At 72.8% G+C, this 55357-nt stretch carries 52 protein-coding genes and 2 pseudogenes (2 of these 54 cut by a window edge); 29 read left to right on the top strand and 25 right to left on the bottom strand.

Annotated elements, in window-relative coordinates; translation table 11 throughout:
• From AB4K12_RS02730 to AB4K12_RS02720, 3 genes are all read right to left on the bottom strand, one after another.
• Window positions 1–170 carry the 5' portion of a peptidase inhibitor family I36 protein gene (locus tag AB4K12_RS02730; protein WP_368432595.1) on the bottom strand. Its footprint begins 292 nt before the window's first position, so the window shows 170 of its 462 coding nt (coding positions 1–170); it begins with the start codon at window positions 168–170; the stop codon falls past the left edge of the window.
• A 79-nt stretch (window positions 171–249) separates the two neighbouring features.
• Entirely contained in the window at window positions 250–1176 is a 927-nt protein-coding gene (locus AB4K12_RS02725) for a hypothetical protein (protein ID WP_368432594.1), read from the bottom strand.
• 154 nt (window positions 1177–1330) lie between these two features.
• Window positions 1331–1951, bottom strand: coding sequence for a hypothetical protein (locus AB4K12_RS02720; protein ID WP_368432593.1), 621 nt, complete (start codon window positions 1949–1951; stop codon window positions 1331–1333).
• Between the two features lie 333 nt (window positions 1952–2284).
• On the opposite strand from AB4K12_RS02720, the gene AB4K12_RS02715 reads away from it, so the two are divergent.
• Window positions 2285–3244, top strand: a complete 960-nt coding sequence (locus tag AB4K12_RS02715; RefSeq protein ID WP_368432592.1) for a ricin-type beta-trefoil lectin domain protein — start codon at window positions 2285–2287, stop codon at window positions 3242–3244.
• A gap of 18 nt (window positions 3245–3262) precedes the next feature.
• Here AB4K12_RS02715 and AB4K12_RS02710 read toward each other — a convergent pair whose 3' ends face one another.
• On the bottom strand, window positions 3263–4258 hold the full coding sequence (locus AB4K12_RS02710) for a glycoside hydrolase family 43 protein (RefSeq protein WP_368432591.1): 996 nt from the start codon (window positions 4256–4258) through the stop codon (window positions 3263–3265).
• A gap of 277 nt (window positions 4259–4535) precedes the next feature.
• On the opposite strand from AB4K12_RS02710, the gene AB4K12_RS02705 reads away from it, so the two are divergent.
• From AB4K12_RS02705 to AB4K12_RS02690, 4 genes are all read left to right on the top strand, one after another.
• On the top strand, window positions 4536–5549 hold the full coding sequence (locus tag AB4K12_RS02705) for a YihY/virulence factor BrkB family protein (protein ID WP_368432590.1): 1014 nt from the start codon (window positions 4536–4538) through the stop codon (window positions 5547–5549).
• 211 nt (window positions 5550–5760) lie between these two features.
• Window positions 5761–6672, top strand: coding sequence for a hypothetical protein (locus tag AB4K12_RS02700; protein ID WP_368432589.1), 912 nt, complete (start codon window positions 5761–5763; stop codon window positions 6670–6672).
• Window positions 6673–6966: 294 nt separating this feature from the next.
• Complete coding sequence (gene hemA / locus AB4K12_RS02695; RefSeq protein ID WP_368432588.1) at window positions 6967–8205, top strand: 5-aminolevulinate synthase; 1239 nt, start codon at window positions 6967–6969, stop codon at window positions 8203–8205.
• The gene (locus AB4K12_RS02690) at window positions 8202–9431 is read left to right on the top strand and encodes an MFS transporter (protein ID WP_368432587.1); all 1230 of its coding nucleotides are present in this window, start codon (window positions 8202–8204) and stop codon (window positions 9429–9431) included. Before hemA ends, AB4K12_RS02690 begins: the two co-directional genes overlap by 4 nt.
• A 34-nt stretch (window positions 9432–9465) precedes the next feature.
• Here the strand turns inward: AB4K12_RS02690 and AB4K12_RS02685 are convergent, their stop codons facing one another.
• From AB4K12_RS02685 to AB4K12_RS02675, 3 genes and pseudogenes are all read right to left on the bottom strand, one after another.
• Window positions 9466–10251: a maleylpyruvate isomerase family mycothiol-dependent enzyme gene (locus AB4K12_RS02685; protein ID WP_368432586.1), complete on the bottom strand. Its 786-nt coding sequence runs from the start codon at window positions 10249–10251 to the stop codon at window positions 9466–9468.
• A 101-nt stretch (window positions 10252–10352) separates the two neighbouring features.
• Window positions 10353–11690, bottom strand: a complete 1338-nt coding sequence (locus tag AB4K12_RS02680; protein ID WP_368433135.1) for an aldehyde dehydrogenase family protein — start codon at window positions 11688–11690, stop codon at window positions 10353–10355.
• Between the two features lie 6 nt (window positions 11691–11696).
• Window positions 11697–12410 (bottom strand): annotated as a pseudogene (locus AB4K12_RS02675) (type 1 glutamine amidotransferase domain-containing protein); the annotation flags it as partial.
• A 209-nt stretch (window positions 12411–12619) separates the two neighbouring features.
• On the opposite strand from AB4K12_RS02675, the gene AB4K12_RS02670 reads away from it, so the two are divergent.
• The 8 genes and pseudogenes from AB4K12_RS02670 (at window position 12620) to AB4K12_RS02635 (ending at window position 19371) form a co-directional block, all read left to right on the top strand.
• A complete protein-coding gene (locus AB4K12_RS02670) occupies window positions 12620–13888 on the top strand; it encodes an aminotransferase class I/II-fold pyridoxal phosphate-dependent enzyme (protein ID WP_368432585.1) in 1269 nt (422 codons plus the stop codon).
• Between the two features lie 197 nt (window positions 13889–14085).
• Entirely contained in the window at window positions 14086–14520 is a 435-nt protein-coding gene (locus tag AB4K12_RS02665; RefSeq protein ID WP_368432584.1) for an ester cyclase, read from the top strand.
• Between the two features lie 15 nt (window positions 14521–14535).
• On the top strand, window positions 14536–15255 hold the full coding sequence (locus tag AB4K12_RS02660; RefSeq protein ID WP_368432583.1) for a hypothetical protein: 720 nt from the start codon (window positions 14536–14538) through the stop codon (window positions 15253–15255).
• Window positions 15256–15425: 170 nt separating this feature from the next.
• Window positions 15426–16208 (top strand): ATP nucleotide 3'-pyrophosphokinase, encoded by a 783-nt coding sequence (locus AB4K12_RS02655; protein ID WP_368432582.1) that lies wholly within the window; start codon window positions 15426–15428, stop codon window positions 16206–16208.
• 160 nt (window positions 16209–16368) lie between these two features.
• Window positions 16369–16578, top strand: coding sequence for a ferredoxin (locus AB4K12_RS02650; protein ID WP_368432581.1), 210 nt, complete (start codon window positions 16369–16371; stop codon window positions 16576–16578).
• Complete coding sequence (locus AB4K12_RS02645) at window positions 16568–17938, top strand: NAD(P)/FAD-dependent oxidoreductase (protein ID WP_368432580.1); 1371 nt, start codon at window positions 16568–16570, stop codon at window positions 17936–17938. Before AB4K12_RS02650 ends, AB4K12_RS02645 begins: the two co-directional genes overlap by 11 nt.
• Window positions 17939–17969: 31 nt before the next feature.
• On the top strand, window positions 17970–19187 hold the full coding sequence (locus AB4K12_RS02640; RefSeq protein WP_368432579.1) for a cytochrome P450: 1218 nt from the start codon (window positions 17970–17972) through the stop codon (window positions 19185–19187).
• A gap of 96 nt (window positions 19188–19283) precedes the next feature.
• Window positions 19284–19371: pseudogene (locus AB4K12_RS02635) on the top strand.
• Window positions 19372–19419: 48 nt separating this feature from the next.
• Here the strand turns inward: AB4K12_RS02635 and AB4K12_RS02630 are convergent.
• Window positions 19420–20475 (bottom strand): hypothetical protein, encoded by a 1056-nt coding sequence (locus tag AB4K12_RS02630; RefSeq protein WP_368432578.1) that lies wholly within the window; start codon window positions 20473–20475, stop codon window positions 19420–19422.
• A 158-nt stretch (window positions 20476–20633) separates the two neighbouring features.
• Window positions 20634–20990, bottom strand: a complete 357-nt coding sequence (locus tag AB4K12_RS02625) for a winged helix-turn-helix transcriptional regulator (RefSeq protein ID WP_368432577.1) — start codon at window positions 20988–20990, stop codon at window positions 20634–20636.
• A gap of 76 nt (window positions 20991–21066) precedes the next feature.
• Between AB4K12_RS02625 and AB4K12_RS02620 the strand changes: the two genes are divergently transcribed.
• From AB4K12_RS02620 to AB4K12_RS02605, 4 genes are all read left to right on the top strand, one after another.
• On the top strand, window positions 21067–21957 hold the full coding sequence (locus AB4K12_RS02620; RefSeq protein WP_368432576.1) for an NAD(P)-dependent oxidoreductase: 891 nt from the start codon (window positions 21067–21069) through the stop codon (window positions 21955–21957).
• Between the two features lie 127 nt (window positions 21958–22084).
• The gene (locus AB4K12_RS02615) at window positions 22085–23581 is read left to right on the top strand and encodes an MFS transporter (RefSeq protein ID WP_368432575.1); all 1497 of its coding nucleotides are present in this window, start codon (window positions 22085–22087) and stop codon (window positions 23579–23581) included.
• 73 nt (window positions 23582–23654) lie between these two features.
• Window positions 23655–24713, top strand: coding sequence for a hypothetical protein (locus AB4K12_RS02610; protein ID WP_368432574.1), 1059 nt, complete (start codon window positions 23655–23657; stop codon window positions 24711–24713).
• A gap of 122 nt (window positions 24714–24835) precedes the next feature.
• Window positions 24836–25168: a hypothetical protein gene (locus AB4K12_RS02605; protein ID WP_368432573.1), complete on the top strand. Its 333-nt coding sequence runs from the start codon at window positions 24836–24838 to the stop codon at window positions 25166–25168.
• A 10-nt stretch (window positions 25169–25178) separates the two neighbouring features.
• On the opposite strand, the gene AB4K12_RS02600 is transcribed toward AB4K12_RS02605, so the two are convergent.
• Window positions 25179–25427, bottom strand: coding sequence for a hypothetical protein (locus AB4K12_RS02600; RefSeq protein WP_368432572.1), 249 nt, complete (start codon window positions 25425–25427; stop codon window positions 25179–25181).
• Between the two features lie 142 nt (window positions 25428–25569).
• Between AB4K12_RS02600 and AB4K12_RS02595 the strand changes: the two genes are divergently transcribed.
• Both AB4K12_RS02595 and AB4K12_RS02590 read left to right on the top strand, forming a co-directional pair.
• Complete coding sequence (locus AB4K12_RS02595; protein WP_368432571.1) at window positions 25570–26136, top strand: YbaK/EbsC family protein; 567 nt, start codon at window positions 25570–25572, stop codon at window positions 26134–26136.
• A 203-nt stretch (window positions 26137–26339) separates the two neighbouring features.
• Window positions 26340–26882 carry an RICIN domain-containing protein gene (locus AB4K12_RS02590; RefSeq protein WP_368432570.1) on the top strand — a complete coding sequence of 181 codons (543 nt, stop codon included), beginning with the start codon at window positions 26340–26342 and terminating at the stop codon, window positions 26880–26882.
• 245 nt (window positions 26883–27127) lie between these two features.
• Here AB4K12_RS02590 and AB4K12_RS02585 read toward each other — a convergent pair whose 3' ends face one another.
• Window positions 27128–27844, bottom strand: a complete 717-nt coding sequence (locus AB4K12_RS02585; RefSeq protein WP_368432569.1) for a TetR/AcrR family transcriptional regulator — start codon at window positions 27842–27844, stop codon at window positions 27128–27130.
• A 198-nt stretch (window positions 27845–28042) separates the two neighbouring features.
• Between AB4K12_RS02585 and AB4K12_RS02580 the strand changes: the two genes are divergently transcribed.
• Complete coding sequence (locus tag AB4K12_RS02580) at window positions 28043–29671, top strand: CocE/NonD family hydrolase (RefSeq protein ID WP_368433134.1); 1629 nt, start codon at window positions 28043–28045, stop codon at window positions 29669–29671.
• Here AB4K12_RS02580 and AB4K12_RS02575 read toward each other — a convergent pair.
• Window positions 29656–30066 carry a DUF3224 domain-containing protein gene (locus AB4K12_RS02575; protein ID WP_368432568.1) on the bottom strand — a complete coding sequence of 137 codons (411 nt, stop codon included), beginning with the start codon at window positions 30064–30066 and terminating at the stop codon, window positions 29656–29658. The genes AB4K12_RS02580 and AB4K12_RS02575 overlap by 16 nt on opposite strands.
• Window positions 30067–30168: 102 nt before the next feature.
• On the opposite strand from AB4K12_RS02575, the gene AB4K12_RS02570 reads away from it, so the two are divergent.
• Window positions 30169–31140: a helix-turn-helix transcriptional regulator gene (locus AB4K12_RS02570; RefSeq protein WP_368432567.1), complete on the top strand. Its 972-nt coding sequence runs from the start codon at window positions 30169–30171 to the stop codon at window positions 31138–31140.
• An 18-nt stretch (window positions 31141–31158) separates the two neighbouring features.
• Here the strand turns inward: AB4K12_RS02570 and AB4K12_RS02565 are convergent, their stop codons facing one another.
• Both AB4K12_RS02565 and AB4K12_RS02560 read right to left on the bottom strand, forming a co-directional pair.
• The gene (locus AB4K12_RS02565) at window positions 31159–31926 is read right to left on the bottom strand and encodes an alpha/beta fold hydrolase (RefSeq protein ID WP_368432566.1); all 768 of its coding nucleotides are present in this window, start codon (window positions 31924–31926) and stop codon (window positions 31159–31161) included.
• Between the two features lie 78 nt (window positions 31927–32004).
• Window positions 32005–33126, bottom strand: a complete 1122-nt coding sequence (locus AB4K12_RS02560; RefSeq protein ID WP_368432565.1) for an FAD-dependent monooxygenase — start codon at window positions 33124–33126, stop codon at window positions 32005–32007.
• Between the two features lie 156 nt (window positions 33127–33282).
• Between AB4K12_RS02560 and AB4K12_RS02555 the strand changes: the two genes are divergently transcribed.
• Entirely contained in the window at window positions 33283–34233 is a 951-nt protein-coding gene (locus AB4K12_RS02555; RefSeq protein ID WP_368432564.1) for a TetR/AcrR family transcriptional regulator C-terminal domain-containing protein, read from the top strand.
• Between the two features lie 76 nt (window positions 34234–34309).
• Here the strand turns inward: AB4K12_RS02555 and AB4K12_RS02550 are convergent, their stop codons facing one another.
• The 8 genes from AB4K12_RS02550 to AB4K12_RS02515 form a co-directional block, all read right to left on the bottom strand.
• The gene (locus AB4K12_RS02550) at window positions 34310–36031 is read right to left on the bottom strand and encodes an acyl-CoA dehydrogenase family protein (RefSeq protein WP_368432563.1); all 1722 of its coding nucleotides are present in this window, start codon (window positions 36029–36031) and stop codon (window positions 34310–34312) included.
• A 51-nt stretch (window positions 36032–36082) separates the two neighbouring features.
• Window positions 36083–36643, bottom strand: a complete 561-nt coding sequence (locus AB4K12_RS02545; RefSeq protein ID WP_368432562.1) for a PadR family transcriptional regulator — start codon at window positions 36641–36643, stop codon at window positions 36083–36085.
• A 99-nt stretch (window positions 36644–36742) separates the two neighbouring features.
• Window positions 36743–37105, bottom strand: coding sequence for a hypothetical protein (locus AB4K12_RS02540; protein ID WP_368432561.1), 363 nt, complete (start codon window positions 37103–37105; stop codon window positions 36743–36745).
• A gap of 134 nt (window positions 37106–37239) precedes the next feature.
• Window positions 37240–37953: a transglycosylase SLT domain-containing protein gene (locus AB4K12_RS02535; protein ID WP_368432560.1), complete on the bottom strand. Its 714-nt coding sequence runs from the start codon at window positions 37951–37953 to the stop codon at window positions 37240–37242.
• Between the two features lie 349 nt (window positions 37954–38302).
• Window positions 38303–39316 (bottom strand): lytic polysaccharide monooxygenase, encoded by a 1014-nt coding sequence (locus AB4K12_RS02530; protein WP_368432559.1) that lies wholly within the window; start codon window positions 39314–39316, stop codon window positions 38303–38305.
• 135 nt (window positions 39317–39451) lie between these two features.
• Window positions 39452–40867 carry a cellulose binding domain-containing protein gene (locus AB4K12_RS02525; protein WP_368432558.1) on the bottom strand — a complete coding sequence of 472 codons (1416 nt, stop codon included), beginning with the start codon at window positions 40865–40867 and terminating at the stop codon, window positions 39452–39454.
• Between the two features lie 130 nt (window positions 40868–40997).
• On the bottom strand, window positions 40998–42404 hold the full coding sequence (locus AB4K12_RS02520) for a sensor histidine kinase (RefSeq protein ID WP_368432557.1): 1407 nt from the start codon (window positions 42402–42404) through the stop codon (window positions 40998–41000).
• Window positions 42401–43141, bottom strand: a complete 741-nt coding sequence (locus AB4K12_RS02515) for a response regulator transcription factor (RefSeq protein ID WP_368432556.1) — start codon at window positions 43139–43141, stop codon at window positions 42401–42403. Before AB4K12_RS02515 ends, AB4K12_RS02520 begins: the two co-directional genes overlap by 4 nt.
• 33 nt (window positions 43142–43174) lie before the next feature.
• Here AB4K12_RS02515 and AB4K12_RS02510 point away from each other — a divergent pair, with 33 nt between their 5' ends.
• Window positions 43175–43729, top strand: coding sequence for a hypothetical protein (locus AB4K12_RS02510; RefSeq protein ID WP_368432555.1), 555 nt, complete (start codon window positions 43175–43177; stop codon window positions 43727–43729).
• 107 nt (window positions 43730–43836) lie between these two features.
• Here the strand turns inward: AB4K12_RS02510 and AB4K12_RS02505 are convergent, their stop codons facing one another.
• Both AB4K12_RS02505 and AB4K12_RS02500 read right to left on the bottom strand, forming a co-directional pair.
• The gene (locus AB4K12_RS02505) at window positions 43837–47208 is read right to left on the bottom strand and encodes a hypothetical protein (protein ID WP_368432554.1); all 3372 of its coding nucleotides are present in this window, start codon (window positions 47206–47208) and stop codon (window positions 43837–43839) included.
• 117 nt (window positions 47209–47325) lie between these two features.
• Complete coding sequence (locus AB4K12_RS02500) at window positions 47326–47541, bottom strand: tautomerase family protein (protein ID WP_362261212.1); 216 nt, start codon at window positions 47539–47541, stop codon at window positions 47326–47328.
• 182 nt (window positions 47542–47723) lie between these two features.
• Here AB4K12_RS02500 and AB4K12_RS02495 point away from each other — a divergent pair, with 182 nt between their 5' ends.
• Window positions 47724–48620, top strand: a complete 897-nt coding sequence (locus tag AB4K12_RS02495) for a helix-turn-helix transcriptional regulator (RefSeq protein WP_368432553.1) — start codon at window positions 47724–47726, stop codon at window positions 48618–48620.
• Window positions 48621–48675: 55 nt separating this feature from the next.
• On the opposite strand, the gene AB4K12_RS02490 is transcribed toward AB4K12_RS02495, so the two are convergent.
• Complete coding sequence (locus tag AB4K12_RS02490; RefSeq protein ID WP_368432552.1) at window positions 48676–50316, bottom strand: ABC-F family ATP-binding cassette domain-containing protein; 1641 nt, start codon at window positions 50314–50316, stop codon at window positions 48676–48678.
• Window positions 50317–50640: 324 nt separating this feature from the next.
• On the opposite strand from AB4K12_RS02490, the gene AB4K12_RS02485 reads away from it, so the two are divergent.
• The 5 genes from AB4K12_RS02485 to AB4K12_RS02465 all read left to right on the top strand — a co-directional run.
• On the top strand, window positions 50641–51909 hold the full coding sequence (locus tag AB4K12_RS02485; protein ID WP_368432551.1) for a hydroxymethylcytosylglucuronate/cytosylglucuronate synthase: 1269 nt from the start codon (window positions 50641–50643) through the stop codon (window positions 51907–51909).
• A 76-nt stretch (window positions 51910–51985) separates the two neighbouring features.
• Window positions 51986–52978, top strand: coding sequence for a cytosylglucuronate decarboxylase (gene blsE / locus AB4K12_RS02480; protein ID WP_368432550.1), 993 nt, complete (start codon window positions 51986–51988; stop codon window positions 52976–52978).
• Window positions 52966–53928: a CGA synthase-related protein gene (blsF, locus tag AB4K12_RS02475; protein WP_368432549.1), complete on the top strand. Its 963-nt coding sequence runs from the start codon at window positions 52966–52968 to the stop codon at window positions 53926–53928. The genes blsE and blsF overlap by 13 nt, the downstream gene beginning before the upstream one ends.
• Window positions 53929–54068: 140 nt before the next feature.
• Entirely contained in the window at window positions 54069–55232 is a 1164-nt protein-coding gene (blsG, locus tag AB4K12_RS02470; protein ID WP_368432548.1) for an arginine 2,3-aminomutase, read from the top strand.
• A protein-coding gene (locus tag AB4K12_RS02465; protein WP_368432547.1) for a DegT/DnrJ/EryC1/StrS family aminotransferase crosses the window boundary here: on the top strand, window positions 55229–55357 show its 5' end (the start). It continues 1050 nt past the right edge of the window; only the first 129 of its 1179 coding nucleotides appear in the window; it begins with the start codon at window positions 55229–55231; its stop codon lies beyond the right edge, outside the window. The genes blsG and AB4K12_RS02465 overlap by 4 nt, the downstream gene beginning before the upstream one ends.

Here is a 55357-nt window from a genome sequence, read left to right as displayed (position 1 = left end):
CAGGCGTAGAGGAAGCCGTCCGGCGCAGGGGCCGGGGCCGGGGCGGCCTGGGAGTCGGTCGCGGCGGCGGCCGACGCGGCCGCCGTGGCCCCGACCGGGACCAGGGCGGTCACGATCGTGGCCGCCAGCCCGGCCAGCAGAGCACGCGTACGAACCTTGTGTGTCGTCATGCGTTGTCCTTCGCTTTCTGTCTCGGCCGGGCCGCCCAGTGCGGCACCGGCGGGGGCTTTTGTCGGTCCGGTGGGCCCGTCAGCGTTCGCCCAGGGCGGCGACGACCGCCCGCGCCCGTGGCAGCGCCTGGTTCTGCAAGCGGACCTTCCGATCGATGTCGCGGCGGTACTCGCGGCGCAGCGCCGAGCCGTGGTGGTCGTCGAGCCGCCGGGCGAGTCCGGCGAGCCCGGTCCGTGTCGCGCACCGCGCTTCTGCCAGGGCGAGTGCGGTCTCCTGTCCGCGCGGCATGGGATCGGTGGTGGAAAGGGCGGCGGCGCGGGTCCGGCCCGGGGTGTCGTACGGATGACCGGCGCGGCGCATGCACTGCGCCCATGCGGTGACGCCGTGGGTGTAGCGGGGGTCGGCCATGACCCGGGCCATGCGCAGGGAGTCCAGGGCCCGCACGGTGTTCGACAGCTGGAACCACGCGCTGACGTCGCCGTACAGCCGGCGCTGGGCGGCCGAGACGCACCCGCGGTCGCTGCGCCGCACCACGCCGCCGGTGGGAAGGGTGGCGCGCAGTCCGTCGGGGCTGGGGCCGTTCGCGGCGACGAGGGCCCGGGCCCGGCGCGGCGCGGGCAGCGACTGGAAGTACCGGCGGTTGGGGTCGCGCCGGGCGAGCTCACGCAGGTCCCGCCGCATGTCGCGGCCGTAGCCCTGTTCTCTCGCCCGGACGGGGTCGTCGAGCACGTAGGGAAAGGAACGGTCGTCTGTGGGTGAGGTGCTGGGTACGGGGTGGTAGTCGAAGCCCGCGCCGCGCATGCAGGACCGCAGGAGCAGTTGCTCCGCGTCGTGCAGCAACCGCTGGAGCTGGGCGGTGGGGGCGCCGCCAGGGGCACGCGCGCCCGTCGGGTCGTGGGCGGGGTGCGGCCATCGTGCCCACCACGCCGCCGTCAGCAACAGCGCGACCGCGGCACCGGCGGACAGGAAGGCCAAGGTCCGCGTGCGGGACCGTTCGAACAGCATGTCGGCTCCAGAAGCCATCGTGGCGGTGGGGCAGGGTGCGGGCCGGTCCTCCCGGCACGGAGCGCCGGGAAGGGGGTCCGGCCCGCGTCGCGACCCGGTGCGCGGCGTCATCGCCGAGGCCGCGCACCAGGGCCCGGAACCTGCCGGTGGGGGATCAGCCGGTGATGTTGACCGGGCGGTAGGCGTGGTAGCCGTCGCGGCCGTTCACGCCGTAGGAGTGCTGCTTCCAGCGGGTGCCGACGCCGCCGGCCTGCTCGTAGGACTTGTACGCGGTGTGGGCGCTGTTCGCCCAGCCGTCGAAGATGACGACGTGGCGGAAGTCGGCGCTGTCGCTGTCCGCCTTGATGACGAGGTCGCCGGGGGCGAGCTGGTTCATGGCGATCGGGCGGGTGTAGCGGCTGCTCTTGAGCTTCACGGTGTTGGGGCCGGGAGCCCCCAGGCGCAGGGCCATGGAGACGTAGCCGGAGCAGTCCTGCCGGTAGCCGTCCTTCCAGTGCTTGACCTGGCTGTACGGAACGGGTCGGCCGTTGTTGGCGGTCAGCCAGGTCTTCGCCCGCTGCAGCATCTGGGCGCGGCTGATGGCGGGCGCCGCGACCCGGGTGACCGGGGCGTGGTGGGCGGCGGCGTGGGCCGCGACCGTCGGCGCGGTGGGCTGTGCCGCGGGTGCCGAAGGAGCCGACAGGGCCGTGGAACCCGCGCACACCAGGGCGGTCAGCGCCGCCATTCCCCATCGCTTGACCACGGTGGTGGACGGGGTGGTGGACGTGTTGGACATGGGTGTCTCCCGTGTGGGTGAAAGGGTGATGCGGCGATCGGCGCGGCAGAGCGCTGTGCGCCTCGTCGCTCGGATGGTTCGGGGCCGTGGCACAGCGCTTCCGCGCCTGCTCATGTGACGCCCCGTCGGCGCGGCGACGGACCCGGCGGTTCCCGGTCCGGCTGCCGAGCCGGTGATCCGAGTCTGTGGCGGCGTGTCACCCACCGCAAGAATGTCCCGTTTGCTTCAGTGAGGTCGGGATCCCTAGGGTTCTGACCTGCTGGGACGTGCTCGTCCCGGGACCGGCGAAACCTGTTGGGACGGGCATCGTCGGATGTGCGGAAGGGAGTCGCCATGGCCGGCGGTGACAGGCGTGCCAACAGCCCGGCGCGGCAATTGGGGAACGCGTTACGTGCGTTGCAGCGGCGGTCCGGCCGCACGCTGCGCTCCCTGGAGACCGAAGTGCAGAGCAGCGACTCGTCGCTCTCCCGGTACTTCCTCGGGACCACGGTCCCGCCCTGGTCCACGGTCCGTGAACTGTGCCGGGTGCTGGGCGCCGACCACACGGAGTACCGGGCCCTGTGGGAAGCGGCCGACCGTAGCCAGGGCAGGCCACCCGCGGACCCCGAGCCGGCTGAAGGGTCGATCGAAGGGCCGGCTGACGCGCCGACCGGAATCCCCGCTCACGCACCGGCTGACAAACCGGATGACAAACCGGCTGACGAACCGGCACCTCGAGCCCGCCGTCGGCTCGGCTCACTCCGCACCGCGCTGCGCGGCCCCTGGGCGTACGCCACGGCGGGAACCGTCGCAGGCCTCCTGCTCGGCGCCGCGCTCACGTCGCTCACCCTGCAAGCCGATCCGGTGTCCACTGCCGGCTCCCGCACCACGCAGGCGGCGGGCAAGGAACGCGCGCCGCAGCACGCGGTGGGGCTGTCCGAGTCCGTACGGATCTTCGTCAGCCGGGCGACCGGGCGCTGTCTGGACGACAGCCTCGACAAGAGGCTGCGTTCCTACGACTGCAACGGGATGAGCTACCAGCGGTGGACCGTTCGCCCCTTCCCGGACGGCACGCGGCAGCTGCGGAATCACGCCACGGGCATGTGTTTGGCCAACGGCGACACGGGACTGCGGGCGGCCCCCTGCTCGGCGTCCTCCTCCGCCGCGGCCGCGCAGTCGTGGACGGTGACCACGTGGCCCGACGAGTCGGTGGAGCTCAGGAGCAAGGCGACGGGGACCTGCCTGGACGACGAGGGGAATGCCGGACTGCGGGCCCACCCCTGTGACCGCTCCGGTCACCAGAAGTGGGGCTGACCCGCGTTCGTACCGCGGTCAGGTCCCTGCCGCGCCGCCCCGCACCACGGGACGGCCGCGCTCGAAGCCGAGGCCGGCGACGTACATGGCCCGGGGTGAACCGAGGGCGCGCCTGCCGTGGAAGACGATGCGGTCACGGCCGTCCGGGCCGGTCACCACGTCCTGGCCGCCGGGGCTGTGGACCGCGTCGGCGAAGGACTCGGTGCTCATCAGCGGCGCCTCGGCCTTGGTGTACGGGCCGGTGAGACGGCTCGCCATGGCGTAGCCCGTCTTGTAGGCGTCCTCGCCGTAGAAGTCGGCCGAGTAGAACAGCACGTAGTGGCCGGCGCGCTTGACGAGGGTGGGCGCCTCGACGACCTTGCCCTCCCAGGGCCGGTCCTGCTTGATCAGCCGGACGGCCGGGCCCGTCGTGCGGGTTCCGTCCCGGGAGACGGGCTGGAGGTGGAGCCAGGTGTCCATCTCGCAGCAGTTGCCGTCGTTCTTCCAGAGCATGTAGCGACGGCCGTTCTCCGTGTAGCTGGAGGCGTCGATGGCTCCGCCCTGCGCCACCGGGCAGACCAGGGGGCCGTCACCGACCGGCCGGAACGGGCCGTCGGGCGAGGGCGACAGGGCGGCGCCGATGCACTGCTTGCCGCCTGCCCGGTCCAGGGCGGTGTAGTGCATGGTGAAGCCGGTGCCGTTGTCGTACACCTCAGGGGCCCACACCTTCCCGCGGTCCGGCACCGCCCAGGCGCCGAGGGCGGGCAGCGCGTCCGCTCCCACGACCGTCCAGTGGACGAGGTCGCGCGAGGTGGCGTGCTGGATGTTCTTTCCCTCGCCGTTGGTCGCGTAGGCGTGGTAGGTGCCGCCCGCCTTCACCACGTCGGGATCCGCGAATTCCCGGTCGATGACGGGGCCGCTCACGGCGGCGCCAGCCGGAGCCGCGGCGTGGCAGAGGACTGCCGCCAGAACGGCGAGGAGAACCAGAAGACGGTGGGGCCGGCGCGTGGCGGCGCAGTGGAGCACGGGGAGCACGGGGTCCTTTCCTTCGGCTTATCCGCTCGGTTTGTCCGCTCGGTTTGTCCGCTCGGTTTGTCCGCTCGGTTTGTCCGCTCGGTCGAGCTGTTCGTCAGCGCGAGTGTGGTGCGCGGGGGCGGCCCGTGGGGTGCGGTGGGCCGCGCGTCACGCTTTCGGATGGCGGCCCACCGGATCGTCCGGCCTCGGCGTGGGCGTGAGCTGTCGGAATGACGGTGGGGCGTCGTCGAGCGGGCCGTAGGGTTGGCGGGGAGTATGTACGGATATCCGTGCTGTCATGACACGGGACAGGCGGCACGACGGCGACGGCGAGGGGCCCGGGCGCCGGGGTACGCGGAAGGCGCCCGGCCAACCGACCGACATGGGCAGGAAGTCGTGGTGGGCGGTGCTGCGCCGGACGGCGGCGGAGTTCAAGGAGGACGAGCTCGCCGACCGGGCGGCGGCGCTGACCTACTACGCGGTGCTGGCGCTGTTCCCCGCGCTGTTGGTGCTGGTGTCTCTGCTGGGTGTCGCGGGCGAGTCGGCGACGAAGAGCATTCTGGAGAACCTGAAGACGTTCACGCCCGGCGCGGCCCGCGACATCGTCACCAACGCGATCGAGCAACTGCGGGGCGCCGGCGGTCTCGGATCGATTCTGGCGGTGGTCGGCCTGCTGGCCGCGCTGTGGTCGGCGTCGGGGTACGTGGCGGCGTTCATCCGCTCCGCCAATGCCGTCTACGACATCCGTGAGGGGCGCCCGGTGTGGAAGGTGACGCCGTTGCGTCTCGCCCTGACGCTGGTGCTGATGATCCTGGCGTGCGTCAGTGCGTTGCTGGTGGTGTTCACCGGGGCTCTGGCGCGACAGATGGGCAAGGCGCTGGGTGTGGGCGAGGTGGCGCTCACGGTGTGGTCGATCGCCAAGTGGCCGGTGCTGATCCTGCTGGTCACGATCATGATCGCGATCCTGTACTGGGCGGCGCCGAACGCGCGGGGCCGCGGCTTCAGGTGGGTCACCCCGGGCAGCTTCCTGGCCCTCGCGATCTGGATGGCCGCCTCGGCGGGCTTCGCGCTGTACGTGGCGCACTTCGGCTCCTACAACAAGACGTACGGCACCCTCGCCGGCGTGATCATCTTCCTGGTGTGGCTGTGGATCACGAACCTGGCGATCCTGCTCGGCCTGGAGTTCGACGCGGAACTGTCCCGGCAACGCGCGATCATCGGCGGACACCCCCCGGGCGAGGAGCCCTACGTCCAGCCCCGCGACACCCGCGCCTGGCCGGACAAGGACCGCGAGGACGGGGACGACGGCTGACCGGGGTCGCCGGACGCGGCGCGCCGCCGTTCGGTGAGCTGATACAGGCGCGGAGGGGCGGTCGGGCGGGTGTGAAGGAGCAGTGGGCGGGGGCGTTCGCCCGGAATCGTTGCCGCCTGCGCGACGCGGCCGGTATGCCATCGATGAGGACGTCGTGTGCGACCGACGCTCCGCCGTGTCCGGCACGGGGGAGAGAACGCAGAGGCAGTCGATGAGTCAGGACCAGCCGGGCCCGTACGGCATACCGCCGCACCAGCCTCCGCAGCCGCCCACCGCCCCGGCCCCGTACCCGTACCCGTACCCGTACCCGTCCCCACCGTCGCGGCCGCCGGGCAGGCGGGGCAGGGGGAGGACGGTCGCCCTCGTGGTGGGGGTGTTCGTCCTCGCGGGGGCGGTCGCGGCCGGGGCCGTCGTCCTCACGCGCGCAACGCAGGGAAGCGACCGGCAGGAGCCTTCGCGGGCCGCGGGGACGGGCGGCCCGTCCGGGGCGGCGGGCCCCGGCGGCCTCAGGGACGCCCTCGAGGCGGCGCCCGGCGCCACGCCGTCCGGCACCGGAGACGGCAAGCGCTATCGGCTCACCGCTCCGGACACGATCCTGGCCGGCACGTACCGGAAGGACCCGGTCACGAGCCGGGATCCGTTCCGCGAGGTGGACAAGCAGACGCTCGCGATCGTCGGCGTCACCGACGCGCAGAGCGTGGGGGGCGCGTACAAGTCCGACACCACGGCACCCTCTCTCAAGCTGGCCAATTTCGGCGGCCTGTGGGGCGGGGTGAAGGACCCCGAGGCGACGGTGGACAACATGTTCCGCACCTTGATCCTCGGCATTCAGGCGGACCCCACGGGCAAGCCGGAGCTCGAGGGCAGTCCCAAGGCGTTCAGGCCGAGCCGGCTGGACGGCAACGCGGTGATGAAGTGCCAGAAGATGAAGACCACCGATCCGTCCCTGGGCGCGCAGTCCTTCACGGTGCCCGTGTGCATCTGGGCCGACAGCAGCACCGTCGGCGTCGTCTCCTCGGCCGACGCCACGACGATCCTGCTCCATCAGGACCCCTCGTTGGAGCAGGCGGCCGACATCACGGCGAGGATCCGGCTGGACGTGCGGGTGGAGATCACCCGCTGAGCGACCGGAGAGGGGCGCCCGGGGCGGCCCGCCTTGTCATTCCGGGTGCGGTGAGGCTGTCGCGTGCGACGGCCGACGCGCGCTGACCTCTCGCGTGTCGGCGCGCCATCCTCCTGAGGTAGGGCTCGGGGTGCGCCCCGTACTCCGTGGGAGTAGCGATCCCCATGCCGTGAATGCCACGTTTGATGGAGATGGCACCGTCCTCGTCGGTGATGCGAAAGATATCCCTTCCGCTTCATGCTTAAGGTGCGAGGGCGCGGGGGGACGCGCCCCACCACGGGGGGATTTCCACCGATGTTCGATTACTCAGGCTTCTTCGCCGATCGTATGGACGGTCTCCGCAAGACCGGGCAGTACCGCACGTTCGTCGAGATCGAACGGCTCGCCGGGCGCTTCCCGCGCGCCCTGCACCACCGGCCCGCGGGGCCCCGGGAGGTCACCGTCTGGTGCAGCAACGACCACCTGGGCATGGGTCAGCACCCAGCCGTCCTGGCCGCGATGCGCGCCACGCTGGACGCCTCGGGCGCCGCGGCCGGCGGGTCGCGGAACATCTCCGGCACCACGCCGCACCATGTCGCGCTGGAGCGTGAGATGGCCGACCTGCACGGCAAGGAGAGGGCGCTCAGCTTCATCACCGGCTACGCCGCCAACGACGCCGCGCTGTACGTCCTGGGCAGGACGTTGCCGGACTGCGCGTTCTTCTCCGACCGGCTCAACCACGCCTCGATGATCCTGGCGATGCGGGCGAGCGGCGCCGAGCGGCACGTCTTCGCCCACAACGACCCCGCCGACCTCGACCGGCGGCTGAGCACCGTCCGTCCCGGCCGGCCGAAGGTGGTCGCCTTCGAGTCCGTCTACTCCATGGACGGCGACATGGCCCCCATGGCGGACCTGTGCGCGGTCGCCGAGCGGCACGACGCCCTGGTGTACGTCGACGAGGCGCACACCGTCGGCATGTACGGCCCCCAGGGCGCGGGTCTGGCCGCGCAGCTCGGCGTCGCCGACGGGGTCACCGTCCTGATGGGCACGTTCGCCAAGGGCTACGGCACCGCGGGCGGATACCTGGCCGGCCCCGACCCGGTGATCGACGCGGTGCGCAGCCTCGCCCCGGCGTTCATCTTCACCCTGTCCATGCCGCCGGCCCTGGCCGCCGGCGCCCTGGCCAGCGTGCGGCACCTGCGCGCCGGCGACCGCGAGCGCGAGTTGCTGCACGAGCGCGCCGGGCTGCTGAAGTCGCTGCTGCGCCGTTCGGGAATCCCGCTGGTGAGCGAGGAGAGCCACATCGTGCCGGTGCTGGTGGGCGACGTGGACAAGTGCCGGCGGCTGGCGGGCATCCTGCTGGACCGCCACGCGCTGTACGCGCAGCCCATCAACTTCCCGAGCGTCGCCCGGGGAAGCGAGCGGCTGCGCATCAACCCCTCGCCCGTCCACCGGCCGGAGGACGTCCACCACTTCGCGGACGTCCTGGACCGCACCTGGGACGAGCTCGGCCTGCCCCGCACGCCGGCGCCCGCCTACGCGGAGCCGGCGTGAGCGGGCTCGGCCCCGGACCGCTGGTCGTCCCCCGCCGGGAGGCGGCGGAGGACGACCGGCGGGCCACGCCGTGGGGCCGCTGCGCCGTGCTGTACGCCTTCCTCTTCCTCATGGGGTGCGAGACGTTCCTGGTCTCGCCGCTGCTGCCGACGATCGCCGACGACCTGAACGTCGGCACGGGTGCCGCGGCCCAGATCGTGACCGCCTACGTGCTGACGTACGCCGTCGCCGCTCCCCTGCTCGGCGGCGTCTCCGACCGGTTTCCGCGCCGGGTGTTCATCGCCGGCGGCGGACTGCTGTTCCTGTGCGGCAACCTGCTGTGCGCCATGGCCGGCAGTCTGGGTACGCTGACCGCCGCCCGCGCGCTGACGGGGCTGGGCGGGGCGATGGCCGCACCGGCCATGTGGGCCTACTTCGCCGAGGCGGCGGCGCCGCGCCGGCGCGGCCGGGCGGTGGCCGGCGGGGTGGCCTGTTACGCCCTCGGCCAGGTCCTGGGGGTGCCGCTGGGCGGGCTGCTCGCGCAGGCCGGCGACTGGTCCTGGGCCTTCGCGGCGCTGGCCGCCGGGCTGGTGCCGGTGGTGGTCCTCGTCCTCTGGCTGCTGCGCGGGCCTCGCCCGGCCCGCCGCGGTTCGGTGCTGGGCGGGTTCGGGATCTGGCGGGACCGGCGGCTGGCGCTGCCTCTGCTGTCGACGGGGTTCCTGCAGGCGGGCCGGCTGGGGGCGTATACGTTCGTCGGCGCGCTGTTCGCCGAGCGGTTCGGGTTCGACGCGGGGCGGCTGGGGCTGGTCGGGCTGTTGGTGGGGGCGGGATCCCTGACCGGGTCGGTGCTGGCCGGCCGGGTGATCGACCGGGTGCTCGAGCGCGGCCGCGACGAGAACGGCCTGTCGGCCGTTCTCGCGCTGGTGTTCGTGGCGGCCGCCGTCGTCGCCCTGTCCGTCACCCAGCTCGCGGTGACTCTGGCGGCGCTGTTCGTCTGGTTCGCGGCCGGGGGCGCCTTCTACACCACGCAGCAGACCTACCTCGGCAGCGCCAGCCCCCGCCGGCGGGCGAGCGTGGTCTCGTGGAACGGCACCCTGGACCATCTGGGCGTCGCCGTGGGCACCACCGTGCTGAGCCCCTGGCAGCCGGCGGGCCCGGCGTTCGTCGCCGTCACGGCGGGCCTGGGCGTGATCGCCGCCGGCCTGTCGGCCGCGACCGCCCGGTCGAACGCCCGGCTGAAGGCCTGAGCGTACGACCGGCGGGCCCGGCCCGCGGCCGTGCTCAGAACGCCGAGTGGGCGAACCAGTGGGCGAGCAGGTCGCGGTCGCCCAGGAGCTCGAAAGCGTCGCTGTCGCGGTCGAGGCGGCCGTAGAGGAGCAGGAGCAGGTCCGCGGCCGTGCCGCGGACCGTCGCGTCCGCGGTGCGCGGCGCGGCGTCGGCGGGCACCGGTCCGAAGCCGTCGGGGCGCAGGTGGATCAGCCAGTCGCCGCCACCGTCGCCCTCGCCGCTCTCGTCGGCGTCCGTGCAGCTGAACCGGATGGTCCGGTCCGGGGCGCGCAGTTCGGCCGTACGGGGCGCGAAGGGGGTGGCGAAGGGCAGGTTGGTCAGGAACTCGTCGACGCCGTCCAGCGCCAGTTCGCGGTCGATGTGCGGGGTGAGCCCGAGGGCGTGTTCGGCGTCGGCCCGGTGGACGAGCGTCTCGCAGAGCATGCGGCGGATCCAGAACCGGGCGTGCTGGTCGACGCCCCAGGCCCACATCGGGGCGTCCGGGTCCATGGCCGCGAAGACCTCGGCGGCCTCGGCCGCGCTCTCGGCCAGCCACTCCGGGTAGTCCTCGGACCGCTCCGGCAGGCGCAGGTCCACGTCGCGGCTGGTCGGCGCCTGCTGGACGCGCTGTCGCAACAGGGCCGCGAACCAGCGGTGGACGCTGCCGACGTGCCGGGTCAGGTCGGCGAGGGTCCAGTCCGGGCAGGACGGGACCGGGGTGGAGAGGTCGGCGCCCTTGACGAGGGCGACGAACGCCGCCGTCTCCGTCGCGACGGCCGAGGCGTGGGCGTCTGGGTTCATGTCCGATGTCCTTCTCGTCGGCGCTCCCCGGCCCGGCACGGGTCGTCGTGCCGGGCCGGGGGCGCGTGGTGGGGTGGTGTCCGCCGGTGGTGGCGGACCGGTCAGCCGAGGGGCTTGTCGAGAACGGCCTTGGTGTGGCTGAACGTGTCGATGGAGTACGGGCCGTGGTAGCGGCCCATGCCGCTCTCGCCGACACCGCCGAACGGCAGGTCGGGCACGGTCAGATGAGCGACGGGCAGACCGAAGGTGAGCGCGCCGGAGGACGTCTCCTCGGCCAGTCGCGCCTTGGTGGCCGGGGATTCGGTGAAGGCGTACAGGGCGAGCGGCTTGTCGCGCTCGTTGACGAACGCGATCGCCGCGTCCAGGTCGGGCACGCCGATCACCGGCAGGATCGGCCCGAAGATCTCCTCGCGCATCACCGGGGCGTCCGGGGAGACGTCGGCGAGGACGGTCGGGGCGAGGTAGCGGGTGGCCCGGTCGTGCGCGCCGCCGGTGACGACGCGCCCCTCGTCCAGGAGGCCGGTGAGCCGGTCGAAGTGCCGGTCGTTGACGATCCGCCCGTACTCCTCGTCGGCCGACGGGTCCTCGCCGTATGCCGCCCGGACGGCGGCGGCCAGGTGCTCCTCGAGCGCGGCGGCGGTGTCGCCGATGGCGAGGACGTAGTCCGGTGCGACGCAGGTCTGGCCGGCGTTGAGGAACTTGCCGCGGACGATCCGCTCGGCCGTGACCGCCAGGTCGGCGCCGGGCTCGACCAGCACCGGGCTCTTGCCGCCGAGCTCCAGGGTGACGGGGGTCAGGTCGCGGGCGGCGGCGGCCATGATGACGCGCGCGACCGTGCCGTTGCCGGTGTAGAAGATGTGGTCGAACCGCTGCTCCAGCAGCGCGGTGGTCTCGGCCACTGCTCCCTCCACGACCGCGACGGCCCGCGGGTCGAGGTAGCGCGGCAGGAGCCGGGCGAGCGCCGACGAGGTGGCGGGTGCCAGCTCGCTGGGCTTGACCACGGCCGCGTTGCCCGCCGCCAGGGCCCCCACCAGCGGGGTCAGGGCGAGCTGGAGCGGGTAGTTCCACGGCGCGATGACCAGCACGACGCCCAGCGGGTCGCGCACCACCCGCGCCTCGGCCGGCCGGAGGGCCTCCGGAAGGGCGACGGCCCGCGGGCGGAGCCACTCCGTCAGGTGCGCGACGGTGTGGTCCAGCTCGTTCAGGGCGAAGGCGATCTCGGTGCGGTACGCCTCCTTCGGCCCCTTGCCGAGGTCGGCGTGCAGGGCGGCCAGCAGCTCCTCGGACCGCTCGGTGAGCAGGGTGCGCAGGGCACGCAGCTGGCGGAGCCGCCAGTCGAGCGGCTTGGTGCGGCCGGTCGCGAACTCCGCCCGCAGCCGGGCCACGACGGCGGCCGGGTCGGTGTCGGTGGACGCGGTGGTCGCGGTGGTCCGGGCCAGCGCGGCGACCAGGGCGTGGGCCAGGGGCGCGGAGGAGGCGGGGTTCTGGCCGGTGTAGAGGTTGCGGTCGACGACGATGTGCGGCGTGAACGGCTCGGCGGCGACGACGTCGGCCCCGAGCTCGGTCAGCCGGTCGGCGAGCAGCCAGGCGGCGCGGTCGGCGAACCCGGCGGCGGTCTCCTCGGCGTTGCTGAACGCGGTCATCCGGTAGCCGGCGAACGGCCGGGTGCCGTCCTCGCGGCCGCCTTCCTCGCGGTGGGCGTCCTCGCGGTGGGCGGCGAGCAGCGCGGCGGGCGCGTGGCAGACCAGGGCGAGCGGCTTGCCCGACTCGAGGGCGCGGGTGAGGATCCGGCCGGAGACGGGATCGTGGGCGAGGTCCTCCATCGGGCCGTGGCCGCCGGGGTAGAAGACCAGGTCGTAGTCGTCCGGGTCCACGTTCTCCAGCGCGGCGGGGGCCTCGAGCTCGGCCCGTATGGCCTCGAGGTAGGAGGCGAGGCGGTCGGCCCGGTCCTGGCCGCCGTTGGCCTCGGCGGCCAGGCTCGCCCGGTCGACCGGGGCCGCGACGCCGCCGGGCGTCGCGATCGTGATGCGGTGGCCCGCCTCGCGGAGGATCCGGTGGGGTTCGGCGAGCTCCTCGGCCCAGAATCCGGTGGGGTGCGACGTGCCGTCGGCCAGCGTCCAGTGGCCGGCGCCGGTGACGACGAACAATACGGAGGTCATGGCGGTGCTCCAGGTGACGGCGGGGGGTGGCGAAGCGAAGTAGTTAAAGGATTGGATGGTTCATACCCTTAAACAATGAGGTGAAGGTAAACCTCAATGGTTGAGCCAGTCAACTTTCCCTCGGGGGGCGCTCCGGCCCGCCCCGCACGCCGCTTTGTATTCTCGGCAGGCGCCACTCCACCGATGCCGTACCCGCGGGAGGAAACACCATGACCACCGAGCTGAGCCCCGACGCCCTGACCGAGCTCCTCAAGCGAGCCCGCCAGGACTACCGGGACCTCGCCGGACGCGGGCTCTCGCTCGACCTCACCCGGGGCAAGCCGGCACCGGAGCAGCTCGACCTCTCCGAGGAGCTGCTGAGCCTGCCCGGCGGGCGGTACACCTCCGCCGACGGCACCGACGTGCGCAACTACGGCGGCCTGCAGGGCCTGCCCGAGCTCCGGGAGATCTTCGCCGAGGCGCTCCAGGTGCCGGCCGGCCAGCTGCTCGCGGCCGGTAACTCCAGCCTCGAGCTGATGCACGACTGCCTGGTGCACGCCCTGCTCAGCGTGCTGCCGGGCGCCGAGTCCCGCTGGGTGGAGCAGGAGCGGATAGCGTTCCTGTGCCCGGTGCCCGGCTACGACCGGCACTTCGCGCTCTGCCGGCGGTTCGGGATCGACATGATCCCGGTGCCGATGACCGCCGACGGCCCGGACATGGACGTCGTGGAGCGCCTCGTCGCCGAGGACCCGGCGATCAAGGGCATCTGGTGCGTGCCGAAGTACAGCAACCCGGACGGCGTCTGCTACAGCGACGCCACCGTGGCGCGGCTCGCGTCGATGAGCACCGCCGCGCCCGACTTCCGGATCTTCTGGGACAACGCCTACGCCGTCCACCACCTCACCGACGAGCCCGTCGAGGTCGCCGACCTGCTCGCCGCCTGCGCCGGGGCCGGGAACCCTGACCGGGTGTTCGTGTTCGGCTCCACGTCGAAGATCACCGCGGCGGGCGCGGGCGTCGCCTTCTTCGGCTCCTCGCCCGCGAACGTCCAGTGGCTGCTGGGCAACAGCGCCATGCGGTCGATCGGCCCGGACAAGGTCAACCAGCTGCGGCACGTCCTGTTCCTGCGGGACACCGACGGGCTGCGCGCCCACATGGAGCGCCAGCGCGCCCTCCTGCAGCCCAAGTTCGAGGCGGTCGCGCGGATCCTGGACGCCGAGCTCGGCGGCACCGGCCTCGCCACCTGGACCTCGCCCAAGGGCGGCTACTTCGTGACCCTCGAGGTGCCGGAGGGCTGCGCCAAGGAGGTCGTGCGCCGCGCCGCCGAGGCCGGCATCGTCCTCACCCCGGCCGGCGCCACGCACCCGTACGGCGACGACCCGCGCGACACGGTCATCCGGATCGCCCCCAGCTACCCGCGCCTCGAGGAGCTGGAGCAGGCGATCGAGGGCCTCACCGTCTGCGTCCGCCTCGTGGGCTACGAGCAGCAGGCCCGCTAGGAGCCGTCCCGACGGGCCGCGTGCCCGCGGCGGGATCGCCCGGCCGGCCGGTCGCGCCGGGCGGGTGATCCCGCCGCCCGCCCGCGCGCGTCGCCGCCCGCCGGCCCTCCCGCCCGGCAGACTTCGCGTCGTCCGGGCGTGCCGTTCGAAGCGCCCGGCGTGCCGTCGGAGCGTGGAGAAGGGTCGGTGTCCTGCCCATGTCCATCGAGGAGAACAAGAAGCTCGTCCGCCGCTTCTACGAGGAGATCGACAAGGGCAACGTGGACGCCCTGGACGAGCTCGTGGCCGAGGACTACCTCGACCACTCACCGCCGCCGTTCCCGGGCTTCGCGTCCGGCCTCGAAGGCCTGCGGCAGGTCTTCCGGCTCTTCTGGGACGCGACACCCGGCACGCACGAGGTCCAGGACCAGGTCGCGGAAGGCGACAAGGTGGTCACGAGACTGCTCTGCCGCGGCGTCCACGAGGGCGACCTGCCCGGCATCCCCGCCACCGGGCACCAGCTGACGATGACGGCGACGGTGATCCACCGCGTCGAGAACGGCAAGCTCGCGGAGAAGTGGTCGGACAAGGACCTCCTGTCCTTCCTCCAGCAGCTCGACGTCGTCCCCCCGCTCGGACCGGACACGCCCTAGGGCGGGGTCCGTCGCATGAGTGGCTCGAAGGAACCTTCCCCCTCGTCGAGACCGACCGCGCCCGGCCTCGACGAGGTCCAGGCCGCCGTGGGCAAGCGCCTGGACGACGTGGCCAAGATTCTGGCGGGCGCGCTGGTGGCGGTGGCCGGCATCATGACGACCCTGGGCCTCAACAGCAGGTTCGTCTTCGTCGCTCTCAACAACCGCTCGTGGCCCATCTACGTGGCGTCGCTCTGCGCCATCATCGCCATCGTCTGCAGCATCACCGCCCTGCTCATCCGTCCCACGGGGCGCGGGGTCCTGTGGGAGACCGGCATCCTCGTCCTCGGGGTCGTCTTCTACATGGCCTCCCTGAGCATCGCCGTGGTCGGGGCCGCACAGGCCGCGGGAGGAAACGGGCGTCCGACGATCACCGATGTCAGACTCGAGGGCTCTCGCCCCCACTTCCGGCTGCACTTCGACGTGCACGCCGACGGAGTCCGGAAGTGGTCCCGCATCGTCGTGTCCGTGACCCCGGAGGACGCGCCCCCGGGCAAGGACGCGGACCTGTACTGGAGCATCCTCAGGCCCGACGACGAGGGCGAGGTCGCCCAGCGGATCGACATTCCGCTCGTCCCTCCGGCGGGCACGTCGGTGGTCGCCGTGTCGGCCGTCGATCCGGAGCGGTCCACCGAGGAGAAATGCGAGATCACATCGCAGCACGGCCCGGCGTGCACGGAGCTCCATCTCTCCTGAAGCCTCGGTCCCGCGAGGGGAACATCCGGTCATCCAGCGACGTGATCAGGTCAATACCCGTCGCCCGAAGGACCTCGTGATCGCCGGGCGCGTCCTCCCTCGTTGGTGTGGTGCGACGGATGCCGGGTGTTCGGCATCCGCCCCCCTGGAGAGAGGAATCACGGACGCCCATGAACATCGCCACCATCACGTCCCGCACGGCGGCCGCGGCCGCGCTGGCCCTGGCACTCGGGCTGGGAGCCGCTCCCGGCGCCCAGGCCGCGCCCACCGTCGGCGCGGTGGCCCAGGCCGCCAGAGGGGGCGACGGGGGCGGCTGGCAGGGCGAGGGCGGGCTGACGCTGAACGCCGCCGACAACGCGCGCGTGGACGCCTTCGCCGACCGGGCGAAGAGGGCCGAGCGTTCCATCAGCCCACAGGTGCGGGCCGCGGCGCGGCTGAGCTCGGCGGAGCTGGTCGGGTTCGACCACCGGCTGAAGTCGCCGGACTCGCTCAAGCGCAAGGTCGCCACGGCCATGAAGGAACACCCCGGCCAGAGCGTGAACGAGGCGCTGGCGGACATCAAGGACTCCGTGCGCTACACCCTGCGGTGGCCCGACGCCCGCTACACCGCCGGCGTCACCGTCGCCTCGCACCTGCTGTCCGCATGGGGCAACGACAGCACCAAGTGGTCCAACACCTGGGGCCGCGCCAAGGGCTACCGGGCCATCAACTCCGGCTGGCGGGCGCCGCGCTCCGAGCACCTCTTCGAGGTCCAGTTCCACACCCCGGCGAGCAAGAACGCCCAGGAGGCCACGCACAAGCTGTACGAGGAGCAGCGGCTGCCCGGGACCACCCCGGAGCGCGCCAGGGAGCTCCAGGAACAGCAGGACGCGATCTTCGCCGCCGTCCCCGTCCCGCAGGGCGCCGACCGCCTCTCCGGCCCGGTCCCCACGCGCTCCGCCCCGGTCGGATGAGCCGGGCCGGGGCGCGGGAGGACGCCCGCCGACACGGGCCCGACGCGCCCCGGCTCTCCTTCCCGTTCACCCCGCCGGAGCATCCCCGCTCGCGTTTGTCCCCCCTACGTCATAGGACGGTGATGACGGGTGGTGCGGAGCGAGGAGCGGACAGGCCGGGATGCAGATCGTTGTCGACCTCAATCGCTGCCAGGGCTACGCCCAGTGCGCGTTCCTCGCTCCCCAGGTGTTCCAGCTGCATGGCGAGGAGGCGCTGACGTACGCGCCGGCCGTTCCCGACGATCAGCTGGAGCGGGTCCGCGGGGCGGCGACGGCATGCCCCGTTCAGGCCATCCTCATCGGCGAGCAGGCGGGCGCCGATGCCGGCTGACGCGCGTTCCGACGGCAGGATCGTCATCGTCGGCGCGTCGCTGGCCGGGCTCCGCGCGGCGGAGACGCTGCGCGACGAGGGGTTCTCCGGCGAGCTGACCCTGGTCGGGGAGGAGCCCCACCCTCCGTACGACAGGCCGCCCTTGACCAAGCAGGTCCTCCTCGGCCGGGTACGGGCGGACGACGTCGGGCTGCCGCGGCGGCGCGCGGTGGAGGCGCGCTGGAAGCTCGGCGTACGGGCCAGCGGCCTGGACCTGTACGGCAAGAAGGTGCTGCTGGCGAACGGCGAACAGCTGCCGTTCGACCGGCTGCTGATCGCCACCGGAACGCGGGCCCGGCCCTGGCCGGACCCCGACGCGGCCCGTCTGGACGGGGTGTTCACGGTCCGGACGCGCGACGACGCCGGCCGCCTCGCCGAACGGTTCGCCGCCGGGCCGCGGCGGGTCCTGGTGATCGGGGCCGGGTTCACCGGCTCGGAGATCGCCTCCGCCTGCCGGGAGCGCGGCATCGAGGTGACCGTCGCCGAACGCGGCCCGGCACCGCTCGTCGGCGCGCTGGGCGGGACGCTCGGCGCCTTCGCGGCGAGGATGCAGCGGGCCCACGGCGTCGACCTGCGCTGCGGCGTGACGGTCACCGGGCTGAAGGGCACCGACGGCCGGCTCACCGGCGCCGAGCTCTCCGACGGCGGCCGGATCGACGCCGACATCGCCGTGATCGCGCTGGGCGCGGTCCGCAACACCGAGTGGCTGGCGGGCTCCGGGCTCGCCGCGGGGCCACGGGGTGTGGCGTGCGACGCGGGATGCCGGGCCTTCGACATGTACGGCATCGTCACCGACGACATCTTCGTCGCCGGCGACGTGGCCCGCTTCCCGCATCCGCTGTTCGAGTACCAGATGCTGTCCCTGGAGCACTGGGGCAACGCGGTCGCCCAGGCCGAGGTCGCGGCCCACAACATGATCAGCTCCGGCCCGCACCGGCGCCCGCACCTGACGGTGCCCGCCTTCTGGTCCAGCCAGTTCGGCCTCAACATCAAGTCGATCGGGGTACCGACCTTCTCCGACCAGGTGGTCGTCGCCCAGGGATCACCGGAGGAGGGAAGGCTGGTCGCGGTCTACGGCTACCGCGGCCGCGTCACCGCCGCCGTCGGCGTCAACCGGTCCAAGTGGCTGGAGCACTACCGGCGCCTGATCGAGACGGCGGCGCCGTTCCCGCCCGGACCCGGCGCCGCCGACCGGCCCGAGTCGGCCGAACCCGTCTCCTCCGACGTACCGGATCCGAAGGTCCTCTCGCACGGACCCACCGTCGCCCTCACCGGGCATCTCCCGGACCGGCGCCTGACCCTGGTGCGGCCCGGCGGCTGACAGCAGGACCACCGACGAGGAGCTCGCGCGCATGTCCACGGAGACGCTGTTCCACCGGATCGCCGACTACGCCAGTCGCCCCGACCCCTACCCCCTCTACGCCGAACTGCGCGAGCACGGCGTCGTACGCCAGGACGACGGCAGCTACCTGGTCGGCACGTACGACGAGATCGCCGCCCTGCTCCACGACCCGAGGATCAGCTCGGACCGCCGCCTGCGCACCGTGCCGGACCCCCTGGGCCCCGGACAGGACGACGTACCGCCGGCGTTCATCGGACTCGACGACCCCGAACACGACCGGCTGCGCCGGCTGGCGATGCGCCCCTTCGGCCCGCCCCACTCCCCCGGCCGCATCGACGCCCTACGGGGCGAGATCGCCCGGATCGCCGAGGAACTGGCCGACGGCCTCGGCGGCGACGGGAAGCGGATCGACATCGTCGACGACTTCGCCTACCCGCTTCCCGTCACCGTGATCTGCCGGCTGCTGGGCGTGCCGACCGAGGACGAACCACGCTTCCGCGCCTGGTCGGACACCATCGTCTCCGGTTTCGACGCCACACCGGGCGAAGACCCCGAACAGCGCGTGCGCTCCGCCACGGAGGCCCGCCGGGCGATGGCGCTGTACCTGGGCGAACTCGCCGAGAGCAGGCGCGGCCACCCGTCCGACGACATGCTCTCCGCCCTCGTCAACGACGAGGCCCCCGAGGGACGCATGAACCAGATCGAGCTGATGACCACGTCGGTGCTCCTCCTCATCGCCGGACACGAGACGACCGTCAACCTCATCACCAACGGCGTCCTCACCCTGCTGCGCCACCCCGACGCCCTCGCCCGGCTGCGCGAGGATCCCGCGCTGATGCCCCAGGCCGTCGAGGAGCTCCTGCGCTACGAACCACCCGTCCAGATGCTGCCCCAGCGCACCCCGCTGGCCGACGTCGAGGTCTCCGGCGTGACCGTCCCCCGGGGCGCGCCCCTGATCCTCGTCCTCGCCTCCGGCAACCGCGACCCCCTGCGCTTCGCCGAGCCCGAGCGCTTCGACATCACCCGCCCCGACAATCAGCACCTGGGCTTCGGCAGCGGCGTCCACAGCTGCTTCGGCGCCCCGCTCGCCCGCATCGAGACACAGATCGCGCTGACCACACTGCTGCACCGCCTCGGGGATCTCCGCCTGGTGGAGGACCCGCCCCCGTACCGGACCAATCCCGTGCTCCGCGGGCCTCGCCATCTGGTCGTCGAGCCCGGCGCGTAACGTCAGGGTCGTGTCAGGACGGCGTCAGGGTCGTGTCAGGGACGGCTGGCAACATTCTCTGTGTGAGCGGGGCCGGGGAGAACCGGCGCCGAACACGGAGAGGTGCCCGGAGTGGTTTATCGGGGACCAGAGCACAGCTCACGGTCGGGTTTTGCCCACGCAGGTTCGAATCCTGCCCTCTCCGCCGACAGCACTGTTCATACGACTCATACAGCTCATGCAGCTCATACGGTTAGGGAATGGACAGCTTCCACTCGTACGACGAGTGGAGACCGCCGGGGGCGTACACGAGCTCCAGGTGGGAGGGCTTGGTGCGCGCCGTGTACACGAACTCCAGACGCGTCGTGTCGCCTTCCGACACCACGTGCGGTTCGCTCCCGGCCAGTTCACTCGGGTAACTGGTGAGTCGTTCGACGCCCGGGTTCGCCCCCTCGTAGCCGCCGATGTCGTGGCCGCGCAGTTCCACCGGAGCGCCGCTGCGGTTCGTCACGGTGACGGGCACGCGGTAGGTGTACGCGGCCGGTGCGGCGCCACCCGTCATCTCCGGAGTGGGCTTGATGGACTCGACGGGACCGATGGAGACCCGCACGCCGTCGTCGTAGGTGATGGTGCCCTCGCGCCCCGGGCCACCGCCGGCCGCGGCCCCCGTGTGCTTGCGCCCACTGACCCGGTCCTCGGTGTTGTAACGGACACAGCCCCCGTCGGTCCACAGACCGGGCTTGCCCGTGTACCCGTCGACGCCCATGGTGATCGTGACGCCATGGGCGTCGGTGGTGGTGATGCCCGGCCAGCGCGGGGTCCGGTCCTGGGAGTTCAGGGGCTCGTGCGGCGGCTTGTCGTCGGTCTTCCAGCCGCGGTGCTCCCAGGCGGCGCGGAGCTTGCCCAGATCCGCCCGGTACTCGGCCTCGGTGGCGTAGCGGAGCTCCCATGTGTAGCCGGGCTGCTTCCTGGTCACCCCGTCACCGTCGAACCCCAGGTCGTCGACGCACGAGGTGCTGCCCACTTCCCGCAGCCAATCGGCCCTGCCGGCGCCCGGCCGCAGATCGCCGATGGTCTGCCGTCCCGCCTCCCGGGTCCTGATGTCCTGCTTGCGGAAGTCCGCGGCCGACCGCACGGGTCCGCCCCCGAGATTCTCGAGGAAGTCGGACACGGCCCAGAGCCCCCACCCGACGACTCCGGCCGTGGCGATACCGATGGCCCAACGCCGCACGATCACCTTGCGGCTCACCCCGGTGGTCGGGGTGCCATCCGGTACGAGAGTGGGCTCCTGGGGCGGGTGTTTCTCCATGAGGCGATCTCACCTCATGACACGGGCGCGCCGGAAGGGCTCATGTGCTCAATGAGGACTGAGTAGGTCTACTCAGGGGGCGGGGAGGGCTGGCGCGGGGTGCTGCTCGGGGGTGTATCTGAGGCTCGTACGGGCGGCCGCCCGCTGAGGCCGGCCGCTCACGAGCGGTCGAGCGCCTCGTCGTGCCCGCTCCGCCCGCCGAGGAGGTGCTTCCTGCCCCAGGCGCCGAGGGGGCTCAGCGCCTCGTTGAGGGAGACGCCGAGCGGGGTGAGGGCGTAGCTGACGCGGCGTACCGCTCCCTCGAAGGCCTCCTCCCGGAAGACGACGCCGTCGTCCTCCAACTCCCGCAGGTGCGAGGTGAGGACCTTCTCGGTGACGCCGGGGATCCCGCGCCGCAGTTCACCGAACCGGCACGGCCCGCCGTCCAGCGCCCACAGGATGAGCACCTTCCACTTGCCGCCGACCACGTCGATCGCCGCGTCGATACCGCACACGTAGGTGTCCCGCCTGGTCATGCGCTCACTTTAAGGTAAGCACCCACAAAACAGTGCGTACTTGATCATGGTCCGGGCTCGTACGAGCCTGGCCCGTATGAACACCCACACCACTTCCAAGACCCCCATCGCCCTTCTCGGACTCGGCGACATGGGCACCGCGCTCGCCCGCGCCTGGCTCGCGGCGGGGCATCCGCTGACCGTCTGGAACCGCACTCCGGGGAGGACCCGGCCACTGGCGGACGAGGGCGCCCGCGTCGCGGCCACCCCGGCCGAGGCGGTGGCATCGGCCACCGGTCCGGTCGTGCTGTGCCTGCTGGACGACGCCTCCGTGGGCGAAGTGCTGGACGGCGTCGACCTGAACGGCAAGGACGTGGTCAACCTGACCACGAACACCCCGTCCCAGGCCCGGGAACGCGCCCGCTGGGCCGCCGATCGTGGGGCCCGTTTCCTCGACGGCGGGATCATGGCCATTCCCCCGATGATCGGCCGGCCGGAGACCGGCGGCTACGTCTTCTACAGCGGCGACCGCGAGCTGTTCGAGGACCGTCGCGCGGTCCTGGAGGCTCCCGCCGGGGCGACGTTCGTCGGCGAGGAACCCGGCCACGCGGCACTGCACGACGTCGCCCTGCTCAGCGCGATGACGGGCATGTTCGCGGGCATCACCCACGCCTTCGCCCTCGTGGGCCCGGAGAAGGATTTGGACCGGATCCGGTTCGCCACCCTGCTCGCGGACTGGCTCGGCGCCATGGCCGGCGCCGCCCACGGCATGGCCGCCCAACTGGTGAGCGGCGACTACACCGAGGGCGTCACCTCCAACCTCGCCATGATGACGGCGGCCAACGACACGCTCCTGGCCACGGCGGAGGAACAGGCCACCGATCCCCGGCTCATCGCCCCCTACATGGAGCTGATGAGCCGCCGGGTGACCCAGGGCCACGGGGACGAGGGCCTGGCGGGGACGGTCGCCCTGCTCGGCGGCGCATGACGGTTCACGCGGCGCGGAATTCGTTGCCCTGCCGCCGGGCGCGTATCGCCCCGCCCGGCGCCCGCGAATTCCCGGAATCGGCAACAAGGCTTTGCCGCCCACTCCCGGCCGGTGCACGCTCCCCCGCATGAGCACGCACAACGATTCCGGACGCGGACACGACCACACGGACGTCGGTCCAGGAGAACCAAGAGAACCAGGAGAAGAAGAGACAGCGGCCGAAGGCGCGGGGCGGGCGCCTTCGGTTCGGTGGGCGCTCGCCTGCCTGTCGCTCTCCGTGTTGCTGTCCTCCCTCGGCACCAGCATCGCCAACGTCGGCCTGCCGACGCTGGCACAGGCGTTCAGCGCGTCTTTCCAGGAAGTCCAGTGGATCGTCCTGGCGTATCTCCTCGCCATCACCACCCTCATCGTCAGCGTCGGACGACTCGGCGACATCGTCGGCCGCCGGCGGCTGCTCCTGGCCGGAATCTCCCTGTTCACGGCGGCCTCGGTCCTGTGCGGCCTGGCGCCCACGCTGTGGCTGCTGATCACCGCCCGGGCGGCGCAGGGTCTCGGAGCGGCCGTGATGATGGCGCTCACCATGGCGTTCGTGGGTGAGACGGTTCCGAAGGCGAGGACCGGCAGGGCCATGGGGCTGCTGGGAACGATGTCCGCGATCGGCACCGCTCTCGGCCCCTCGCTGGGCGGCGCTCTGCTCTCCGGTCCCGGCTGGCGCGCGATCTTCCTCGTCAACGCACCGCTGGGTGTCCTGGCCTTCCTTCTCGCGCGCCGCCACCTGCCCGTCGACCGGCGGGAGCCCAGGACCGGCCGAGCCGGCTTCGACCATGTGGGGACCTCGCTGCTCGCTCTGACGCTCGCGGCGTACGCACTCGCCATGACACTCGGGCACGGCGGATTCGGTTCGCTCAACGTGGCTCTGCTGCTGACCGCGGCCTTCGGGGCCGGCCTCTTCGTACGCGCCGAGACGAGAGCGGCATCGCCGCTGATCCGGCCGGCCATGTTCCGCGATCCGGTGCTGAGCTCGAGCCTCGCGATGAGCGCGCTCGTCTCGACGGTGATGATGGCGACCCTCGTCGTCGGGCCGTTCTACCTCGCCCGTACGCTCGCGCTCGACGAGGCCCGTGTCGGGCTCGTCCTGTCGGTCGGTCCGCTCGTCGCCGCGCTGAGCGGTGTACCGGCCGGCCGCGTCGCGGACCGTTTCGGCGCACCCCGCATGACCGTCGCCGGGCTCACCGGGATGGCGGCCGGTTCCTTCCTGCTGTCCCTGGCGCCGGCGGCGCTCGGCGTCCTCGGCTACATCGCCCCCATCGTGGTCGTCACCGCCGGCTACGCGGTGTTCCAGACGGCCAACAACACCGTCGTCATGACCGGCATACGTCCGGACCAGCGGGGTGTCACGTCAGGCATGCTCAACCTCTCCCGCAACCTCGGCCTGATCACCGGAACGTCCGTCATGGGGGCTGTGTTCGCGTTCGCGTCCGCGACGACGGACGTCACGACGGCACGCTCCGACGCCGTCGCCACCGGTACGCACGTCACCTTCGCGGTCGCGGGGGTCCTCGTCGTCGTCGCGCTCGCCATCGCGGTCGCCGGCCGTGAACGGGCCGGCGCTCGGAAGAGGTGATCCGAGCGGGGCACGGCGAAAAGGCCTGGGTACGATGCGCCCGCACAATCGAACGAACTCGAAGGGGGCCGTCATGCCTGGCCCGCACACCACCCCGGTCCCGCCTTCCGTCCCGGAGCCGTCCGAACCCGCCCGCGACCCGGGCGGCATGACGCGGCGACGCCGGTGGCGGACGAATCCCGTACGGGTCGGGTTCATCGCGGCCGTTCCGGTGCTCGGCCTGGTGGAGCCCCGGCTGGGCGGGGTCGCGCTGGTCGCGGCGCTGGTCGTGCTGTGGCGGGGCAACCCCTGGCCGAGGGCCGGGAAGGTCGCGGCGACGATCGCCGCCATGGCCCTCCTGGGCGCGGTCGTGCCCGACCCGCCGAAGGCCGCCGGCACGAAGGCGGCCGGCACGAAGACCCCGGTGGCGCCACGAACCCCCAAGGCGACCCCGACGGCACCCCCGGCCCCCGACTACCGCGGCAAGAAGCTGGACGTCGCGTACGGACAGGCCACGAAGGCCGGGTTCGCCGTCAGCTCCCACGACGCGTCCGAGAAGAACACGTTCGTCCGGAGCCGCTCGCTGTGGACGGTCTGCTTCCAGGAGCCGGGCCGGGGCGGCGTGCGGCCGACGCTCGACTTCGCCGTCGTGCGCAGCGGCGCCCCGTGCCCGAAGAAGGACGGCGAGCCCATCCCGTGGCCCACGATGCCCGAGCTGATGTGGAAGACGTGGCGCACGGCTCGTCCGCAGGTCGTCGCCCTGGGCGTGCGCTCCGATCACGTCGAGGCGCGGGCGGCGTACCGCAACGACACGCTGCCCGGCGAGGGCGGGTACGACGACTGGCGGGTGTGCGCGCACGATCCGGCCGAGGGCGCGAAGGTGCCGGCCGACACGCGTGTGACGCTCTACCTGTCGTCCCAGGACAACGGCTGCCCTGAGCCGGATCGGGGAACCGGTACCGCCGTGGACCTGCCGGACCGGGACGACGACGGCGATCCCGACTATCGCGACCCCTTCCCCGGCGATCGCGACCGCACCACCCGTTTTCCCGACGGGATTCCCCACCTGGGCGATTCCGACGGCTCCGACGGCTCGTCGGGCGGTTCCCACAGCGGCGGCTGGAGCGTCTGCCACCACACCCGCTTGTGCTGAGGGGCGAAGGTGCGGCAGGGCGGAGCCAATAGGTGACGTCCCGTCAGGGCCTTTCGTGGGCAGGCGCTCCCGCGTCACGGCCCGACCGTGTCAACGGCCCGGTGCTGCCTTACGATCGGCGCATGGCCAAGCATTCCGCGGACTCACCGCTGTCCCTCTGGTCCCAGCACTCCGTGCTGTCGATCGGCTCGGTGGGCTCGACGCTCTCGATCGGCTCCGTCGGATCAGTGCTGTCCGTCGGCTCGGTCGGCAGCGTCCTGTCGTTCGGCTCGATCGGCTCCGCGCTGTCGTTCGCCTCGACCGGCTCATGGCTGAGCACCGGCTCGCTGCTGTCCGCCCATTCGCGGTGGTCCGTGCTGTCCTGGCGGTCCCGCGGGGGCTTCCTGGCCGCGGGCGCCGTGGCGGTCGTCGCCTGCGCGGCCCTGACGGGCGATCACCGGCGCCGGGCCGCATAGGCCGGCCGTGTCAGCGGCCGCGGCCCAGCGCCGACCGCATGGTCACCCCGCGCCGGACGCGCAGACGCCGTATCTCCCGGCCGGTGACGATCCGCCCCAGCGTCTCGCCCAGGAAGCCGAAGAGGATGTCGTGCGAACCGACGTCGGCGGTGGAGATGATGTCGCCGCTCAGCGCGGCGGACATCAGCCAGCACACTCCCACCCCGAGGGGTATCGCGCCCAGCGCACGCAGCGGGCCGCCGAGACGGCTCGCGTACACGCGCCCCAGCGGGGGGCGTGCCGTGAGGATGGGGTGGCGTCACTTCCCGTGCGCCTGCCGCGCGGGAACGCCCGACACCCTAGCCGGTCATGCCCACATCAAACGGAGGGCCGCCTTCGCAACCGGTGACTACCATGGCCGCATGATCAGCTCTCCGGTCACCGCCCCCTTCGGCCGCTTCGAGGAGACCTGGCGGGCCGTGCACCGCCCCGAACTCCTCGCCGACCCCGTGGCCTCGGCCCTGGAGCGGTACAGCGGCACCGAGCCCGTCCAGTCCGTCCTGGTCGTCGACACCGACCCCGAGGTGGCCGACACCGCCGCCTTCTGCGCGGCCTATGACGTTTCGCTCGAGGTCTCCGCGAACTGCGTGGTCATCGCCGCCAAACGCGGCCAGGACGTCTCCTACGCCGCGTGCGTCGCCCTGGCGACGACCCGCGTCGACGTCAACAAGGCGGTGCGCAAGCATCTGGGCGCCCGCAAGGCGTCGTTCGCCCCGATGGAGACCGCCGTGGCGCTGACCGGCATGGAGTACGGCGGGATCTGCCCCGTCGGACTGCCCGACGGGTGGCCCCTCCTGATCGACGAGGCGGTCGCCTCCTCGCCGTACGTCCTGATCGGCAGCGGCAGGCGCCGGGGCAAGCTGATCCTCCCCGGCCCGTTCCTGGCCCAGCTGCCGAACGCCGAGGTCGTCGCCGGGTTGGCCGGCTGAGGGATCGGGGCCGCCCGGCGACGCCGCGCGTCGTCTTCCCGCCAATGTGCGGGGATCTCATCCCAAGCCTGTCGTTCCATGACGGCCGCTTATAGCCTGCGCCCTGGCCGGGCCCCGACGCGGGCGCCGGGCCGAGATCCGCACGGCATGTACGACTCATGATCCACGCACTTCCGTCGTTCGAGGGACAAGGAAGGGGACACATGATGTCGCGCTATCGCCTCCCGGGAGTGGTGGCGGCCGCCGCAGCCCTGCTGTTCACCTCCGGCGTCGCCGAGGCCTCCGCCACGAGCACCGACAGCAAGCCCGGCCCGAGCGGCACCACCTCCTACGGGTGGATCCGCAACGCCAACAGCGCCCACTGCCTGGCCGTCCCCGGTGGCAGCACCGAGAACGGCATCGGGCTCATCCAGTGGGGCTGCGGCGGCTGGCGGGACCACTACTGGCAGTTCGAATACGCCTTCAACAGCGGTGGCCGCAACTACTACCGCATAAGAAACCTCAACAGCCAGCAGTGCCTGGCCGTGCCGGGCGCCAGCACCACGCCGGGGACGCAGGTCATCCAGTGGCCCTGCGGCAACTGGCCGGACCACTACTGGGGCATCGACGCCACCGGCAACGGCACGCGCCTGGTGAACTGGAACAGCGGCCAGTGCCTCGCCATCCCCGGCGCCAGCCGCACACAGGGCGAGAAGGCCATCCAGTGGCCCTGCGGCACGTGGCCGGACCACTACTGGAACTTCTGAGCCACCCGTACCGACGATCCGACGCTCCACGACGTGCCCGGCGGGTTCCGACCCGCCGGGCACGCTCGCGACGACGACAGAGACACGATACGACTCACTGCAAAGTGGACATTACGGATATAGACTCATTCAGTCCGCTAGACGCCACAACGTAGGGAGTCGGCATCATGTCCAAGCGAGGCAACAAGCGACGCGCTCGCAAGAAGAAGAGCGCCAACCACGGCAAGCGGCCGAACACCTGAGCATCAGTCGGTGTCGAGGCCGTCCATCAGGCGGTTGAGGAACCGGGTGAAGGTGGCCTCGGGAGTCACGGGGCGACCGGGCGCGGAGAGGGCCTCGGCGAGCTCCGGGTGATGCCCGTCGGCGGCGACGGCGGCGAGGTAGCGGGCCTCGGCCGCGAGACGGTCGGGTGACCGCGCGGCCGCGGCCTGCGCGATCTCGTAGCCGACATGCCCGGACACGAACGCGGTGAGCTGGGAGAAGACCTCCAGCCTCGCCGCGCCGTCCAGCCCGGTGGGCCGCAGGGCGGCGAGGGCGTGCTCGAGGAAGGCCAGGACGTTGGGGCCGAGCGTCCGGCGGGCGGACACGGCGGCGGGCAGCCAGGGGTGGCGGAGCATGAGGGCGCGCTGGAGGTGACCGACGGCCTTGAGGTCGGTGCGCCAGTCGCCGGTGAGGGGGGCGTCGGTCGACAGTTCGCCGCTGACGTGGTCGATCATCAGGTCCAGCAGCGTCTCCTTGTCGCGGGCGTAGCTGTAGAGCGACATGACGCCGGCTCCGACCTCCGAGGCGACCCGCCGCATGGTGACCGCCTCGAGCCCCTCGGCGTCCGCCAGGGCCACGGCCGCCACGGTGATCGCCTCGCGGCTGAAGGCGGGTCTGCGTCCTCTGCGGGGCTGGGCTCGGGCGAGCCAGAGCTCTTGGGGGTCGACGCCGGGGGCGCCGGGCCCGCCGTCACGGGTCACGGTCTTCGGGCTCCTTTCCTCGCCGCCACGGCTCTCGCGCGGCGGCCCTTGCATCCGTCATCCAAGCATCCATTATTCTCGTACACAGTACGAGAATAATGGAGGGGAACGATGCCGTCACCCACGCACGACGCTCTGCGCACGCCCGCCTGGACGCCGCCCGCCGGAAGGACGAAGCCGCCACTGCCCTCGCGCATGATGCGGGCGGCCTGGCGCGGCCTCCCTGCCAAGCGGTACGACGTCGGATGGGAGCCGGGGCTGGTGGTTCCGGCCCCCGACGGCAGCCCGCTGATCACGGACCACTACTTCCCCCGCGCGGCGGGCGACTTCCCCACCCTCCTCGTGCGCTCGCCCTACGGCCGGGGCGTGCCGTGGTCCCCCATGTACGGCCTGCTCTTCGCCGAACAGGGCTTCCACGTGATCCTGCAGAGCTGCCGCGGCACCGGCGGCTCGGGCGGCCGCTTCGGCCTGTGGCGCAACGAGGCCGCCGACGGCCGGGCCACGGTGTCCTGGCTGCGTGAACAGCCCTGGTTCGACGGGACACTGGGCACGATCGGCGCCAGCTACCTGGGCTATGCGCAGTGGGCGCTCGCCATGGACCCGCCGCCGGAGCTGAAGGCGATGGTGGTGCAGGTGAGCCTGCACGATCCCCACGCCTTCTTCCACGCGAACGGCGCGCTCAACCTGGAGAACAGTCTCGTCTCCGGCATCGGCATGGCGTACCAGCACCAGGGCCTGGCACCGATGATGAAGGCGACGCTGCGCCTGCAACGCCGCCTGCGCGAGATCACCACCGCGCGGCCGCTGCGCGGAGCCCAGGCCTCCGTCATCGGCGACGCGCCCTGGCTGGACGACGCGATGACCCACGCGGACGCCGACGACCCGCACTGGCGCGGCACGTCCATGGGACAGGCGGCCGAGCGGCTGGACGTGCCCACCGCTCTGATCACCGGATGGCACGACGCGCTGCTCGACCAGACCCTCGAGCAGTACGGCCGGCTGCGCCGGGCCGGATGCGACACCGCCCTGCTCGTCGGCCCCTGGACCCACACCTCCGCGTTCCAGCGGGGATGGCCCGAGGTGTTCGCCGAGAGCCTCGCCTGGCTGCGCGCGCACCTGTACGACGACCCCTCCGGCCTGCGCCCCACCCGCGTGCGCGTGCACACCGGCGGCGACGACGCGTGGCGGGACCTCGACGACTGGCCGCCGACCCCGGCCACCACGTCATGGTTCCCCGCGCCGGACGGGCAACTCCTGCGGCAGGCCCCCACCGACGCCGAGCCGCTGGCGTCCTTCCGCCACGACCCGGCCGACCCCACCCCGTCCGTCGGCGGCCCCCTGCTCTCCCGGGGGGCCGGCCCCCGCGACAACAGCGCCCTGGAGGCCCGCGAGGACGTCCTGACGTTCACCGGCCCGCCGCTGACCGAGCCCGTGGACGTCCTCGGCCCGGTCTCCGCGCGGCTGAGCGTCTCCACGGACACCGGATACGCCGACGTCTTCGCCCGCCTGTGCGACGTGGACGCCCAAGGCCGCTCCACCAACGTCTGCGACGGGCTGGTCCGGCTACGGACCACCGGCCAGGCGCCCACGCGGGTCACCGTGCCGATGAGCTCCACCGCCCACCGCTTCGCCGCCGGCCACCGCATCCGCTGGCAGATCAGCGGAGGCGCCCACCCCCGCTACGCCCGCAACCCCGGCACCGGCGCGTCCCCGGTCGACGCCACCGAGTTCCTGCCGGTCCGCATCACGGTCCACGCGGACTCGGAGCTGACGCTCCCCCGGGGTGCGGCGGGCACGGCCGAGGACCGGGATCAGCCCAGGTCGTAGTCGAAGGTGTAGGGGACGGACGGTTCGCCGTGCCGGGCCGTGTAGCCGCCGGTGCCGCTCAGCCCGGTCAGCTCGCCCGTGCCCGACCCCGGAACGACCTCGAAGGCGCAGCGCACGGCACCGTCGTCGTCGAACGAGCCGCGCTCCTCGACGGCGAAGGTGCCGTCGCGGCCGTCCACCCGGCCGGTCAGCACCTGCATGCCGGTGAACGTGCCGGTCTTCTCCGTGACGTAGACGATGGAGTATTCGCAGGTGGTGTCGGCGGCCTCGATGCCGCCGGAGAAGGTGTTGACGACGGAGGCGTGGGCGAGCCTCGGGCTCGCCTCCCCCGCCCCGACCGTCCGCTCCTCCCAGGCGGCGAAGGTGAAGTGGCCGGTGGTCGTCTGTGCGGGCATGGCTGTCCTCTCGGTCGACCGCACGGGCTTTCGCGTGCGGTGTGGTGACAGCCTCGCCGCCATACCTGACATCTCCTGTCAGGTACGGGGAACAATGGCGCCATGCGCGCCGACCGGCTTCTGTCCCTGCTCCTGCTGCTCCAGAACCGGGGGCGGATGACGGCTCCCGAGCTCGCCGAGGAGCTGGAGGTGTCGGTCCGTACCGTCTACCGGGACATCGAGGCGCTCGGCGCGGCGGGGATCCCGGTCCTCGCCGACCGTGGCCCCGCCGGCGGCTACCGCCTGATGGAGGGGTACCGCACGCGGCTGACCGGGCTGACCGACGCCGAGGCCGGCGCGCTGTTCCTCGCCGGAGCACCCGGGCCGGCGCGCGATCTGGGCCTCGAGGCGGTGCTGGCCACCGCCCAGCTGAAGCTCCGGGCCGCGCTTCCGGCCGAACTGGCGGAGCGCTCACGGCGCGTACAGGACAGATTCCACCTGGACGCGCCCGCGTGGTTCCGGGACGCCGACCCGGTCACGTACCTGGCGCCGGTCGCGCGGGCGGTGTGGGAGCAGCGGGTGCTGCGCACGCACTACCGGCGCTGGAACGGCGAGGTGCACCGGGAGCTGCGCCCGCTCGCCCTCGTCCTCAAGGGCGGCATCTGGTACCTGGTGGCGCTCGGGGACGGGGAGGTACGCACCTACCGGGTCTCGCGGTTCGTGACCGTGGACGTCACGGACGAGACGTTCGAGCGGCCGGCCGGCTTCGACGTGGCCGCCTACTGGGAGGAGTCCTCCCGGCGCCTGGAGAGCGCCCTCCGCCAGGGAACGGCACGACTACGGATCTCGCCCGTGGCACAGCGGCTGCTGCCCGCACAGTTCGGCACGGCGGGCACCCGGGCCCTCGAGAGCGCCGGGCCGCCGGACGAGGAGGGATGGGTACGGGTGGACATGCGGGTCGAGGCCTTGGCCGTCGCGGTCGGCGACCTCCTCCGGCTCGGCGCGGAAGCGGAGGTACTGGGCCCCGCCGACCTGCGGCAGGCCATGGCCGAAGCCGTGGCCGCACTGGCCCGCCGCTACGCCGCGGCGCCCTGAACGACAGCCCCCGGCCGCTCAGGCCGTGAGGGCCGCGGCGGTGGCGCGGGCGAAGGCCTGGGGGTTGTCCAGCATGATGTTGTGCCCGCAGTCGGGGACGGGGACGACGGAGACTCCTGCCGCGGTGAGGGCGTCGGCGCCGGGGAGCGGGCCGTCAGCCTCCGGCAGGAGGTAGGTGCGGGGCATCGGGAGGGCCGACAGGAGTGCGCGGAGGGTGGGTTCGGTGCCGCGGACGAGGTGGGTCGCGCTGCGGTGCAGGGCCTCCCGGCCGGCCAGACGCATGGTGGACCACCAGTGGGAGCCGGCCCGGTCGCGGACCTCTTCCCATCCGCCGTCCACGAACTCCCGCTCCGTGTACGCGGCGATGCCACGGCTGCCGCCCGCGCCGGGCGTGGGCGGGAGCGCGTCGAGGTTGGCGTCGATCAGGACCAGGCGGGAGACCAGGTGGGGGTGACGGGTGGCCAGGACGACGGCCACGGATCCGCCCATGCTGTGCGCGATCAGCTCGGCGCCGGTGACGCCCGCCGAGGTGAGGGCCTCGGCGAGGGCGTCGGCGTGGGATTCCAGGGTGTAGTCGAAGCCCGTCGGCCGGTCGCTGATGCCGTGCCCGAGCATGTCGATCAGCAGCGAACGGCGGCCGGCCAGCAGCGGGTGCACCGCGACCTCGGCGAAGTAGGCGGGCGAGGTCGCGCCCAGGCCGTGCACGTAGACACGGGCCGGTTCCTCGCCCGGCAGCTCCACCCAGCGGATCCGGTCACCGTCGGACGTCACCGTGGCGGTACGCACAGTCTGCTCCCCCTGCAGTCAAGATCGTTTGATGAGAAGAGGGTAGAGGACAGGTCCTGAGGTCCGTTCTTCGGTGCGTCAGTCGACGGGCGCGTCGAGTGCGATGCCGTTCTTGGCCTCTTCCAGCGCCTCGTCGGAGGGCATGCCGCCCTGGTTCGCCGTGGCGAGGGCCTGGTTGAGGTCGACGAACGGGCGCATGCGCGCCTCGTAGCGGCCGAAGGCGGCAGTGTGGTCGCCGTCCGCCCTGCCGAGCTCGGCGGCCAGGACGTACGCGCCGACCAGGGCCAGGCTCGTGCCCTGGCCGGAGAGCGGCGAGGCGCAGTAGCCCGCGTCCCCGGCCAGCGCCACCCTGCCGGTGGACCACCGGTCCATGTGGATCTGGGCCATCGAGTCGAAGTAGAAGTCGGGCGCCTGCCGCATGGCGTCCAGCAGCCGCGGGGTCTCCCAGCCCATGTGGGCCAGGCCGGCGGTCATGAGCGCCTTCTGCTGCTCGGTGTCGCGGTGGTCGTAGGCGATCGGCTCGGACCGGAAGCCCAGCGTGGCCCTCAGCTCGCTGTTGTCGCGCACCGGGTAGAGGCAGTAGGTCGCGGAGTCGTCGTTGAGCCAGAGCTGCCAGTTGTCGAGTTCGAGGAAGTTGCGGGTGCTGAAGACGGTCACGTAGGCGCCGAGGTGCCGGATGAACCGCTCCTCGGGGCCGAAGGCCAGCCGCCGGACCTTCGAGTGCAGGCCGTCCGCGCCCAGCACGAGGTCGAACGTGCGGTCCCGGCCCCGCTCGAAGCCGGCCCGGACGCCGTCGGGACCCTCGTCGAGAGTGGTGAGGGAGTCGTCGAAGAGGAACTCCACGCCCGCGTCGCGTGCCTGGCGGTACAGCAGCATGGCGAGGTCCTCGCGCAGGAGCTCGATGTCCGCGCTCTCCAGGCGACCGCTGCTGTACGTCATCTCGGTGGAGCGCCACAGCTCCTCGCCCTGGCCGTCGAGCATCGCCATGCCGCGCATCCGGGTACGGACGTCGCGCGCCTCGTCCAGGATGCCGGTCCGGTCGAGGACGTCGAGGGCGACACCTCGTACATCGATGGCCTGACCGCCGGGGCGCACGGCGGGGGCGCGCTCGACGACGGTGGCGGCGAAGCCGTTGCGGCGCAGCCAGTAGGCGAGGGTGAGGCCCGCGACGCTGGCGCCGGACACGAGGACGTTCTGCATGAAGATCTCCTTCTGAGACGCTGTACGCAACTGAATGTACAGCGTACATACAGACTTGCAAAGCGCCATTTTCGCAGGCTGTAGCAGTACAGTTGCCGACCTCGAGCATGTTTTCGCTGCTAGTCTCTGTACTAGGACAGCAAGAAAGGACCGGCCGTGACCGAGAAAAACGCTCCGCCGTATCTGCGCATCGCCGCCGAGCTGCGGCGGCGCATCGCCGAGGGCGAGCTCGCTCCGGGCGACCGCGTCCCGTCCACCCGGCAGATCGCCAAGGAGTGGAACGTCGCACTCGCCACGGCCACCAAGGTGCTCACCACCCTGCGCCAGGAGGGCCTCGTACGGGCCCAGCCGCGGGTCGGCACGGTGGTCGCGGACGCCCCGGAGCGCACGCCCCACCCGGCTCGGCCGCCCCGCGCGGCGGCGCCGCCGGCCGCGTCCGACGGCGAGCTGACGCGTGAACGCGTCGTCCGCGCGGCCGTCGACATCGCCGACGCGGAAGGGCTCGCCGCGCTCTCCATGCGGGGGGTCGCCGCACGGCTGGGCGTCGCCGCCATGTCGCCCTACCGGTATGTGAACAGCAAGGACGACCTGGTCTTCCTCATGGCCGACGCCGTCCTGGCCGAGGCGCACTACCCCGCCGACGCGCCGTCACACTGGCGTCCCCGCCTGGAGGCCGGCGCCCGCTCGCTCTGGGCGCTGCACCGCGCCCACCCCTGGCTCGCGCAGGTCACCCCCCTGACCCGCCCGCTGGCCCTGCCGCACCTGATCGCCTACTCCGAGTGGATGCTCGGCGCGCTCGACGGCCACGGCCTGGACCCGGCGACCATGCTCAACCTGAACGTACTGATCTACAGCTACGTCCAGGGCACCGCCGTCCACCTCGAACGGGAGGCCCAGGCGGCCGGCGCCACCGGGATGTCCGAGGACCAGTGGATGGAATCCCAGGCCGCCGCCTTCGACGCCCTCGTGGCCTCCGGCGCGTACCCGACGTTCGCCAAGGTGACCGGGTCGTTCGACGACGGCGGCTACGAGCTGCGCCTCGACGAGGTGTTCGAGCTCGGCCTCACCTCGATGCTCGACGGACTGACCGCGCTGATCGACGGGTGAGCCCGTTCCTCGCCGAACGAAAAAGCCCGGGCCGGCCCCGTCGTTCGCAGGGCCGGCCCGGGTGTCGCGGTGTTGGTTACGGGGCCATCTCGTACGCCCCGGACAGCGCCTCGACGCGCTCCCAGACGCGTGCCGAGCGGGCGTCGTCGACGACCGGGCGGCGGACCGCGCCGAGCGCCCAGCTCTGCTGGGCCTCGGTGGCGGAGTCCTTGCCGTGCAGCTCCACGGCGTGCGCGGAGAAGTCGCGGACGAGGACGGCGAACAGCTCGTCGAGCACGTCCTCCTCGAGGCCGGTCAGGCGCGCCTGCTCCAGGATCAGCTGGCCGTGCACGACGAGCGCGAACAGCTGACCGATGGCGAGGAGGAGGTCGAGGTCGCGGCTCTGCTCCTCGTCGGGGGCGGCGGTGGCGACGAACTCGCACAGCGCGTCGGCCTGCTCGCGGAAGCGGCCGACGTTGGGCACGTGGGCGTACGCGTCGTAGGCTCCGCGCCAGTCGTGGAAGCGGATGGAGCCGAGGCCCCGGGCCGGGCCCTGCCGGAAGAGGAACTCGTCGTCGGCCGCGTCGAGGCGGGTCGGCACGGGCGCGTACTCGGCGGGGTTCAGCAGGTGGTTGCCCATGAACTTGAGGATCAGCGCGAGGTTGACGTGGACCGTGCCCTCCAGCTTCGGCAGGCCGCGGATCTCGGTGGCGGCCTGGGCGAAGTAGGTGTCCTTCTCGAAGCCCTTGGCCGCGATGACGTCCCACATGAGGTCGATGACCTTCTCGCCCTCGGTGGTCACCTTCATCTTCGTCATGGGGTTGAAGAGGAGGTAGCGGCGGTCGTCGGGGCCGGCGGAGCGGAAGTAGTCGACGGCGCGGTCGCTGAAGAGCTTCATGCCGACGAGGCGGACGTAGGCGTCGGTCAGCTCGCGGCGCACGTGCGGGAAGGCGGTGACGGGACGGCCGTAGAGGATGCGGTTGTGCGCGTGGGTGACGGCCTCGTACATCGCGTGCTCGCAGATGCCGATCGCGCCGGTGCAGAGGTTGAACTTGCCGACGTTGACGGTGTTCAGGGCGGCGTCGAAGGCGGCGCGACCGGTGTGCAGGATGTCGCCGGCCGCGACCGGGTAGTCCTCGAGGCGGAACTCGCTGACGTACTTCGAGGAGTCGACGACGTTCTTCACCAGGTGGTACGCCGGGTGGCGGCTGTCGGCGGCGAAGAAGACGTAGCCGTCGGGGCCCTCGACGTCGGTGCGGCGGCCGAAGACGGAGACGAGGCCGGCGGCGTTGCCGTTGCCGATGTAGTACTTGGAGCCGCTGGCCCGGAAGCCGCCGTCGCCGTCGGGCTCCAGCAGCATGTCGGTGGAGTAGATGTCGGCGCCGTGGGTCTTCTCCGACAGGCCGAAGGCGAACACCTCGCCCTGGGAGAGGAGTTCCGCGGCGCGGGCGCGGGCGGCGGCGTTGTCGCTCTGCCAGACCGGGCCGAGGCCGAGGATGGTGACCTGCCACGCGTACCAGTAGTCGAGCCCGTAGAAGCCGAAGATCTCGTTGAGGGCGGCGATCCGGGCGGTGTCCCAGCGCTTGTCCTCGGCTCCGTCAGCGGCCGCCGCGGGGGTCAGGAACGTCGCGAACAGGCCCTCCTTCGCCGAGAACGCGAGGAAGTCCGCCAGCCAGGCACGGGAGCGGTAGTCCTCTATCAGCTTGCGCTTGCCGCGCTCCTCGAACCAGTCGACGGTGGCGCGCAGCAGCCTGCGGGTCTCGGGGTCGAAGTGCGCGGGGTTGTAGGTGCGAGGGTTGAACAGCAGCGGGTCGGCCATGGAAGTTCGCCTTTCCGGCTTGACGGTCGAAGGTGGCGGTTGCCTGGGGTTTCAGCGCTCGGCGCGGAGCCGGTGGAGGGTGGCGAGGACGTCGTCGAGCCAGGCGAGCGTCATCCGCTCGTACGCGATGCCGCCGCGCAGCACGACGTGCTGGAGCTCCCGCCCGACATCGTCGGGCGTCACGGGAGCCTCAGGCCCGGTGAAATCACGCCGTTCCCCCACCAGGTAGTGCGCGAGCCGGTCGGTGTGCACCTGGTGGTGCCGCTCGACCTCGCGGATCAGCGCGGCCGGGTCGTCGAAGGCCGCCCCGCGGATCTTCACGGCGAGATCGTGCCGCACGCTCTCGGGTTCGATCGGCTCGTGCAGCCACCGGGAGAGGGCGGCCCGGCCGAGGGCGGGAACGGAGTACTCCTTCTTGTCCGGCCTGCCCTGCTGCGGGATCTCCCGGACGGTGACCCAGCCGTCGCCCTCCATCCGCTTGAGGACGCGGTAGATCTGCTGGTGGGTCGCGGTCCAGAAGTAGCCGATGGACCGCTCGAAGCGCCGGGCCAGCTCATAGCCGGAACCCGGCTTCTCCAGCAGAGAGACGAGGATCGCGTGCTCGAGCGCCATGACCCCGGATCTTTCTATGCAACTTGTTGCATAGACAAGAGGTACGGCCCGGGTGAGACGCGGCTCACCCGGGCCGGCCGTCCAGGACACGGCCACGCCCTACGCCGCGGACTCCAGCCCTCCGGCCTCCAGGGCGTCGGCCCTCAGGCGGAGCTCGGCGGCGATCTCGTCCCAGTCGGGGCCGTGCAGGTGGAGGCTGTCCGCCGCCTCGCGCATCAGCGCCGGTTCGTCGGGGCGCTGGAGCAGAAGCAGCCGGTAGGCGAGATTGCGGATCCACACGGGGAGGCGGCCCTCGACCACGTGCGGGCCCAGTCCACGCAGCATGGCGAGGATCGCGTCGGCGTCGGCGAACGTCAGCTCTTCGACGAAGTTCCGCTCGTGGTGGGCGCGGCCGCAGCCCGGCACCGGCAGATACGCGTCGTCGTAGAGGCACCGGGCGTGCTCGGTCAACGTGATGTGCATGATCCAAAGCCTAAGGTTTCTTGATCCACAAGAGGGAATCGCCCGGGTGCCACAACGCCCGAGGGGCGCGGCTCCCTCGCGGGTGCCGCGCCCCTCGGGCGGCGCGATGCGCTGCGGCGCGTGTTGCGTCCGGATCAGTACGCGGAGTTGACGTTGTCCATGGAGCCGTACTTGTCGGCCGCGTAGTTGCAGGACGCGGTGATGTTGGCGACCGGGTCGTAAATGTTCCAGGAGGTGCCCTCGACGTGATACGCCTTGAAGGTGGGATCGATGATCTGCAGCAGACCCTTCGACGGCACGCCGTTCACCGCGTTGACGTCCCAGTCGTTGATCGCCTGGGGGTTACCGGTCGACTCGCGCATGATGTTGCGCTTGATGCCGTCGTAGGAGGCCGGGATGCCCTTGGAGCGCAGGATGTCCAGGGACTCGTTGATCCAGCCGTCCAGGTTGTCGGCGTAGGCCTTCTTCGCCGGAGCGGCGGCAGTCTTGGCGGCGGGCTTGGCGGCGGGCTTCATCGGCTTACGGGCCTCGGAACGGCTCGCACGCTCGGCATCAACCTTCGCCTTCGCGGCGGCATCCGCGTCGGCCTTCACCGCGGCAGCGGCCTTCACCTGCGCCTGACCGGCAGCATCGTCCGCGGCCTTCGCCAGCTCCGCGTCCTGCGTCACACCGAACTCCTGAGCACTCAGCGACACCGTCTTCACACCAACCGAGTGAGCATCCGCGGCCTGGGCCTGGGGCACCAGAGCGAACGTCAGAGCGGCGGCACCGGCCACGGTCACCAGACCGGCAGCGGAGAACTTATGAGCCTTGGACAGAGCGGAATAACCGGAGACGGTGGAGCGCATAACGAGCTGAACCCTTCCAATCGCTTACGTCGCAATGGCCGTCAATGGCGCAAAAAGAGCGCCGTTTCTCGGTCGACGGCGCCGTGCGACTCAGCAATTGTTAGCGGCGCAAAAACCCCCTGGCAAAGGTGTGACCTACGGCCTCAGGCCGCATGCCACGAGGCCGGACGCGGTTTCGTCGCGTCCTGAAAGGGGACCTGAATACGGCCCTCTTTCGTATGTGATCCAGGCCCCATGAGGGGCCTCACAACCGGCCCCCCTTCGACTCACGGAGTGTGAGCACTCGTACCCGCGCGCGGCCGGGGCCGTCGTCCCGGTGGACGCGGCCCCGGCGGTGGGGAGACTGCGGTCAGGCGCCGCGACGGGCGGCGCGGCGGCGCAGGGCCAGGAAGAGGGTGGCGCAGCCGGCCGACAGGACCGCGACGCCTCCGACGGCCAGCGCCGCCGTGCGGCTGTCGCCGCCGGTCTCGGCGAGGCGGCCGCCCTGGGCGGCCGGGGCGTTGGCCGCCTTCACCGCGGAGTGGGGCTCGTGGCCGTTCTTGACGTGCGCACTCTCACCGTGTCCGGCCTCGCCGTGCCCGGCCTGGGCGGGCGCGCCCTCGCCGGAGGCGTCGCCGCCATCGCCGCCGTGTCCGTTGTGGTCGACCGTCGACTTGGCGGCGTCTTCCGCGATCTGCGCGTCACTGGGAGCGGACGCGACCGGCGCCAGCGCCTTGGTCGCCGGCGCCTTGCCGGAGAAGTCCACGTCGGAGCAGGTGTAGAAGGCCTCGGGGCTGTCCGAGCGCTGCCAGATGCTGTAGATCAGGTGCCGGCCGGACCGCTTGGGGACCGTGCCGTCGAAGACGTAGCTTCCGGCGTTCAGCGTGGGGTTGGTGACCTTGGCGAACGGCTTGGCCTCCAGGTCCGACCACTTCAGCGGCTTCTTGGGGTCGTAGCCGTCCTTGGTGATGTACAGCTCGAACGTGCCGCGGTGGGGGGCCGTGGCCCGGTACCGGAAGGTGTGCCTGCCCGGGGCGAGCTTCGATCCCGGCCAGTCGGCGCGCGGCGCGTCCAGGCCCTTGTACTTGTCGCGTCCGGCGCTGCACAGCTTGCCGTCGGGGATGATCCGGCGGTGGCGGCCGGCGGCGTCGCCGATGTTGACCTCGTTCCAGTCGTAGAGCGGCTGGGTGCCGCCGGCCGCGACCATCGCCTTGCAGGCCGCCGAGCGCGGATGTTCGGGCCCCTCGGCGAAACACGCGGACACCCGGCTGACCGGGTCCGTCATGGAGCCGTGCGCCTCCGCCGGGCCGGCGGTCAGCGCGGTGAGCGTGAGCGGGGCGAGACCGAGCAGGGATATCCGCAGGGCCGTGTGACGCGTGCGCATGGGGGGTCTCCTTGGGGGTGAGGGGGGTGCCCCGCACGCCGGCCGTTCGGTGGGGGGCGGTGCCGGCGTGCGGGGCGGTGTGGGGGGAGGTGGGGGACGGTGGGGGGACGGGCCTCAGTCCTGGGGGGGCGGGCGTCAGCCCTGCGGGGCCGCGAACGCCTTCGTGAAGGCCAGCGGGTCCTGCCGGATCGAGCTGCAGGTCGCGGACGCGGAGTTCTGCGGGCCGCCGGGGCACGGCTTGTCGCGGGCCGCCGACCACATCGACAGCCATCCCATCCGCTTGGTCCGGGCGAAGCGCGCCAGCTGCGTCGCGTCGTCGACCGTGAAGACCTCGGCGGCCACGTCGTTGACGCCGATCATCGGGGTGACCGCGACGGCCTTCCACGCCGCCGCGTCGCTGAGCCCCAGTACGCCCTTGACCTGCGCCTGCGTGGCGGTGGCCGCGTCGATGGCGTACTGCCCCATGTCGCCGTTGAAGGACGAGCCGTAGTCCATCGCCATGACGTTGACCGTGGAGACGGCGACGCCGTTCTTCCTGGCGTTCTCGATCAGATTGACGCCGTCCTGGGTGAGTCCGCTGGGCATCACCGGCAGGGTGAAGGAGACGTCGAGGCCGGGGTGGCTCTTCTGGAGCCGGGCTATGGCCTGGGCGCGGCGGGTGTTGGCGGCCGTGTTGGGCAGCGCGGCGCCCTCGATGTCGAAGTCGACCTTGGTGAGCTTGTACGTGTCCACGACCTTGCCGTAGGCGGCGGCGAGCGCGTCGGTGGAGGAGCAGGCCAGGCCCAGTTCGGATCCGGCGGCCCCGCCGAAGGAGACCCGTACGTCGCCGCCCGCCTGGCGCAGCTTCCCGATCTGCTGCGCGACGGCGTCGCCGCCGAGGTCGGTGACGCCGCCCCACTTGGGGGTGCAGCCGCCGCCGGAGGTGATGAAGGCCAGGTTGAAGTGCTTCACGCCGGTCTTCTCGGCGGTGCCCAGCAGGTCGTAGGCGGGGTAGAGGGAGGTGTCGACGTATGGGGCGAAGGCGGCGTTCGCGCCGCCGGGGGTCGGTGTGGTCGGGGTGGGCTGCGGCTTCGTCGGAGTGGACGTGGGCTCGGTGGGCCGCGGCTCGGGGTCCTTGTCCGCGGAGCACTTGGCGCCGTTGACGCGGCAGTTGGCCGGGGCGGTCGACCCGCTGCCGCCGGTCGCGACGAATCCGACGGTGACGGTCGCGCCGGGGGCGATGGTCGCGTTCCAGCTCTCCGGCTCGACGGTGACGCTGCGGCCGCTGACGGTGTGCTTGCCGTTCCACAGGGAGGTGATCTTCGCCCCGGCCGGGAGGTCGAACGTCAGCTTCCAGTGCGGCAGTTGCTTGTTCGTCGCGTTGGTGAGGACGTACTGCCCGGTGAAGCCGCCCGACCAGGAGCCGGTCGTGGAGAAGGCCGCGCCGACCGAGGCGGCCTGGGCGGTGCCGGTGAGGGTGAACGCGGCGCCGGTCGCGATCGCCGCGGCGGCGACGATGCCGGCCGCCTTCGCCTTGCGGCTCGGTCGTCGGCGGTGTGCGGAGGAACCCATCGCGTGCCTGCCTGTTCTGACTGGGGGGTAGGTACGGGCGGCACGCTAGCGAGCGCGAACGGTGCAAATCGCCGAATCGCGGTGCGGGGGCGGGTTCTTATGGTGGGTTTAAGGAACGCATCGGTGGGTGTTAAGGACGTGCCCGGCCACGCCGTACCCGGCGGCGGCGCTCGCGGCGCCGCCGGGTGCCGCCCCCGTCGAGCGAGAGCCACACTCGTACCTCCGTGCCGCCGAGGACCGATCGCCCGACCCGTACGTCCCCGCCGGTGGACTCCGCGACCCGGCGCACGATGTCCAGGCCGAGGCCGGTGGAGCCGGGGCCTCCGGCGCCGTGGCCGCGGCGCAGCGCGGCGTCCGGGTCGGCGATGCCGGGGCCCGCGTCGGAGACGAGCACGATCACGGCGTCCTCGCTGTGGTGCACGTCCACGGCGAAGGCGGTGCCCTCGGGCGTGTGCCGGAAGACGTTGCCGAGCATCGCGTCCAGGGCGGCGACGAGTTCGGGGCGGGCGACGGGGACGCGTACGGTCGCGTCGACGCCCGCGAGCCGTACGGTGCGGCCCTCGTCCTCGGCGAGGGCGGACCAGAAGTCCATCCGGTCACGGATCACTTCGCAGGCGTCGCAGCCGAGGGTGGGCCGTTCCGTGCGCTCGCCCTGTTCGCGGGCGGCGCGGATCAGCTGGTCGACCTCGCGTTCCAGCTGGGCGACGGCGGCGCGGGTCTGGTCGGCGGCGGGGCCTTCGCCGAGCGAGGCGGCGTTGAGGCGGAGGACGGTGAGCGGGGTGCGCAGCCGGTGGGAGAGGTCGGCGGCGAGTTCGCGTTCGTTGGAGAGCAGCTGCACGATCTTGTCGGCCATGGAGTTGAAGGCGACGGCGGCGGCGCGCAGTTCGGCGGGGCCGTCCTCGCGGACACGCACGCCGAGCCTGCCCTCCCCGAGCTCGGCGGCGGCCTTGGCGAGCCGCTCGGCCGGGCGGACGAGGCGCAGGCCGAGGCGGTCGGCGGTGGCGAGGGAGCCGGCGATCAGGCCGAGGCCGACGCCGGCGAGGATCACCCAGGAGGTGGTGACGCCGTTGCCGACCGCCCGGTGCGGCACGTAGACCTCGACCACCGCGAACTCGCCGGTGCTCAGGGCCGTCGGCTGGAGCAGGGCGTAGCCGCCGGGCACGGAGGTGATGGCGGAGCGGCCGCGGCGGGCGGTCTCCACGTCCCGTGCCCGGGCGCGGCGGCGTCCGATGTCGAACGCCTCGTGGGCGTCGCGCGGATCGGTGCTCGGCGGGTTCTGCCGGGCGCCGTCGCCGCCCGGTACGTGGACGGCCATGCGGCCGTCGCCGCCGGCCTGTGAGCTGGCGACCGCCCGCTCCAGCTGTGCGCGGTCGGTGGTGATGGCGAGCGCGGGCCGTATCTGGGCGGCCTGCCGTTCGGCGTCGGCGAAGGCCCGGTCCCGGGCCAGTTCCTTGACCACCAGTCCGAGGGGGACGGCGAAGGCGAGCACCACCATGACCGTGACGGCCAGCGACACCCTGACGAGCGCCCATCTCACGTCTGCTCCATGAGTGCCTCCGGAGGCACCGGGGGCGGCCCCTGCGGCGGCTCGAGCTTGACGCCGACCCCGCGGACGGTGTGCAGGTAGCGCGGTCTGGCGGCGGTCTCGCCGAGCTTGCGGCGTAACCAGGACAGGTGGACGTCGATGGTCTGGTCGTCTCCGTAGGACTGCTGCCAGACCTCGGCGAGGAGCTCCTTGCGGGGCACGACGACGCCCGGGCGGGCGGCCAGGTAGGCGAGCAAGTCGAACTCACGGCGGGTCAGGTCCAGGGCGAGCCCGTCCAGTTCGGCCAGCCGGCGCAGCGGATCGACGGACAGGCCGGCGACGCGCAGCGCCCCGGACGGGGCCGGTTCGCCCGCCGTGCCCGCGCCGCGGCCCGTCCGGCGCATGACGGCGGCCATGCGTGCGGTCAGGTGGGCCACGGAGAACGGCTTGACCAGGTAGTCGTCGGCGCCGTCGGTGAGCAGGCGGATGATCTCCGCCTCGTCGTCCCGTGCGGTGGCCACGATGACCGGCACGTCGGTGATGCCGCGCAGCATCTTCAGTGCCTGCGCCCCGTCGAGATCGGGCAGTCCGAGGTCGAGGATGACCAGGTCGAAGCCGACCTGCGCCACTTCGCGCAGCGCCTCGAGGGCGGTGCCGACGCTGCGTACGGTGTGCGAGGCCTCGGTCAGCTGACGGATGAGGGCCGAGCGCACGAACGGATCGTCCTCGACTACGAGCAGTCTTGCCATGGGCGGCACCGTACGCCATTCGAGTGAGGCACCATGAGCCAGGTGAGGCGAGGAATCATGCAGGCCCTGGTGTGGGTTGTGGCGACCGCGGCCGCCATGGCGGTGTCCTGGTACGGGGTGCGGACCGTGCTGGCGGGTACGGCCTACGAGCCGCCGCGCGCGCTGCCGATCTCCGGCGGCGCGGCGCCGGAGACGGGCGGTCCGGCCCCCTCGGCCCGTGCCCCGCTGCCACCGTCGCCACCCCCGTCCCCGTCCGCGTCGGCGAGCCCCACGGGGCCGTCCGCGCGGCACGTCACGCCCACGCCCGCGCCGGAGGACGAGGCGGGGGCGGCGCCGCGCCCCGAGGAACGGCCGGTGTCGGGCGGCGGTGCGGTGAAGAGCTATCCGGTCCGGGGCGGGCGCGCGGTCTTCGATCTCGGGGAGAGCTCGGCCACGCTCGTCTCGGCCACGCCGGACGAGGGCTGGCGGATGCGGGTATGGAAGCAGAGCGCCTGGATCCGGGTGGACTTCGTGGCCGGCCTGCGGACCACGTCGGTGTTCGTCACCTGGAACGGCCATCCGCCGCAGGTGCAGACGGTGGAGAGCTGAGGCCCCCACAGCTGACGCGACCGCACCTGCCGTGGCCCGGCCCCCGGTGGCATCGCCACCGGGGGCCGGGCCCGCGTCATTCGTCTGTTCGTTATTCGTCTATTCGTCTATTCGTCGGCGGTGGCCGGCGCGAGGGCGGCGTCGCGGACGTCCGGGTGCGGGTGGCGGCGCAGCGCGCGCAGTCGTTCGCGCCAGCGATCCGCCCAGTCGGTGCGACGGCCGCGGGCGGCCGTGAGACTCACGGCCAACAGCCCGGCGGCATGGCCGCCTTCCTCGGACAGGACCCGTGCGGCGTGGGCGAACGCCTCGTCGTCGCCGCTCCGCTCGGTCCGCAGCCGCGCCTCGAGCGCGGCGGCGGTACGGACGGCGAGGGCGGCTCTGCCCTCGTGGCGCCGGGCCAGGCGTGTCAGCTCCTCCGCCAGCGTGTCCGGCGCCGCGTCCAGGTCGAGGGACCGGACCGCCAGGTCCACCGCGTCGGCGACGAAATCGGGTGAGGCGCCGAGGAGTTCGACGACGGCGTGCGTGACGGGCAGGGTGGCGTGGTGGTTCCACCGGATGCCCTGGGCGTCGGCGACGACGTACCGGACGCGGCGGCGGGCGGGCCGGTCGCGGTCGGGCTCCGCGTCGGGCGTCCCGCCGCCCGCGTCGGCGGCGATCAGCGCGGCGAGGGCGCGGACCAGGGGCGCGGGGTCCGGGGTGCCGGACGGGCCGCCCGTGGTGACGAGGTGGCACAGTGCGAGGGCCGCGGCCCGCCAGCCGGCGCGGTCGTCCAGGTCGGTGACGACGTCCACGAGCGTGTCGGCCGCCTCCGGCACCCATCGCGACCACTGTCCGAGCGCCGTGTACGCGGCCACCGCGACCTCGGGGTCGTCCGTGCGGCACAGGGCGTGGGTCAGCCGCGCGTAGCGCGGGCGGTGCCGCTCCGGCAGTTGGTAGGGCGAGGTGCCGAGCACCGCCTGGCGCAGCTCGCGCCGGCCGGTCACGGCGTCCTCCAGCAGCACCCAGGCCTCCGCGTGGTCCAGCAGTCCCGTCGTGACGGCCACGCAGGCGGCCCGCACGTCATGGTGCTGGCCCGGGTGTGCGCAGGCCTCGGCGAGCAGGGCGGCCGCTTCCCGTACCGGCAGCGAGTGGGCGGCGAGTCGGGCCGCCTCCTTGCGGCTGGTCACCTTCACCCCGCTGTCGGCGAGCAGCAGGGCGCGCAGCTCCCCGGCCAGGCGGGAGGGGGCGACGAAGCGGCTCACGCGGGTCGCGGCGTAGATCGCCACCCGGGCGCGGTCCCCGCCGGCGTGGGCGAGGAGCGTCGTCAGGTGTTCTTCCGGGCGGTCCGTGTGGGCCATCGCCGCGAGCGCGGCCTCGGCCAGGGGCACCTCGGTGCTGTCGGCGAAGCGCCGCAGGAGCTCGGTGCCGTGCCCGGGGATCCAGGCGGCCGACCAGATGGCCGATACGCGCCAGTGGACGTGGAGCGTGGTGTCGTCCGCGGCGCGGGCCAGCAGCCGTGCCGCGGCGGCCTGCTGTCGCGGCGGCCAATGGCGCGTGGAGGGGCCGACGTGCGGCACCCAGTGGCGGTTCTCGGCCAGCAGACGTCCGTACGGCGGGGTGTCGCCCAGCACGACGTCCAGCAGGTCCATGCGGCGGCCGGCGAGTGTCGGCGTGACGAGGGGGTGGGTGGCGAACGAGGGGTCCAGGGCGAGGAGCCGGGGCAGGCGTTCGTCGCGGGTGGTGATGTCGTCCAGCCACAGCCACACGGCCTGGGTCGCCATGTTCTCGTCGCCGTCCCGGATCACCCGCCACAGGATGTCCTGCAGCTCGGGCACGGCGTGGGCGCGCCGGTCGAGCCTGCGGATCAGGTCGAGCGCCGGCGCGTACTCGGCCCTGGACACGGCCGCTTCGATGGAGGGGAGGAGCGCGTCGACGACCTCGCGCTCCTGCCCGCGCCGCAGTCCCGTGAGGCGCGGACGGCTGGTGGCGAAGAGCCGGACGAGGGTGCGCAGCGCCCAGGCCGTCAGCTCCTTCTCGCCGGTGCCGGCGTGTTCGCGCAGCACGGCCTCGGCCAGCTTGCCGAGGGCGGAGACGCCGTTCCAGGAGAGGTCGCGGGCCTCGAGCGCGTCCGTGGTGACGCGCTCGAGGTGGGGGGCGGCCGCGTCGGTGAACAGGGCCGGGTGGACGGCGGCGAGCGTGGCGAGCGCCGGGGAGCGCACGGGGTCCTGTTCGTTGCGCAGCCGTCCCAGGTGCTCCGCGAGGAGTTCGGTGAGGACGGCCGGCTCGCGTGTGCGCGCGGCGTTGCGCAGCAGCAGGGGGTAGGCGTACGCGCGGTCCTCGGCCGCGGAGCGGCGGGTCGCGGCGAGCAGTTCCGGCCGTGCCTCGGCCACCGGCAGGAACGAGACGGCGGCGAGGATCAGCTGCCAGGAGCCCCCGTACTCCCGGGCCTGCGCGGCCATCCGCCGCGCCTCGGCCTCGCGCCGCGCCCGCGGCAGCACCTCGAGGAGGTCGTCGGGCAGGCCGGCGCGGCCGGAGCGGCCGGTCATGGCGGTGTCGTAGCAGGCGGCGCGCCGGGACGGGGCCATGACGCGCAGCAGGCGCGTCAGCTGACGGGTCTCGGGGGCCAGGGCGCGGGCCAGGTCGGCGAGTTCGGGCGGGTCGAGGCGCACCAGGGTGCGCAGCAGGGGTGTGCCGAGCCGGTGGAGGTGCGCGGTGCCGCGTTCGGGCGCGAGCAGCAGACGGAGGGTACGACCCGGGTCCGCGGCCGCCAGCCTGCCGATCCGGTGCTCGATGCGCCAGGTCAGCTCCCCGGGGCACAGGCGTTCCAGCAGGTCGAGCACGCGCAGGGGTTCGGTCTCGGCCGCGGCCGCCACGCTCGCCCCGTTCGCCTGCCACCAGGCGCGCCGCGCGGCCTCCGGCAGGGCGGTGAGCTGGCGCTCGGCCTCGTCGGCGATGAGGGCGGCGTGGTGGCGGGCGAGGGCCGTCCAGCCGATGACGGCGTGGAAGAGGCCGGGCAGCAGTTCGGCGACGGTGGCCGGGCCGCAGCCGGGCAGCAGCCTGACGGCCTCCGCGTCCCCCCAGCGGGCGCGGAGGGGCCCGATGAGCGCGTCGGCGAGGCCGGTGCGCCTGCCGGTGACGACGGCGCGCGTCAGCTCGTACCGGACGATGGCGGGGGCGTCGTCCATCGCGGCCGTGACGGCGGCGTCCGGTATGTGCCCCCGCCGGACGGCGGAGACGGCGTGGTGCCGGACGACCGGGTCGGGGTCGGTCAGGTGGGTCTCCAGCCAGGCGAAGTCGTGGCCGGCCTCGGCGGCCAGCGCCGCGAGCCTCCGCTCGTACACCCCGCGCCCGGCCAGCTCGTCGACCATCGCGCGCAGTTCGTCGCTGCCGCGCAGCCCCTTCGCGCGGAGGGCGGTGCGGGTCAGGCGGCGGCGGTACGACATCGGTGCGTCGGCGGCGAGCAGTTCGTCGACGAGCGCGGCCACGGGCTTCTGGATCATGCCGGGATTCTCGCCGACGCTTCGCCTCCCGCCCAATTCCCATCGGAGGGGCACCCTCGGAGGAGAACCCCTGCCTCCGGCCGTGGAGCCCGGGCGCCTCGAGGCCGGTCCGGTCGGTCAGGGCTGGGGCATCTCCCACAGCTTGGCGAGGGTCAGGACGTCGCCGCCGATGCCCCAGCCGCCGTCGGTGACCTCCTCGACCAGCACCATGGTGGTGGTACGGGCGCGTTCGCCGTACAGCTCGGCGTACAGGTCGGTGGTGCGGGCGATGATCTGCTGCTTCTGCTCCTCGCTGAGGGTGTGCGCGGGAACCTTGAAGTTCGCGAACAGCATGTGCGTTCTCCTTCTGCGACGAGGTGTGCGGAACCGCCCGCGGTCAGGCCGTCGGGCAACGGCGGCGTCGCCGTTCCGTGCCCCACGATCGGCCGGGTGGCCCGCCGCCAGCCAGGGTTGTGTCCACCCAGGGGATGCCACCCCCTGGATCGGCCCTCGCGGTGCGGGTGACGATGGGCGGCGTGAACCTCTCCGAACTCGCCGCGTTCCTCAAGTCCCGCCGTGCCCGCATCCGTCCGGCCGACGTGGGACTGCCCACCGGCCCCCGGCGCCGGGTGCCCGGCCTGCGGCGCGAGGAGGTCGCGCAGCTGGCAGCCCTGTCGTCGGACTACTACACCGAGCTGGAGCGCGGGCGCGGCTCCCAGCCCTCGGAACACGCCCTGACCGCCCTCGCCCGGGCGCTGCGCCTGGGCGGCGACGAACGCGACCACCTGTTCCACCTCGCCGGCCGCCCCCTTCCCCAGGCGGCGCACGGCCCCACGGCACATGTCCAACCGGGCCTGCTCGGCCTGCTGGACCGGCTCACCACCACTCCCGCCCAGGTCATCACCGACCTGCACGAGACGCTCGCCCAGAACGACCTGGCCGCTGCCCTGGTCGGCCGGCATCCGGCGGTACGCGGCCCGGCGGCGAGCTTCGTCTACCGCTGGTTCACCGACCCCGACGCCCGCGCCCTCTATCCGGCCGACGAGCACGCGCACCACTCGCGGGTCTTCGTCGCCGATCTCCGGGCGGTCGGCGCCCGGCGGGGCTGCGACGGCGAGATCACCGCGCTGGTGACGGCGCTGCGGCGGCGCAGCGCGGAGTTCACCGCCCTGTGGGAGACCCGCGACGTCGGCCTGCGCCGGGTCGACCGCAAGCGCATCCTCCATGCCGCGCTGGGGGTCATCGAGCTGGACTGTCACAGCCTGTTCAGCGAGGACGGGCATCAGCGCCTGCAGTGGTTCACCGCCCCGCCCGGCACCCGAGCCGCCGCCCAGCTGGAGCTGCTGTCCGTCATCGGCACCCAGGACATGTCGGCGGCCGAGAACGCCGTCCGGGAGGGGGCGCGGGCACGGGCCGGGAAGGGGAAGGCGTAGCCGTGCCGGTGGCGGGGCGACCGCGCCGCCGCGGCCGGTGTCTCCGTCCGCCGGTTCATCGCCGGGCGCGGGTTACGCGTCCCTCGTCCCAGACCGGTTCGTCGCTCTCCACCACCCGGCCGTCCTCGCGGAAGACGAGGAAGCGGCCGAAGGCGCGGGCGAACCAGCGGTCGTGGGTGACCGCGACGACGGTGCCGGTGAAGGTGTTCAGGGCCGCTTCCAGGGCCTCGGCGGAGATGAGGTCGAGGTTGTCGGTGGGCTCGTCGAGGAGCAGCAGGGTGGCCCCGGCCAGTTCCAGCAGGAGGATCTGGAACCGTGCCTGCTGGCCGCCGGAGAGCGTCTCGAAGTTCTGCCGGCCGGCGCCGGCGAGGCCGTAGCGGCTCAGGGCGGACATGGCGTCCCGCAGGTCGACGCCCTGCCGGTCGCCGTCGCCGCGGCCGAGGATGTCGGCGGGGGTGCGGCCCACCCATTCGGGGTGCCGGTGGGTCTGCGCGAACAGGCCCGGCCGTACGCGTGCGCCCAGGCGGCAGGTTCCGGAGTGGCCGACGGTGGGCGGGGCGTCGGCGCCGCTCTCGTCCAGCAGGCGCAGGAAGTGGCTCTTGCCCGAGCCGTTCGAGCCCAGGACGCAGACGCGGTCGCCGAAGAAGACCTCCAGGTCGAAGGGGCGCATGAGGCCGGTGAGTTCGAGGTCCCGGCAGGTGACGGCCCTGAGCGCGGTGCGGCCACCGCGCAGGGCGGGGGCGACGCGCTGTGTCCGGGGCGGGGCCGGCGGGGGGCCTTCGGCCTCGAACCTCGCCAGGCGGGTCTGGGCGGCGTGGTAGCGGGAGGCCATCTCGTCGCTGATGGACGCCTGCCGGCGCAGGGTGCGGACGAGGTCCTCGAGCTGCTCGTGTTTCTCGCTCCACCGGCGGCGCAGTTCCGCGATCCGTTCCCAGCGGGCCTCGCGGGCGGCGTGCCAGGTGGCGAAGCCGCCTCCGTGCGTCCAGGCCGAGCCGCCCTCCAGGGTGACCACCTGGGTGGCCGTCCGGCTGAGGACCTCGCGGTCGTGGGTGACGAGCAGGACGCCCTTGCGGGTGCGCCGGAGCTGCTCCTCGAGCCAGCGCTTGCCGGGCACGTCGAGGTAGTTGTCCGGCTCGTCGAGCAGGAGCAGGTCCGCCGTGCCGCGCAGGAGGGCCTCCAGGACGAGGCGTTTCTGCTCTCCTCCGGAGAGGGTGGAGACGTCGCGGAACTGGGCGGTGGAGAAGGGCAGGCCGAGGGCCGCGACGGTGACGGTGTCCCAGAGGACCTCGGCCTCGTAGCCGCCGGACTCGCCCCAGGCGGTGAGGGCTTCGGCGTAGCGCAGCTGGGCTGGCTCGTCGTCGTGGTCCATGAGCGCGAGTTCGGCGGCGTCGACGGCGGCCGCGGCGGCCCTCTGGCGCGGGGGTGCGACGGACAGCAGCAGGTCGCGTACGGTGCGGCCGTCGCGGAGGCTGCCGATGAACTGCGGCATCACGGCGACGGCCCCCTGGCTGCGTACCGTCCCCCGCCCGGCGGGCAGCGCCCCGGACAGTATGCGCAGGAGGGTGGTCTTGCCGGCGCCGTTGTCGCCGATCAGGGCGACGGTCTCGCCGCCGGGCAGCCGGAACGACACATCGCGGAAGAGTTCGCGCCCGTCGGCCAGGGTGTGGGTGAGGGCGCCGGCCTCGAGGTAGCCCATGCGGGGAGCGTAGCCGTGGGCGCGCTCGGTCTCCGGCTCATTAAGGCCAAGCCGTTGTCTTCCACCCGGCCGTGCGCGTCGGGGCGTACGCCCCTCGTCGGCGAGCCGGGCACCGCCGGGTTCGCCTCAGGGGCCACAGTGGGCATGCCGGAGCACCTCGTGGGGCACAGGGACAAGAGAAAGAGGATTTAACCTACTTATCTATTGTCACCTGATTCATCATCGTCTGACCGAAATCCAACGATGCCCGTCCTTGTGCCTTCAACGACCCTGCGCGAACGTTGGCCCCGGCACCTATCCCCCGAGGAAGCCGGAAGATCACTGATGCGTCGAGATCCCGATGTCCGTCCGCCGCACCCCTCCCCCAGCGCCCCCACCCCAGGTCCCGCACCGGGCCGGGAGGCCCTCACCATCGCCCTGTCGGGGGCCGAGTTCGGCTGGGGCAGCTCGGGAAAGCTGAGCGCGGTGCTGTCCGCGCTGCGCGAGAGGTCACCGGTGCCGCTGCGGTTCATCGGGCTCGGCTCCGGCCTCGGCCGCCCCCTGCTGACCGAGCACCCCGTCGAACACTGGTACGACCTGCCGGAGTCCGGGCCGGCCGCACGGGCCGCGCTCGAGGAGGTCGTACGCTCCCAAGGGGTCGAGGCGGCCCTGGTCGTGCTGGACGGGCCGGTCGCGGGGGCATTGGAGGCGGCCGGCGTGCCGACCGTGTTCGTGGACAGCCTGCCGTTCCTGTGGACCGAGGGCGACCGCCCCTCTCTACCGCTCGACGCGACCGTCTACTGCGCCCAGCGCTCCCCCGAGCTCCCGCCCGAGTGCCAGGGGATCCTGGCGTCCATCCCCCGGCTGCGCTGGGTCGAGGCGATCGTCGGCACGCCTCCCGTGCCCCGCGCGGGCGGGAGCGCCGGGCGGCCCTGCCGCAAGGTCGTCGTCAGCCTGGGCGGTCTGCGCGCGCCACGGCTCGCCGACTGGACGAGCTACCCGCGCCTGGTCGTCCCGGCCGTCCTCGAGGCGCTCGCCGCCCACGGCGTGCGCGACGTCCGGCTGGCGGGCAATCTCCCTGCCGGACTCCTCGCCGACTTCGTCGGCCGGTCCCCCTTGCCCTTGCGGGTGACGGCCGGAGCCCTCCCCCACGCCGCGTTCCTCGCCGAACTGGCCGGCTGCGACGCGCTCCTCGCCTCCCCGGGGCTCACCACGCTGCTCGAGGCCGGCAGCCTGGGGGTGCCCACCCTCTGCCTGCCCCCGCAGAACCTCAGCCAGATCTTCAACGCCCGGTTCCAACGCCAAGCGGTCGGCGCCGACGTCCAGGTCACCTGGCCCGCGGACGTCCTGCGCGAGGACGACGTCCTGGCCATGCGCGCGAAGGGCGAGGACCACGCACTGGAACTGATCTACGAGGCGATCGGCCGGGCGGCCGCGCGAGCGGACGCCGAGCGCGTGGTGGCGGCGCTCAGCGACCGCATCCTGGCCGCCCTGCGGCACACCGCCGAACCCGCCGACTGGGGGGCGCTCGCCACAGCCGTCGGCACCGGGGGCGCCGCGCAGGTGGCCGACGCCGTACTGGCGGCGGCGGGGCAGTCGCCGCCGAGCTCCTGAACCCGGCCGTCGTCGCCGGGTCCCCGAACCCGGCCGTCGCCACCCACGTCCTCGCCACCCGAAAGGCCTCGTCCCGATGCCTGAGCGTCAGCGCTACCTCTTCATCAGAATCCTGGAAGCCTGCAACGCCGACTGCTTCATGTGCGAGTTCGCCCTCTCCCGCGACGCCTACCGCTTCTCCCCCGCCGACTTCGACGACCTGCTGCCCAAGGCCCTGGCCGCCGGGGTGGGGTACGTACGCTTCACCGGCGGCGAGCCCCTGATGCACCAGGACGTCGTGGACCTGGTGGCCGCGGGCACGGCGGCGGGCATGCGGATGTCGCTCATCACCAACGGGATGATGCTGCCCAGGATGGCCGGACGGCTCGCGGCGGCGGGCCTCGCCCAGGTGATCGTCAGCCTGGACGGCGGCTCGAGCGCGACCCACGACGTCTACCGCCGCTCCCCCGGCATGTTCGACAACGGCCTGCGTGGCCTGCGCGCCGCCGCCGGGCTCGGCGTGCTGACACGGGTCAACACCGTGGTCGGGCCGCACAACTACACCGAGATGCCCCTGCTGCAGCAGGTCCTCACCGAGGCGGGCGTACGGCAGTGGGAGCTGTCCGCGCTGAAGCTGGAACGCGCCATCACCTACCCCGACCCCGGCCACGTGCGCGAGGTGTGCGACCCGGTCTACGAGGCCGACCCGCGCTCCCTGCTGGTTCCGCTGGGCAAGCGGTTCTACGGGGACACCGCCGAGGAACGGCAGCGGTACTTCACCCGCTCCCTGACCCCGCGCGCCTCCCGGCCGCTGTGCCACGTGGTGGACGACGTCATCTACGTCGACGGACGGTTCGGGCGGATGTACGCCTGCAGTTGCCTGCCGCACCGCGAGGACGGCGACACCCCGGCCGGCGGCGCCCCCCTGCGCGAGAACGGCACGGTCCTGCTGGACACGCCCGTCTTCCGGGCGCACGCCGACTACTTCCGCGAGAACGGCCCCGCCCTGTGCGGGGGCTGCTCCACCACGGCCGCCGGCTACAGCGACGACGTCGCCCGGCTCGGGTCGGTGCCGCCATGGACGTACTGAACCCCGGCGGCACGACGCCGCTCCCGCGGTACGGCGGTTCACCTCCGAACCCGGCCCCGGCCGCCGGGCCGCGCCGCCGCGTGCTGCTGGTCTCGCGGGACGAGGAGCTCGACTCGGTGCTGGCGTGCCGGCGCGTCGCCGCGCACCTCGGCGGGGTCGCCACGACGACGGACGCCGGCGGGGCGCCGCCGGACGCGGCGCTGGTCTGCGACGACGAGGCGGCCGCCCGCCGCCTGCTGGAGCGCGGCGTACCGGTGGTCCACCTGCGCTCGGGACACCGGGGGACGACCGTCGCGTGCTCCCTGGACGGGGCGATGGAGCGGCTGCACCGGCCCGGCTGGCTGCCCGGCCCCTGGCCGCCCGGGGGCGGTGCCCGGCCCGCGGGGAGTCTGGCCCCGGCCCGTACCGCCAGGGACCGGGTGCGTGCGGGGGCGCTGCTCCTGCTGTCCCTCTGGGACGTACCGGACGCCGAGGCCGAGGCGTTCGCGACGGGGCCGCTGCGGGCGCTGGTCCGGGCGGCGACGGACGCCGGCGGGCGGTGCGAGGTGGTCTGCGACACCCGGCTCGGCCTGCTGCGTCCCGTGCTCGGGGCGGCCGGCGGGTCCGGGCGGGTGCGGCTGAGCCGCGCCGCCGACGTGGACGTCGACGCGCTGCACGCCGCCGCCGGGGCCTTCGTGGCCTCGCCGACGCTGGGGGCGCTGGTGCTCGCCCACGCCCGGCGGGCGCCCCTGACCCTGCTGCCCCCGCTGGGGCCCGCGCAGCGGGACCTGGCCGGGCGGGTGGCCCGCGCGCTCCCCGTGCCCGTGGCCGGCGACCCGGGCGACCCGTCCCCGTGGACGCCCTCCGGGGACGCGGCGGCGTGGAGCGCGCTCGATCCGGCGCAGGACGACCTGCGGGGGGCCCAGCGCGTCGCCCGCGGTCTGCGCCAGCTCACGTTCGCACCTCCGTGACCGGCCGTTCCGCGGCGACGCGGGGCCTCGCACGTCATGAGCCATCGACACGAGTCACCGACACCAGTCAGGTGACATGAGTCAGGCGACATGAGTCAGGCGACATGAGTCACCGACCGCCCGTCGACACTGGAGCCGCCATGCCCGGCACGCACGGCGAACACGACGCGACAGCAGACCCCGGCTTCCGGCCCCGCATCCCCGCCGCGGAGTGGGACGACTGGCGCTGGCACATGCGCAAGCGCGTCAACACCACCGAGAAGGCGCGGCGGTGGCTGCGCCTGACGCCCGACGAGGAGAAGGCCATCGCCGACTCCGCGGGCAGGTACCGCTGGAGCATCACCCCGTACTACGCGTCCCTGATGGACCCCGACGACCCCGCCTGCCCCGTCCGCCTGCAGGCCGTGCCCGCGCCGGGCGAATTCGAGCGGTTTCCCGGCAGCGACGTCGACCCGGTCGGCGACACCTACTACCGAAAGACCAACCGGGTGGTGCACAAGTACCCGGACCGGGTGATCCTGCTGGTCACCGAGGCGTGCCCGGTCTACTGCCGGCACTGCACCCGCAAGTTCCACACCACCGACGTCACCGGCACCTACTTCCGCGACGACGAGGGCGGCTCGTTCGACGAGGACCTGCGCTACATCGCCGAGCACCCCGAGATCCGCGACGTGCTGCTGACGGGCGGCGACCCGCTGTCGTACCAGGACGGCAAGCTCGAGGAGATCGTCTCGGGGCTGCGGGCGATCCCCAGCGTGGAGATCATCCGCATCGGCAGCCGGTTCCCCGTACTGCTGCCGCAGCGCATCACCGACGGCCTGTGCGAGATGCTCGCCCGCCACCATCCGGTGTGGCTCAACACGCACTTCAACCACCCCAAGGAGATCACCGAGGAGTCCGCCGCCGCCGTCGACCGGCTGCTGCGCCACGGCATTCCGGTGGGCAACCAGACCGTACTGCTGCGCGGGATCAACGACGACGTCGCCACGATGCGCACGCTGATGACCGAGCTGCTGCGCATCCGCGTGCGCCCTTACTACCTCTACCACTGCGACAACGTCACCGGTGTCGCCCACTTCATGACCTCCGTGGAGAAGGGCTGGGAGATCATGGAGGGCCTGCAGGGCCACATCACCGGCTTCGGAGTGCCGCAGTACGTCCTGACCACCAGGATCGGCAAGGTCCCCCTCGCCCGGCCGTACTTCACCCGCACCCCCGACGGGCTGAGCCTGCGCAATCACCGGGGCGAGGAGATGGCCGTCGACACCGCCGCGTACCCGATCACGGAGCGTGATGCGCGATGAGCCTCGGCAAGCGACTCGGACAGCGTTTCCTGCCCTACGGGGCCAACTACCTCGACTGGTCGGACATGCGGGAGCTGCGCGAGGCGATCGAGCACGGCGTGCTGTTCCGCTACCAGACGGAGGGC

The organism is Streptomyces sp. C36, from assembly GCF_040932295.1.
Taxonomy (GTDB): Bacteria; Actinomycetota; Actinomycetes; order Streptomycetales; family Streptomycetaceae; genus Streptomyces; species Streptomyces triculaminicus.
Note: the sequence above shows the minus strand (reverse complement) of the source record. Positions and strands in the feature narration are given on the sequence as shown.

Coding starts and splice junctions, on each gene's coding strand:
- AB4K12_RS02650 (WP_368432581.1), top strand. CDS start 16,369: ATGCAGATCGTTGTCGACCTCAATCGCTGCCAGGGCTACGCCCAGTGC.
- AB4K12_RS02610 (WP_368432574.1), top strand. CDS start 23,655: ATGCCTGGCCCGCACACCACCCCGGTCCCGCCTTCCGTCCCGGAGCCG.
- blsE (WP_368432550.1), top strand. CDS start 51,986: ATGCCTGAGCGTCAGCGCTACCTCTTCATCAGAATCCTGGAAGCCTGC.
- AB4K12_RS02545 (WP_368432562.1), bottom strand. CDS start 36,643: ATGGCGCTCGAGCACGCGATCCTCGTCTCTCTGCTGGAGAAGCCGGGT.
- AB4K12_RS02645 (WP_368432580.1), top strand. CDS start 16,568: ATGCCGGCTGACGCGCGTTCCGACGGCAGGATCGTCATCGTCGGCGCG.
- AB4K12_RS02535 (WP_368432560.1), bottom strand. CDS start 37,953: ATGCGCTCCACCGTCTCCGGTTATTCCGCTCTGTCCAAGGCTCATAAG.
- blsF (WP_368432549.1), top strand. CDS start 52,966: ATGGACGTACTGAACCCCGGCGGCACGACGCCGCTCCCGCGGTACGGC.
- AB4K12_RS02620 (WP_368432576.1), top strand. CDS start 21,067: ATGAACACCCACACCACTTCCAAGACCCCCATCGCCCTTCTCGGACTC.
- AB4K12_RS02615 (WP_368432575.1), top strand. CDS start 22,085: ATGAGCACGCACAACGATTCCGGACGCGGACACGACCACACGGACGTC.
- AB4K12_RS02605 (WP_368432573.1), top strand. CDS start 24,836: ATGGCCAAGCATTCCGCGGACTCACCGCTGTCCCTCTGGTCCCAGCAC.
- AB4K12_RS02625 (WP_368432577.1), bottom strand. CDS start 20,990: ATGACCAGGCGGGACACCTACGTGTGCGGTATCGACGCGGCGATCGAC.
- AB4K12_RS02720 (WP_368432593.1), bottom strand. CDS start 1,951: ATGTCCAACACGTCCACCACCCCGTCCACCACCGTGGTCAAGCGATGG.
- AB4K12_RS02655 (WP_368432582.1), top strand. CDS start 15,426: ATGAACATCGCCACCATCACGTCCCGCACGGCGGCCGCGGCCGCGCTG.
- AB4K12_RS02530 (WP_368432559.1), bottom strand. CDS start 39,316: ATGCGCACGCGTCACACGGCCCTGCGGATATCCCTGCTCGGTCTCGCC.
- AB4K12_RS02580 (WP_368433134.1), top strand. CDS start 28,043: ATGCGGGCGGCCTGGCGCGGCCTCCCTGCCAAGCGGTACGACGTCGGA.
- AB4K12_RS02500 (WP_362261212.1), bottom strand. CDS start 47,541: ATGCTGTTCGCGAACTTCAAGGTTCCCGCGCACACCCTCAGCGAGGAG.
- hemA (WP_368432588.1), top strand. CDS start 6,967: ATGTTCGATTACTCAGGCTTCTTCGCCGATCGTATGGACGGTCTCCGC.
- AB4K12_RS02705 (WP_368432590.1), top strand. CDS start 4,536: ATGACACGGGACAGGCGGCACGACGGCGACGGCGAGGGGCCCGGGCGC.
- AB4K12_RS02685 (WP_368432586.1), bottom strand. CDS start 10,251: ATGAACCCAGACGCCCACGCCTCGGCCGTCGCGACGGAGACGGCGGCG.
- AB4K12_RS02560 (WP_368432565.1), bottom strand. CDS start 33,126: ATGCAGAACGTCCTCGTGTCCGGCGCCAGCGTCGCGGGCCTCACCCTC.
- AB4K12_RS02510 (WP_368432555.1), top strand. CDS start 43,175: ATGAGCCAGGTGAGGCGAGGAATCATGCAGGCCCTGGTGTGGGTTGTG.
- AB4K12_RS02630 (WP_368432578.1), bottom strand. CDS start 20,475: ATGGAGAAACACCCGCCCCAGGAGCCCACTCTCGTACCGGATGGCACC.
- blsG (WP_368432548.1), top strand. CDS start 54,069: ATGCCCGGCACGCACGGCGAACACGACGCGACAGCAGACCCCGGCTTC.
- AB4K12_RS02575 (WP_368432568.1), bottom strand. CDS start 30,066: ATGCCCGCACAGACGACCACCGGCCACTTCACCTTCGCCGCCTGGGAG.
- AB4K12_RS02570 (WP_368432567.1), top strand. CDS start 30,169: ATGCGCGCCGACCGGCTTCTGTCCCTGCTCCTGCTGCTCCAGAACCGG.
- AB4K12_RS02590 (WP_368432570.1), top strand. CDS start 26,340: ATGATGTCGCGCTATCGCCTCCCGGGAGTGGTGGCGGCCGCCGCAGCC.
- AB4K12_RS02505 (WP_368432554.1), bottom strand. CDS start 47,208: ATGATCCAGAAGCCCGTGGCCGCGCTCGTCGACGAACTGCTCGCCGCC.
- AB4K12_RS02715 (WP_368432592.1), top strand. CDS start 2,285: ATGGCCGGCGGTGACAGGCGTGCCAACAGCCCGGCGCGGCAATTGGGG.
- AB4K12_RS02490 (WP_368432552.1), bottom strand. CDS start 50,316: ATGGGCTACCTCGAGGCCGGCGCCCTCACCCACACCCTGGCCGACGGG.
- AB4K12_RS02660 (WP_368432583.1), top strand. CDS start 14,536: ATGAGTGGCTCGAAGGAACCTTCCCCCTCGTCGAGACCGACCGCGCCC.
- AB4K12_RS02700 (WP_368432589.1), top strand. CDS start 5,761: ATGAGTCAGGACCAGCCGGGCCCGTACGGCATACCGCCGCACCAGCCT.
- AB4K12_RS02640 (WP_368432579.1), top strand. CDS start 17,970: ATGTCCACGGAGACGCTGTTCCACCGGATCGCCGACTACGCCAGTCGC.
- AB4K12_RS02725 (WP_368432594.1), bottom strand. CDS start 1,176: ATGCTGTTCGAACGGTCCCGCACGCGGACCTTGGCCTTCCTGTCCGCC.
- AB4K12_RS02485 (WP_368432551.1), top strand. CDS start 50,641: ATGCGTCGAGATCCCGATGTCCGTCCGCCGCACCCCTCCCCCAGCGCC.
- AB4K12_RS02595 (WP_368432571.1), top strand. CDS start 25,570: ATGATCAGCTCTCCGGTCACCGCCCCCTTCGGCCGCTTCGAGGAGACC.
- AB4K12_RS02540 (WP_368432561.1), bottom strand. CDS start 37,105: ATGCACATCACGTTGACCGAGCACGCCCGGTGCCTCTACGACGACGCG.
- AB4K12_RS02665 (WP_368432584.1), top strand. CDS start 14,086: ATGTCCATCGAGGAGAACAAGAAGCTCGTCCGCCGCTTCTACGAGGAG.
- AB4K12_RS02670 (WP_368432585.1), top strand. CDS start 12,620: ATGACCACCGAGCTGAGCCCCGACGCCCTGACCGAGCTCCTCAAGCGA.
- AB4K12_RS02525 (WP_368432558.1), bottom strand. CDS start 40,867: ATGGGTTCCTCCGCACACCGCCGACGACCGAGCCGCAAGGCGAAGGCG.
- AB4K12_RS02515 (WP_368432556.1), bottom strand. CDS start 43,141: ATGGCAAGACTGCTCGTAGTCGAGGACGATCCGTTCGTGCGCTCGGCC.
- AB4K12_RS02550 (WP_368432563.1), bottom strand. CDS start 36,031: ATGGCCGACCCGCTGCTGTTCAACCCTCGCACCTACAACCCCGCGCAC.